This is a genomic window from Haoranjiania flava (assembly GCF_025631005.1).
Classification (GTDB): Bacteria; Bacteroidota; Bacteroidia; order Chitinophagales; family Chitinophagaceae; genus Haoranjiania; species Haoranjiania flava.
This window is the reverse complement of the sequence record NZ_JAOTPL010000003.1, coordinates 115,344-173,014: the sequence shown is the minus strand read 5'-3', so window position 1 is coordinate 173,014 and position 57,671 is coordinate 115,344. Positions and strand designations below refer to the sequence as shown.

The following is a 57,671-nucleotide window of genomic DNA, read 5'->3' as shown; positions in this document are numbered from 1 at the left end:
CGAAAGAAGTTTTTATTTTTTGATTGTCTGCGGCGAATCAATTGTCCCTGAAGTGCAAATTGATTCCGGGCCAGAGCTTATGCGCGCAGCTCACCTTCACGCGGGACAGACCTTTTTGGTTCTTTTTGCGGCAATGGCAAAAAGAACAATATTTTCATTTTCACGCTAAGGCTGCAAAAGAGAGAAACGCAAAGAAAGAAGATTCTTCGATGTCAGGAAAACCTACACGGCAAGAAAACGCAACAGAAAACATACATCATAAACACTATTCACAAAATCCAAAATTAAAAGACTGCTTCTACTTCGCTGCGCTGCGTATCGCAGTGACGGTATCAGCACTCACCCATGGCGCAAGCCTCCGCTTGTGCAAACCTACTCCTTATGAAAAACCTTGTGTGCATTGTTGTCAATCTTACCACAAAGTGCCTGGCAAAGCCCCAAATAAAACAAAAAGGAATACCACTTTTGCTATAGTTCTTAGTGAAAGCAACCCTGCACTTTCAGCTTTTGCGGCCGAGCTCTGCGTATTCATTGGGTGAAGTACTCAAAATATTTAGCGCGCCGGAAATCATATCCACTATGAATTTTTCGAAACGGAGATATTAAACCGCAGATATTCTTACCCCTCAGCTAACCACCCCGCAATGTTCCTGCTATCGCAAGGACGATACTTCCTTACATGATAAAAACATAGCATCACACCATACCCACCCTTAGCTACGCATCAGTGCGCGCATTTCATCGTGATAGCTGCGAGCAGCTTTAGCTGCGGCTTGCGAAAAATCTTCGGCCTGAGAAGCGTAAATCACAGCACGGCTGGCATTTACCAATAAACCAATATCTTTATTGCTGCCATAGGCAGCCACTTCCTGCAAACTTCCGCCCTGCGCGCCAACGCCGGGTACCAGCAAGAAATGATCAGGAACTATACGCCGGATATTTACCAGTTCTTTAGCCTGAGTAGCGCCGGCCACAAACATCAGGTTTTGGGGCGTACCCCAGCCGGAGACAGTTTTTAAAACCCGCTCATAAACAAACTCTCCCGACTGCAACCTTTGCAGCTCAAAATCTTCTGCTCCTTTATTTGAAGTCAGCCCTAGAACAATGGTCACTTTATCTGTATACTCTAAAAATGGGCGTATGCTGTCTTCTCCCATGTAAGGCGCCACGGTTACAGCATCAAAGCCGTAAGCTTCAAAGAAAGTTTTGGCATATTGTGCCGAAGTGTTTCCTATATCACCACGCTTGGCATCTGCAATCACAAAATGTGTGTCCGGAATGTGCTCTAAAGTTTCCTGCATGATCTCCCAGCCCCTGATCCCCATAGACTCATAAAAAGCTGTGTTGATCTTGTAGCTTACGCAATGATCCAAGGTAGCGTCTATAACAGCTTTATTGAATGCGAGTACCGCGTCTTTTTGAGAACGCAGATGCAATGGTATTTTCTGATCATCAGTATCCAGGCCTACACAGAGATAAGATTGTTTTTGTTTGATATGATCAATAAGGGATTTAATACTCATAGTTAGATTATATATTTAGTAACTCCCGGGCAATTATCAGATTTATCAGTCTGAATTTTCCAAAGGCGGGATGTTTGGCAGATTGCACAAAAATAAAACTAATAGCCCATACTTTTTGCAGGATTTATTTGATTTTAGCACTAAAAATATACGTGCAAGTTTCGTTTATGCTTATCTTTGACTGAAAGCGTTTTATGGGATGTTCTTGTAAATTTACCCGCAATTTCATATCCGGTCAACGGACCGGAATGTTTGTATTTGCAAGAAAAACTATGGATATTGCGCATAAAATTTACATGGAAATAAATGTTGTAAATAAAAATATTCACCGATGAAATACGGAATTGTGATGATAGTGCTGTTTGGTATTGCTCTGGCTAATACCGGCTGCCTTGTATCGGAAGACAATTCCATACCGGCGCCGGCCAGATTACGATTGATAAATACTGTACCTGAGCAGACATATTCGCTGTTGGGAAATGATGAAGCACTGGCTGCAAATATTCCTTTCGATAGTGTAACGCCTTATGGATACGCTTTCCCCGGTTTTTATAATATGTCGCTTGTGGATACAAAAAGCAATAAATCTATTCTTGCAAAACAGCTTATCCAGAGCGATCTCAGGTATTCTTTTTACGTGATACCTGACAGTGCAAGTACAGCCGGGAACATTAAAGGATTTAAACTTTCTTTGGTCAACGACACCAAACGCCAGCAAATAAAAGATACATTCTATATACGCTTCCTGCATTTTTCTCCCAAGCAAAGCAGCGATGCCACCACACCAACTCAACTGTTTCTAAAAACATACAGGGAGCGCGGCACAAGCAATTTATTTGACAGCACCATACAGAACAACTTTACCCGCAGGTCTTTCAACGACATCAGTGTACGTACACAATACGCAAGCTTTGAGAAGCTGGAAGAAGGTAATTATAAATTCGGATTTTTTGATGGCAACGACTCCAGCCGCCAGTATGAAACAACTAAAAAATATTTCAGCGCCAACAAGTATTACACTTTATACCTGGTAGGCTTTAAAAACGGCACGGGCATCCATGCCTGGAAGGTGAATATAGACAGCGTGAACAATACATTCTAAACCATTTATCCATATCAACAAAAACAACAAAAAATGAAACTATCGTCCATACTCGACAGGTTCGCTGAACCTGAAACGCTAAAGATGGCAAAATTAGGACGCGAGCTACGCGCGCAGGGGCACGATGTAATTGACCTGAGCCTGGGAGAACCAGACTTTGACACTCCTGAGCATATAAAGTCTGCCGCCAAAAAAGCTATTGACGACAACTGGAGCCATTATACTCCCGTGCCGGGCTTTTTAGACCTGCGCGAAGCGGTCTGCAACAAACTGAAGCGCGACAATCAACTGGATTATAAACCGGAAAACATAGTAGTTTCTACGGGCGCCAAACAAAGCCTGGCCAACGTGATCCTGGCATTGGTAGATGATGACGAAGAAGTAATTATTCCCACACCGTATTGGGTTACCTATTCTGAACTGGTAAAGATAGCGCGCGGGAAAGTAGTAGAAATACGAACTACGCCCGAAGCTAAATTTAAAATCACACCGGAGCAACTCGAAGCCGCCATTACTCCCAGAACAAAAGCATTTTTGTTTTCTTCTCCCTGCAACCCTTCAGGGTCTGTATACAGCAAAGAAGAACTGGCGGGCCTGGCCGAAGTTTTTAAAAGACATCCACAGATAGCTATTATTTCAGATGAAATATATGAATACATCAACTATGTAGGCAGGCACGAAAGCATTGCGCAGTTTAGCGAAATAAAAGATCAGGTGATTATTGTAAACGGCATGAGTAAAGGCTTTGCCATGACCGGCTGGCGTATTGGCTACACTGCCTCTGTGCCTGAAATAGCCAAAGCTATGGAAAAACTTCAGGGCCAGTTTACCAGCGGCACCTGCTCTATTGCTCAAAAAGCATCTGTTGCCGGACTTACAGAAGACTTAGCGCCTACCATGGAAATGAGCAAACAATTTACAGAAAGGAAGAGAAGGACGCTTGAACTGGTGAGTAATATCCCCGGCCTGAAATGTGCTGAGCCTGATGGCGCCTTCTACATCTTCCCCGACCTGAGTGCTTACTACGGTAAAAAAGCCCCTGATGGCAATGAGATAAAGGACTCTGCCGACCTGTGCATGTATATTTTAAATACGGCGCACGTATCCTCGGTGATGGGGGCAGCGTTCGGCGAGCCCAACTGCGTACGCTTCTCTTTTGCCAACAGCATTGAAAACATTGAAAGAGCGTGGGCCAGAGTAAAAGAAGCATTGGCTAAGCTGAGTTAATCGGAGGTTTGGGCAATAAAAATACCTAACAGGTTTGATGCTGTTAGGTATTTTTTTATTTGAAGAGGTCGAAAAAAATATTATGCCTGACATCCACTTTTGCCAGGCATAATATATTAATTAAGGATTCTGATCAGTCTGTTCATTCAAAGATTTATTGGCTTCAAATTCACTCTTAGGTATTTTTAATGTAAGTTTACCAATAAGCCTGTGTTATAAACTGAAGCAGTGATTTAACGGGCACCTCCTGCCCACCATACATTTTCCGTATACACATATGCGCCATCACCGTATGCCTGTTTTACTGCAACATTAGCAGTAACATCGGAGTTACCATATGGCAGCCTTAAAGGAAACTTACTACTATTCAAAGGATTTTCTAGAGTTACAAAATTTTCTTTGAGTGCTTTCATTCTCCTTATGTCATTAAAAGCCTCCGTAGATTCTCCTGAAGCACCGTAGAATGCGAGGTATTTTTGAAGCATTACCTCCTTAAGTGGTGCCGCATTGAAGCGTGCAGCAACTGAGTTATCAAAATATCTATGCGCTACTTCTTTAGAAAGATCAACTGACGGAGCCACGTCAGCTACATAATCAGCAGCGATTTCTATCGATTTCTGCAAATTAGCAAAAGCAGGTACCAATGCTTCTTTCAAAACTTCTTTTGCTTCAGCAATCTTGTTCAGCCTGGTTAAAGCCTCAGCTTTCAGAAACAATAATTCATGATAGCTTAGAAGCATTGTCGCAGCTTTATTAGCATAGTTTACATAAGAAATGGGATAAACATATTGTTGCTGTATTGGTTCCCCATTAGGTGCAGCTTGTGCATACGCTGTAGTCAACGGAATCGTATTTACTGCCGTTAATTTTGCATTCCATTTGCCAAACGCAGGGTTGCCACGTGGATCTTCTAATGCAATAAATTTACCCGCCAGGCTCTTACTGGCACCCAACCCATCACGCGCATTAGAGTAACCAAAAAGTGGATTTATATTTTTGGTACCATCATACTTATTAAATTTCATTTCTTCACCAACCTCGGAAAAAGATTTTTGAATATAAGACAATATGCTTACTAGATCGGCGTTCATATTAGTTGAAACCTTTAAGGTATGCATAAGGTAACGCGCTTTGAGTCCATATGCAGCTTTTATCCATTTATCTTTACTTCCACCATATATCAAATCCTGTGCACCTATAGGGCCCGAGCCCGCTGCATCAGTTTTAGCAAGATTGGTAATAGCTTCATCCAGAAGAGTTTGTATCTGCGGATACAATTCCGACTGCTTTTCAATCTTTGGCTGTAGATACATAGGAGAACCGTTTGGAGTAAGAATTCCTGTTTCAGAGTAAGGAACATCCCCAAAGAAATCTGTCAACACACCCAAGTTGTATGCCAATAGCACTTTCGCTATTCCATTAGTAACATCATTCCCAGCTTCTGCACCTCCTTCGGAAGTTTTTGAAATAGCTATTTTAAGTTTTTTTATATTCTCGTATATTGCTTCCCACGAATTGTTATTTGTGGTAGCCAATGTAGGCTCCCCGGATCTGATCTCTGCATTGTATGTCTGGTTGTGCACTCCAGCTTCATGCTCTACATACACAGAAGAATATAAAGCTATATCTCCTCCAACCACTGAAAAAGCAGTAGCTGTTATTGCATCAGTTAATATAAACTTTGCTTGTACGTCTGATGCGTTGTTTCTGTCCCTGTTCACTTCGTCTAAAGCATCTTTTGAACAAGATACTAACGTTGTGCAAAGAACAGCCACAAAAGCAACTAAATATTTAAGGCTAAAAAATTGTTGTTTCATTTATAGATAGTTTAAATTAAAATTGAAGGTTTATTCCCATACCAAAACTGCTTGTCTGCGGCAATGTGAATCTTTCAAACGCACCTGCCATATTGGTATTACCTTGGCTTGATTCCGGATCAAGGTATGGTGAGTTTGTCCATAATAAAAGATTTCTTGCAAAAACATTTAGTTCTAAACCAAAGTTGGCCTTTTTAACAGCTTTATATCTTAAGGCAATTTCCCTCATTTTAAAGAAAGATGATTCCACAATACTGCTTTCATCAATATTGTTTAAAGCTGAAAAATAATCTTGTATATTTTTATATCCTGTAATTTTTATATCATTCGGTGTGCCATCTTCTTTTACTGCTCCCGGGAACATCACTTCGTTCCTGTCTCTCGCTTCACCACTTTCCCTGCTAACACCATAGAGTCCAAACAAACCGGTTGAACCGCTGTACATCTGTCCCCCATTCTTCCATTCTGCCACAGCAGAAAGAGTAAGATCTTTATACCTGAAGCTTGTATTTGCACCAAGAATAAAATCAGGTGATACACGTCCTATAACTCCTGGTGCTCCCGCCATTGGTAACCCGTCAGCCCCTACTACAATTCTTCCATTTTTATCTCTTTTGTAGGTTGAACCGTAGATTACTGGGAATTTATCGCCAATTCCAGCTCTTACCTGAGGTGTAACGAATCCACCTAGAAAAATGCTCTCAACATCTTCAGCCAGCTCATCTACATAGTTATCAATTTTACTGAAATTAAATCCAAAATTCCAATCTATGTCTGTTTTACGGATAGCATTGAAATTTAATGTGGCTTCATGTGCATTTGTATGTACTTTCCCTCCATTTGTCATAAAAGAAGATGCTCCTGTAGAACCTGCAAGAGGTACAGCAAATATCTGATCTGTAACATCCTGCCTAGAGAATGTGTAAGAAAAGTCTATCACACCTCTCAAGAAGCCTAAATCAATACCTGTTTCTATTGAATTAGTGTTTTGGGGTTTTAAATTACCATCATATATGGTTGTGCTAGGAATATATCCTTTAATGCCTTCGATAGGGTATATGATAGGAGTACCGGAATAAAAGCCGCCACCATATGCAGGAATTGTATAATAGTTTGGCAAATAAGAGCCTGCTTGGCCAACTTGCGCGTATGATGCTCTGATTTTTCCGTAACTTAAAGTGCTGTTATCCTTAAGTGACTCTAATTCGGTAAATACAAAACTTACGCCTACTGAAGGATAATAGAATACTCTGTTATTGCGTGGCATGCTTGAAACTATATCCTGCCTGCCTGTTGCTGTCAGGTAAAGCATATTTTTATAGGCTAAATTGAGGTTGATAAAAGTTCCAAATGTTCTGTTCTGCTTATAGGTTGAGCTAGCATCTTTAATAGCTGTATTATCCATATGATTCCAACCGGCAAATGCAAAGTCTGATCCGTATGCATATTTGTAAATAGTTGAAGTGTTTACTATTTCATTACCTATTAAGGTTGTAAGATTCAAGTCATTGTTTATATCCCACCGTAGATTTGCTGTTAAAAGAGAATTGAGCATATTATTAGTGAAGCTATATTCCTCTATGGTGCCGTTGTTATTAGAGCCACGAGTTGTAGATCCAAAGCTCCAGATATCCTGGTAATTAGTGGTATATACATCTGTACCTAACTGATATTTCACATCTAAAGCCAGGTTGTCTGTTCCCAGATTGTTGTTATACGTCACTGAGCTATTTCCAAAGAATCTATTCGTCTTCTCATTAAAGCTGTTTTTGCGCATACCCCAATATGGATTTACGAATGCACCACCACGGTAACCATTAGGCCTATCGTCATTGCCCGCATAATGATCAGGTATACCTTTTAAATTGTAGCTGGGTGGAGCAGGAAAAACTGTTGCCATAATACCATCATTGGCAGTTGGAGCTTTATCAATGTTGGAAGTAACGAAATTTCCCGCAAAAGAAGTCTTGAACCTTTCAGACAATTTACTCTCACCAGCTAAGCGAGCATTATACCTTTCCATGCCTGTATGCGGAACAATCCCTTTTTGATTAGTGCTGGCTAAAGAAAATGAGTATATATTTTTTTCATTACCTTGAGATACATTGATAGAATTATTAAAGGTTTGACCTGTATTAAAAAAATCTTTGACATTATCATAGACCCCGGGAGCAATCCAAGGATTTAATCCGGCATTAGCAAGCTGAGGCACATAATACATACCTGGCTTCATACCGTCTTTCTGTGTATAAACATTATCTGTTTCACCGCCATAGGTTTTACTCTTAGGCAAGTCAGTGATTTTAGGACCCCAAGAGGTAGATGCATTGGGATTGTATTCTCCCGCACTACCCTGTGCATAAGTTTTCTGCAGGTCTGGGAATCTTGAAAGTTTGTCAAAGCTAACATTTGAATTAAACGTAATTCTGGCTGCACCCCTTGCACCCTTTTTTGTAGTTATCACTATAACCCCGTTACTAGCTCTGAGACCGTAGAGAGCAGAGGCTGCCTGACCTTTTAATATTTCGATATTTTCTATATCATTAGGATTGATGTCAATACCTCTATTAGCATAATCTGTACCTGTAACGCTGTTTCCCGTACTGATATCCGATGTTGAAGATACTGGTAAACCGTCAATAACATATAAGGGTGAGTTATTTCCTGTAAAAGAACGTGCGCCCCTGATCGTGATAACACTAGAAGCACCGGGCATGCCGCTGGATGGCTTAATTTCAACCCCTGCAGTTTTACCCTGTATGGCTCCTGATAAAGAAGTGTTAGCCGCCTGATTTAGTTCATTACCCTTAATAGTTTGAGTGGCATACCCTAAAGATTTCTTATCTCTTGTAACACCTAAAGCCGTAACAACTACTTCACTACCAGCTTCTGTAGCCGCTTCTCCTCTCACCAGATTAATATTCAGGAAGCCGCCTGTTAATGAAACAGTCTTCTCCTGATAACCTAAAGCGCTAACGGTTACAGCCTGTATCTGATTTAATACATTAAATTTAAATTCCCCGTTGGCATCAGTAGCAGTTCCTGCCCTGCCGCCAACAACTCTTACAGTAGCTCCGGCTACGGGAGCTCCTTCAACATCAGTAACCTTTCCGGTAACTTCCTTAGTCTGTGCCATAGAGGCGCTTACCGTAAAAACAAGAAGGAGCACAATCAACCCCTTAAAAATTTTACTCATAAATCTAAAATTGTTTGTGAAATGAATAATAATCATTAAAAAAAACCATCAAATTGTATCTATTATCTAATTAAACAGCTTTTTTTTATTTAAGAGGGCAAATATAGCAGATAAATTAACAATTAACGTTCAAACTTTTTAGATATTTTTTTCGGAGTAAGTTAACAAACGCTTATTGAGCCATTATCTTATGTAAGATAGAGTGATACGAATTCTAAGTTGAGATAATTTATTAAAATAAATATATTAAAACAGATGCGCATTTTTAATAAAAATATATAAAATGGCAGTTTATCTAAAAAAATTTAGATAATTCTCAAATTGACTGCTTGGGATTTTAATTTAATTCTATCTTTTTTTTGTGTTTAACAATTTGATTGATTAATTCATGCACTATGTTGAGTTATAATGCAAAAAAAAGGCCCATACACGATTACTATAGATGCCCATACATTAAATTCCTTTGTTTGCCGGCATTGATAGTGAAATTCAGGAGATGGATCTGGTATTATACTTTGTGAAAGCATCGTCTATGACGCCTATTAGCATAAAAAATACCTGACAATAGTAATTGTCAGGCATTCAGTTTTATGTAATTAAGATTATCTCGCCCCTAAATAAATAAATGTTTCTTCAAAAGTCCTTCCTCCATTTCCTTGCTTCCAGAAAACTTTTAAGGTTTTGGTTGCAGGATCATATTTACTTCTTAGATCTTGAGGTGTTTGTACTCCTAAAGAAGGACATTCAACCGTTATTTGATTTGTAGCCGGATCAATGTTGTAATAAACCTCGTTACTATACGTTCCTAATAAACCAGGAATAAGTTTTAATCTATTTGGCCCTGCTGTATGCAGTTCTACTGTTTTATTCGCATTAGGCACAAGCGAGGTATTTGCCGAAGTTCTATATGTATAACGACCGTCATATTTATTTTTAGGCCCAACATTGATAACCATCTTGCTAAAATTCTTACTAATGATTTCTCCTGACGCATCAGTTATTTTTAAGCCAATAGCATAGTCATGGGTAAAATCAATCTGATCTATCTTAACGGGAATTTGTAAATAACCAGTTTGCTCTCCGGACTTGATCGTAACAGTTTCAGACATTTGATATATTGCAGGGTTCAATGGATAAAAATCATAATGTTCTGCTACATTAAATGAATCAATCACATTATTATCAACCTTTATTGTTACTTTGATATCTTTTGGCGCATTATTGTGGCCAGCGTAGTTGACTGGAATTATAATAGTATCCAATGGAGCAATATCAAAAGACTGAATATAAAATCTGATTGGATTTTTCAAGCCCGACTCTAAAGATGAAGGATTTCCGAATTCAACAACACTTTTTACCTCTTCAGGTTTTATAATCTGCGAATCATCCTTCAGACATGAAGATATATTGAAACTACAGATTAATAGAATGAATATTTTAAATAAGCTTCTCATATTTATTTATTTTTTTAATTACTATTTCGCCCAAAATATTTTGTCTATAAAAACGCTAATACCACCATTTGCACCGCTACCCTTTTGTGCATTAACATTCGTAGAATTATAGATAAACTCTTCCTGCGGGTATTGAATACGTGTTGGAAGCTTATCGGGCGCTGTAGACAATGATTGCAATGATACAAAACTGGTATATTTATTAGCGACTGAAGGAATGGTATTAGCAGGATATCCTGTTCTTCTATATTCGTTCCATGATTCTATACCATTGATCATATTATTGGCGATATATTTCTGAGTAATAATTGCCTCAATTTTTTTGTTATTATCTGTGGCTAGGTCGAAATTCACAAGGTAATTATCTTGATTTTCTGTAAGATAGGTGTTGAATTCAAACAGCGGATCAATTGCAATTGTATCTTTCACGCCTACCGCTGTAGCTATTTTGCCCGTTTTTACATTAACAAACTTATTAGATATACTACCTGCCTCATTCTTATTGAGGTAACGAAATGATTGTAAAATTCCGTTGTTGAAAGCCTCTTTAGCATTGCCTGTAATTATCCCGCGCACTATGCCCTCTGCCTGCAAGAAATAACTTTCTGCAGCAAGCATAATAGACTGCGGGGCTGAAGGTCCTTTAAAGATGCCTATTGAAGCATAGTTAGTAGCATTCACTGTTCCTGTTGCGATATACCAATCGTTTGGTGCTTTTACTTTAGCGGCATCATTACTACCGGGATCGTGACCTAATTGATTTATACCTGGAGAGGGATAAACACGATAGGTGAGACTACCTCTGAATTTATCATAAATTTTGTTTCCGTCATAAAATCCAACTGTGTAGAATGAAGGTACGCGCTGATTTAATGCCGATGCATAATTTGCGCCGGAAGTCGTAGCCCCAGAAACCTCGTAAGTACGCCTCCATGTAGGATTTAACTTGCCGGTTACATTTGAATATCCTGGTTGCACCAAAGCATCTTCGGTTAGAAAACCATCAGGAGAAAATGTTTTATTAGTAAAATTTACTTTAGAACCGGCCCTGAGGATAAGGCGTAATTTTATTGTATTTGCAAATTTTTTCCAAAGCGTAAGGTTGCCTTTAAATAAAGGATCTGATGAAGTAGTAAGCTGTAGCGCTGAAGGGTTTGCTCCTCCTTTATTAAACTCTGAAATAGCAACATCAATAGAATCAGCAATAGCTTTATAAATTTCAACACCGTTGGTGTAGGCAGGGGTGAGATTACCCACTCCACGATTAGCTTCAGTATAGGGAACATTGTTATACGTATCAACTAAATGTTGATAATGCAACACTTTAAGTACTTTTGCTGCAGCTCCTAAAACAACATAATTCGGGTCTATTAAAGATTTTCTAATAACTGCTTCAATATCCTCAAGATTGTCATAAGGCACGCTCCATAAATCTCTATAGTTACCCGGTGAATAGTTATAATTAACTAATGTACCCCAACCTGACACTCCTCCGGGATTCACTGTATAACCCATCAGGTCTTCCCCGTGGGAAGAAGAATATGGTTGAAATGCTGCCCATTCGACGATAGTCTTAGGTAAAATGTACTCTTCAGCAATAGGGCCGGTTGGGTTATTTGGATTTTTATTTATATCCAGAAATTTTTTACAGCCTCCAAATAACAGAAAGCTGCTGATTATAAGTAAATTAATTATTTTTTTCATATCTGTTTGTATTAAATGGTAATGATATTACAACCACTAATTATCAAAATTTTAAAGTTAAGGTCGCACCGTAATATCTTGTTGGAGGATTCTGACCTAATGTATTAATACCAACATAGTTAGCTGTACCTCCAGCGCTATATTCAGGATCTGTATATACGTTTGTTTTAGGCACCAACATAAACAAATTCCGTCCAACTAAATTTAAAGATACTTCTTTTAAGAAACCCAGGCTTTGCATCCAAGAAGTCGGCAACATATATCCCAATGCAACTTCTCTGAGTTTCCAGAAAGCGCCTGAGGTAACATAATTCTCAGTGATTCCTGTTCGGACAGTGCCTTGTGGCCAATAATTTGCTCCTCCTTCTGTTATAGTTACGTCTTTATTGTCTACATATTTATTTTGCGCAGCGTCCCAATAAACGGAATTAGGAATTACAAACCTGCCTCTGTTGTATGCGATTGTATTAATTCCGGCACCTGAAAACTCAAAAGTGGTTGCTCCGCCATTATAGATCACATATCCTCCTCTGTATTCAGCAACAGCTCTCAAACTAAGTTGCTTATATCTTGCATTAAGATTGAGACCCATTCTGTGTTTTGGCTGTGTGTTTCCCATATATTTTATATTTGGATCTGCACTCGGAAAACCAGTTACAGGATCAACTATAATTTTACCGGATGCGCTATCACGAAGATGGGGTACTGCATACAATGCAGGAAATGGCATTCCTTGCGCAGCATATACCCCTGTTCCATTACCATAAGCATATAAACGTAACTTGTCTAAGTCTTGTAAGCCAAGCTCATCTACCTTATTATCATTATAAGTATAATTTCCGCCTAAGCCTAACTCCCATACGGCGTTTCTCACCGGGTAGAACGTTATTGATGCCTCAATACCCTTTCCAGAGGTAACGCCTGTATTCGTTAAAATAGTTGAATAGCCTGTGGCGCGTGAAATAGAAACGGGCAATGTTTGGTTTTTGGTATTGTTTTTATAAGCAGTAAAATTTGTTGAAATTTTTCCGTCTAATAAGTCCAAATCAAAACCTACTTCTCTGGTAAGTGTAAACTCTGGTTTTAAACCTGTCTGAACCAGTCTGTTGCCGATAGAGTATGCATAGCTTCCTGAAAAAGGATAACCAGACACCTGGCTATAAATAGGCATAGTATTATAAGGATCTATATTTACACTACCCACGTTAGCAACTCCAGCTCTCAATTTCAAAAAACTAATTGTTCTAGAATTTTTTATTGCAGGGATAGCTTCGCTAGCCACAAACGATATATCTGCTCCTGGATAGAAAAATGAATTGTACCCGGGATCCAGAATAGACACTTGATCTCTTCGCCCTGTAAGATGCAGGGTAAGAAACTTTTTATATATTCCATAAAATTCACCCCAGATACCAATAGTACGAGACTTCGAGATTGATTCTGTAGCAGTTGGTGGCGATGTCTGGTTTCCAATATTATAAAAATCAGGAAGGGCAAGCCCAGATATTGATGCGTTCAAATTTTTACCATCGTTTTGCATGAGCTGAGTGCCTATATTCAATCGCAATTCTAAATTCTCAATATTATTCTTCTTAAAAGATGTAATGAAATCAGCTATCAATCTATTGCTGTAACTCATATATTCCTCCACATATCCATTAATGTTTTCTTTTTTATAAGTGCCGTTGGTTTTGTCTATAGCATATTGATTAAACTTATATATACCAGTAGTTGTTTTAATAGATTGGTTTAAAGAAGTCATTCCAACTCTACCGGTAATATCAAGCCACATAAACGGAGAATATTTTAATGCGGCGTTAACGATCATATTTTCATTTCTAACTTTTTCCCTATAATTATCTTTTAGAAAGTAAGGGTTATTATAGAATGCATTAAAATAGTAGTTGGGCATTGCAAACGAGTCTGTCTGCCAGTTTTTATATCTTGTAAGAGGAATATGACCAGGAGTATTTAATATCAATTCGTAGATAGCTGACTGTTGGGTGGTTTGGTCATAATTATTTCTCATATACCTGGCAGAATAGTCAAATGTTAAGTTATCATAAAAGTTATGCTGTCCACTTACACTTGCGCCTGTTCTGTTATAAGTATCTCCCTCAATAGTTCCGTTAGAAGCAACATGCTGACCTGAAAAATATATCTTACCCTTTGATGTGGAAGAGGAAATAGAAAAATCGGTTTGTGATGTAAGTGAACGTTTCCAGAAGTTTAGCTTACCTTCTTTATCATTCCATGCATAAGGTACTTTCTGAATTTCACCCCCTGGTAAAGGATACTCCCCGATCTCTACTAAAGCACCGTCGAAAGGCGTACCATATTGCTGATTCTCAAAAGGGAGATATTCTTGAATGTAAGCAGTTGAACCGGAACCGTATTTCTTCTGTAACTTTGGAAAAAATGAAACTTCCTGTGCAGACACAGTTTGAGAAATAGTAAAACTGGTAGCTCCAGAACCTTTTTTAGTTGTTACAATTATTGCTCCATTAGAGGCTAAAGACCCATACAAGGCTGCTGATGCTGCACCGTTCAAAATGGTAATGTCTGCAATATCTTCAGGGTTCATATTACCCAGAACTGAATTTGGCACAATGACGTTATCTAATACAATTAAAGCCTGGTTATTACCTAAAATAGAACGATAACCACGCAAAACAATACTGTAAGTGGGGTTAACACCGCTATTTACTCCAGAGATTTGCAAACCCGCAACCTTTCCTGCTAAAGAAGATGTTACATTGATTGGCGATGCCTGAGTAAGAGTTGCATTGTTAAGTGTAGTTGCAGCATATCCAATTTCAGCTTTTTTTGTTCTCAAGCCGGAAGCTGTTACCACTACCTCGCTACCTGCATCTGTGGCACCTTCTCCTCTTACCAAAGTTATGGCCAGAAAGTTTCCCGTTATCGGCACCGTTTGCTCCTGGTAACCGATAGCATTCACAGTAACTTCCTGGATCTTATCCAGCACCTTAAATTTAAATTCCCCGTTGGCATCAGTAGCAGTGCCTGCCCTGCCGCCAACAACTCTTACAGTAGCTCCGGCAACAGGAGCGCCGTCAACATCTGTAACCTTCCCGGTAACTTCCTTAGTCTGTGCCATAGAGGCGCTTACCGTAAAAACAAGAAGGAGCACAATTAACCCCTTAAAAATTTTACTCATAAATAGATAATTGTTTGTGAATAAATGATAACCAATAAAAACATCAAACAAGGTTAATGTTTATGAAAACTGCCGTTTTGGTTTATTAAAACAAATATAAAAGATAACTTTAACTTTTTCAATCAACTTTTTGCATATTTTTTTTACAATAAAAGAAAACTACCGTTCATATGGTTTATGAATAATATAAATTGTTAATCTTCAAATAATTAAGTAGTAAATTTTACACTAAATTAAAAGAAAAAATATTCGAATCTATGTTGCAAAAAGATGCCTATTTTGAGCTTTGGTGAAATATATCGCAGAAATTTTGAAAAATATCAACGAACAGGTTTATAAATTAATAGGCAATTAGAGATTGGGGAGTTTTGCATATCCTTTAACAGTGTTCTGCAAACCAGCCTGTACTTTTACGTGTATAACTGTAAATGTTAAGATATATGGATCAATACATTGGGAGAAGGTTTAAACCCGCCAGTTCGACTTACGCGTAGCCTGTGGCCAGCTTAAGCCAATGTCAAAAAAAATAGTATTTATAAAATAGAAGGGGCTTACAATATGCTAAGCTTACGCAAAGGCAAAGACTGCAGCCGGAGCGCAATCTTGTTATTAAAACTTTCGCACATTTAACTTACCGTACTGCCGTTGCCGGTAAAGCTGTCAGGGTTTATGAATACCAGTTGGCCCGAAGCGTCTTCAGCCATCAGTATCATACCATTGCTTTCAATGCCGCGCATTTTCCTCGGGGCTAAATTTGCTACTACCACAACCTGTTTATTCAGAATGGATTCGGGTTGAAAGTGTTGCGCAATGCCGGAAACAATGGTTCTTTTCTCAAAACCCAGATCTATCTCTAATTTCAGCAATTTATCTGCTTTAGCCACTTTTTCAGCAGAGACAATTGTACCTATGCGCATATCAAGCTTTGCAAAATCATCATAAACTATTTCAGGCTTTAGCGGTAGTACCGTTTTTTCAGTCTCCTCAATAAGCCCTGCCTGCTGTTTTACCTGTTCTTGTCCGCCGGCATGTAATTTTTCAATCTGTGCTGCTATTTCGGCATCTTCTATTTTCCTGAATAGTAATTCCGGTGCGCGCAAAGAGTAGCCTACTTTCAGCAGGTCTGCTCTTCCTGCATTTTCCCAATCGAGCATCCTTTCTACCACCTTCATCATATGCAGCATTTTGCGGGAAGTATTCGGCAGTACAGGATTGATGAGTATAGATAAGTTAGCTGTTAACTGTAAGCACAAGTGCAGGCAATTGTCTATCAGCTTTTGATTTTCCCGGTTTGCGTTAAGGCTTTTAGCCACAATCCACGGTTCTTTTTCCTGCATATATTTATTGCCCTTGCGTGCCAGGTCAATCACTTCAAAAACGGCATCGCGGAAGTGGTAGGTTTCCAGCGCCTGCTCTGTTTTTTCTTTTGCAGCATGAATTTCTGCTATCAGCATTTTATCTGCCTCATCTATAATGTCGTTATGAAAGGGGGGTACTTTGCCGTTGCACAGTTTATGCATCAGCACAAAAGTCCTGTTTACAAAGTTGCCGAATATGGCTACCAGCTCGCTGTTGTTCCGGTCCTGGAAATCTTTCCAGGTAAAGTCATTATCCTTTGCTTCCGGCGCATTGGCGCAAAGTACGTAGCGCATCACATCTTCACATCCGGGAAAATCCTGTATGTACTCATGCACCCATACCGCCCAGTTGCGGCTGGTGGAAACTTTGTCTCCTTCGATATTCAGAAACTCATTGGCAGGTACATTGTCCGGCAATACAAACCCTCCGTGCGCTTTAAGCATGGCTGGGAAAATAATGCAGTGAAATACTATATTGTCTTTGCCAATGAAATGCACCAGCTTGGTATCTTCACTGCACCAGTAGTCTGCCCAATGCTCTGTAAGTTCTTTGGTAGCGGAAATATAACCAATAGGTGCATCGAACCATACGTACAGTACTTTTCCTTCGGCATCCGGCAGCGGTACCCGGATGCCCCAGTTGCTGTCGCGCGTCATAGCGCGGGGGTGCAGGCCATTATCCAGCCAGCTTTTGCATTGGCCGTAAACATTATTTTTCCATTCTTTATGGCCTTCTAAAATCCATTGCTTCAGCCAGGCTTCATAATTCTGCAAAGGAAAATACCAGTGTTTTGTTGTCTTTTTCTCAGGTATAGCATTGCTCAGCGTGCTCCGGGGATCAATAAGCTGCTCCGGGGAAAGGCTGCTGCCGCATTTCTCGCACTGGTCGCCGTAAGCGCCCGGATTGCCGCAAACAGGGCAGGTGCCGGTAATGTAGCGGTCGGCCAGGAACATGTTGGCTTCAGCATCGTAATATTGTTCTGATTCCCTCTCTTCAAAAAGTCCTTTATCATACAACACTTTAAAAAAAGCTGCTGCTGTCTGGTGATGTATAGCATTTGATGTTCTTGAATAAATATCAAAAGAAATACCCATCTTTTCAAAGCTGTCTTTTATCTGCGCGTGGTATTTATCTACAATATCCTGCGGCGTTACGCCTTCCTTCATAGCACGAATGGTAATAGGTACGCCATGCTCATCGCTTCCGCCGATAAATTTAACATCTCTCTTCTGAGCACGCTGGTAGCGTACGTAGATATCTGCCGGGATATAGCAGCCGGCAAGATGGCCTATATGTATAGGGCCGTTTGCGTAAGGTAAAGCAGCAGTAACCAGAATTCTTTTGTAGTTCTCCATCATCAAATATTATTTTGCAAAAATACTTTAATTAGCGCAAAGTAAAGTAGCAAAACGCTTTGTGGTTTATAACCATATTTAGGAATTCTGTAAAATAATAATTTACCTTTGGGCTGTAGTGAATAAAATTGGAAAGGAATTTGTATATTTTAGTTCATGGATAAATGCTTTAAATGTTTTGAATGGCCGGATATATGGAATTACTGCCAGTAAACTTCGTTTCGCCAAATAATCATCACGTTTGTGAGAAGCATTTCTAAATGGCTCATTCATGCATCACCCAGTTTTAAAGTTAAATAAATAATGCAGGACATTTTTAATTCAGACTCCAAGATCATATTGATATACATTGCAGTGTTTATTACAGCACTCATTATTGTATGGCAATCTATTCCCAGCGTTATTTATGTGGCAAAAAGAAAAAGGCTGCTTGATAAGCCTACGGGACGAAAGAAGCATGCTAACGTAACGCCCAATCTTGCAGGCATCGCTATTTTTGCTGCCGTGGCTTTTGTATGTGCGCTGTTTCAGGTAGGCAGGTTTTTACCGGAATGGAACTATATTTTTGCAGGCGCTTTTTTGTTGTTTGTCACAGGCCTTAAGGACGACCTGGTACCCATGAGCGCGTATAAAAAATTTATGGCGCAGTTTGGAGCTGCCTTTATCATTGTAGTGCTTGCTGATTTAAGGATAAAAAACCTGCATGGATTTTTGGGCATCTATCACATTCCATATATTGTAAGCGCGGTAATTACTTTTTTGATAATAACCTTTGTAACCAATGCCTACAACCTTATAGACGGTGTTGACGGGCTGGCCGGCACACAAGGCTTATTAGGCTTCTTATTCCTGGGCGTATTTTTCAGTACGCTTGGCGGCAACTACGGCCTTTCTATGGTATGCTTTTGTATGGTGGGGGCGCTGATCGGCTTTTTAAGATACAACCTTATTTCTCCGGCCAGGATTTTTATGGGTGATACCGGTTCGTTGCAAATTGGCTATCTGCTGTCCATCACAAGCGTTGCTATTATTGATAAATATGAATATGATCCTGTTTTGGCAGGCAGCGGAGGGATTGGCCTGGCTGTTGCATTACTTTTTATCCCGGCCTTTGATACTTTACGGGTATTCATCACAAGAATCCTTAAAGGCAATTCTCCTTTTGCTGCCGACAGGACACACATTCACCACATTCTTTTAGATACCGGTTTTAAATCTAAACAAATCGTAATCACGCTGGCCATGGTAAAAATACTGTTTATAAGTGTGGCGTTTATCCTGAAAGATTATAACCCTACGTACACCATATCGCTTTTATTGTTGATAGCCCTTGTGCTGATGACGATTGCCATGAATGCCAGGAACAGGCATCTTGGACAGAAGGCGCCGCTGATACCCGTGAACGAAAGACTCATGAAAAAACTTGACCGGAGATCTAAAGAAAAGGCCGCGCTGAAAGAGAAGAATGTAAAGCCTAAATTTAATACGGCATCTGCAGAACATGCCATGGCCGCGAACGAAAAGAAGCCGGAATAAATAAATTTCCCTTAAACTAAATGGTTCTTTACTTTTGCTGTTATGAACAAGCAGCAAGAGAATAATTTTCAGGCGATCATTTCTCACGCCAAAGAGTACGGGTTTGTTTTTCCCAGCAGTGAAATTTACGACGGATTAAGCGCAGTATATGATTACGGCCCTTATGGTTCCGAATTGAAAAAGAACATACGTGATTATTGGTGGAAATCAATGACGCAGTTACAGGACAATATCGTGGGTATCGATGCCGCAATTTTTATGCATCCCACCACCTGGAAAGCAAGCGGCCACGTTGACAGCTTCAGCGATCCTTTGATAGACAATAAAGACAGTAAAAAACGCTATCGTGTAGATCACCTTATTGAGCAACATGCCGATAAGCTGGAAGCAGCAGGTAAAAAAGAAGAAGCAGGCAAACTGCTGGCAGATATGGATGCGCTGCTCGGCGAAGAAAACTTCACAGGCCTCAAAGAACTGATAGATACAAATAAAATAAGCTGCACAGTGAGCAATACCTGCAACTGGTCAGACATCCGCCAGTTCAATCTGATGTTTGATACACAGCTGGGCGCAGTTTCAGACGAATCCAGCACCATCTATCTCCGCCCGGAAACCGCACAGGGAATTTTTGTAAACTTCCTGAACGTACAGAAGACTGCCAGGATGAAGATCCCATTCGGCATAGCTCAGACAGGAAAGGCTTTCAGGAATGAGATCGTAGCAAGGCAGTTCATCTTCCGCATGCGTGAGTTTGAGCAAATGGAAATGCAGTTCTTCTGCCGGCCCGGCACCGAGCTGGAGTGGTATGAACAATGGAAACAGAAACGGCTGGAGTGGCATCAAAGCCTGGGTATTGCACCGGAAAAATTCCGCTACCACGATCACGTGAAACTGGCGCACTACGCCAATGCTGCCGTGGATATTGAGTATGAGTTCCCGATAGGATTTAAAGAAGTGGAAGGGATACATTCACGTACAGACTACGACCTGAGCCGTCACCAGGAATTCAGCGGAAAGAAGCAAACTTATTTCGACCCGGAAATCAATAAACACTACATACCGTATGTAGTGGAAACTTCCATAGGCCTGGATCGTGCTTTCCTGATGGTGCTTTCCAACGCGTATACAGAAGAAAAGCTGCAAAAAGAAGACGGCACTGAAGACAGCCGCGTTGTTTTAAAATTTGCACCCAAAATTGCCCCGGTAAAGCTGGCTATACTGCCTTTGACCAAAAAAGACGGGCTGCCTGAAATAGCCAAAGATATTCTGGATGAATGCCGCGGGTCTTTTAAATGTTTTTACGAAGAAAAAGATGCAATCGGAAAACGCTACCGCCGCCAGGATGCAATAGGCACACCGTTTTGCGTAACGATTGATCATCAGACAAAAGAAGATAATACCGTTACTTTAAGGCATCGTGATTCTATGCAGCAGGAAAGGATATTAATCAGTGAGCTGAAAGAAAGAATATTAAACGAGTTATAATTTACGATAAATTTCAAACGGCGTTCTCGGAAAAAGAGGACGTCGTTTTTTTATGCGCGCTCAATAAATACATGCCTCCGAACAACAGTGCAGAGAAAAATAAAGTAGAAGCTAACTGCCACGGAAAATAGAAGGGCAAGCCGTCAACGTAAGTCTGCATTAAGCCGGCAAAATTCTTCGGCCTCGCAAGCCCGCCTCCGCTGACCCACACCGAAAAATTGGATAAAAGAAAAAAGGCAGTTGGCGCTGCGAGCGAAGCCAGACCTATGTTTACGACATTATTTTTGTTAATAAAAAAGCCGATGCAGGTAATCATTACAAACAATATGTAATTTACGAACTGCCCGGGATAGAACCCGCTGCCGTCAATTAATTGCCATAAAACATCTGAAAAGAATAATGCCAGCACGGGAAGAAGGAATGCCATGCCTTTATTGCTTTTGAATATGCTGCCTGAAAAAAGCGCAATGGAGAAAATAGGTGTAATACCCCAAACGCCTTCCCACCTGGGCATGATACGAAACAATGCAACGGCTAAGGCAGTTAGAGCTATGGTTAAAATAATATTCCTGTTCATACGGCAAATTTATAATTTTTTGCTTTACCGCTCAATAATTAAAACGGAGATTGCAAATGCAGCGCAACCTAAGCCCTCTGGCGCACATTGTGTAAACCTTGTGTGCCTTGCGGTTTAGATTATTTTTTTGCGCGCCGTGTCTGGTGTTTTCACCTGACACAATAATTCATCCTTGTGGTTTAGATTATTTTTATAACCACTATGTACAAGAAGAAAGCACAATAGCTCACAAAGTAAGTTTTCCGGTACCGGTCAACATTCCAAACGTAAAACTTTGCGCGCCGTGTCTGGTGTTTTCACCTGACACAATAATTCATTCCTGTGGTCTAGATTATTTTTATCTAACCACTATGTACAAGAAGAAAGCACAATAGCTCACAAAGAAAGTTTTCCGGCACCGCTCAGTATAATTTATTTGCGGCTTTGCGCCGTGTCTGGTGTTTTCACCTGACACAATAATTCATTCCTGTGGTTTAGATTATTTTTTATTTAACCAATATGTACACGAGGAAAGCACAATAGCTCATAAAGTAAGTTTTCAGGTACCGGTCAACATTCCAAACGCAAAACCTCAACAAGCATGGTAGTATAATTTCTTTGCGGCTTAGTGAAAAACATCTGCATTGTTTGCGTGAAAACATCGGGATTGCTTTGCTCCCTCTGAAGGACTCCGGAACCGCAGGAGCTCCTTGCTCGCAAAGACAAATAAATATCAAACAGCGCAGCTCCAGATAAAGCCTTCCTGCCTTCGCGCCTTGGTGGGATTGGTTTTTTAGATTTTCTCACCACAATTTTCCGCAAACGTATGACGCGGATTACCTATCTCGTTTTCCAAACTACTTCTTCCACATGTTGCATTTTGCCTATGAATCTTGCCAGCACAAATAAATAATCTGATAAGCGATTAATATATTGCAATAAAACAGGCGGCAGCTTCTGTATCTCATCACATGCCACTACAGCCCGCTCGGCACGCCGGCAGACAGCTCTTGCCACATGAATGCTGCAAACCGCCTCACTTCCTCCCGGTAAAATAAAATTTCTTAAAGGTGCTAATTCAGCTTCCATAGCATCAATAGATTTTTCCAGTTCCTCCACATGTTGTACTGTTATTTGCAGGCTATCGTTATTCTTTGCACCTGCAATAATAGCACCTATCACAAAAACCGTTGACTGCACCTGTTGCAATTTTTCAACGATCTGCTGATCGCCCAGCCTGCTGCAAGCCGCGCCGATAAAAGCATTCAGCTCATCCAGTTCGCCGCATGCATGGATTGGAAGGGCAGATTTTGAAATGCCTGAACCTCCGTATAAGCTAGTCTGTCCCGCATCGCCTTTTTTAGTGTAAATTTGCATGGCTGAATATTTTAACTGGTGCAAACATAGCTATAATCAACTATCTATCCCGCTTAATTAATATGGAACGCATAGAAAAATTAAAATCTTTTTTGCAGGAAAGCCCCGGCGACAGCTTCCTGAAACACGCACTGGCATTGGAATACATTAAGGCAGGCAATGATGAAGAAGCACAACAATTACTGGAAAGCTTATTGCAGAACAACCCGGCGTATGTAGGATCTTATTATCACCTGGGACAATTGCTGGAACGTAAAAAAATGGATCAGCAAGCGCTGCAATGCTACAAAACAGGTATGGAACAAGCTAAAAAAGCAGGCGAACAACGTACTTACAACGAGCTCAAAAGCGCATGTGAAGAACTTGAAATGTAGCAAAGCGCTGTAATATTTTCGCAGGGTGTTTTTTTGAAATTGTTTAACTTCGCCGCATGCAACAATTTCATTTCTCAGACCAGACAGCATTCTACAGAGGCAAGGTCCGCGATGTATACTCCATTGGCCAAGACAAGCTTGTAATGATTGCCAGCAACCGCATTTCGGCTTTTGACGTGATATTGCCTAAGCCCATCCCCTACAAAGGACAGGTGCTGAATCAAATTGCGGCTTACATGCTGAAAGCCACAGAGGATGTGTGCCCCAACTGGCTTATTGCAACGCCTGCGCCCAATGCTGCTTTCGGCAGAAGATGTGAGCCTTTTAGAATAGAAATGGTTGTGCGCGGCAACCTCACCGGCCATGCATGGCGCACTTACAGCAGCGGTAAACGCGAACTTTGCGGCGTACCAATGCCCGAAGGCATGAAAGAGAATGATTATTTCCCACAACCCATCATCACGCCCAGCACAAAAGCAGCCGAAGGACATGATGAAGATATTTCTGAGCAGGAGATCATATCCAGCGGGCTGGCTACTGCAGCAGAATGGGATACGCTGAAAAAATATACCCTGGCTCTTTTTGAAAGAGGCAAAGAAATTGCGGCAAAGCAGGGGTTGATACTGGTAGATACAAAATATGAATTTGGTAAGATCGGCGATGAAATTGTGCTGATGGATGAGATACACACGCCCGATAGCTCAAGGTATTTTTATGCAGATGGCTTCGAGGAAAGGCAGCAAAAAGGCGAAAGGCAGAAACAGCTTTCCAAAGAGTTTGTGCGGGAATGGCTCATAGAAAATAATTTTATGGGTAAGGAAGGACAGGCCGTGCCGGAAATGTCTGAAGACTGGATAAACACAATATCACAGCGGTATATTGAGTTGTACGAAAAAGTGATCGGTAAAAAATTTATACCCGAGAACTGGAGTGAGGAAGCTACCCGCACAGCCATTGAAGAAGCCATTCAATCTCACCGATAAATAAAATTTACTACCCGGAGATATATTTTATGGATATGCTTTTTCCTTCTTTCGGCTACCTTGTCTGGATCATCATCAGCTCCATCATATTACTGGTAATTGCAGCAGCAGTACTGCTGCTGATCAGGAAGCTCTTCTTCCCTTCAAAGGGCGCCAAAACAGCCCTGATCCTGCCTGTACAAGGCAAAACTCCCCGCTTTGGCAATAACTGTTTCTTTGCTCCAAACGCAACAATAGCAGGCGACGTGGTTACTGGCAACGAATGTACATTCTGGTTCAACAGTGTGGTACGCGGCGATGTTAATTTTATTAAACTTGGCAACAGGGTAAACGTACAGGACGGCGCCATTATTCATTGCACTTACCAGAAAAGCCCTACAGTTATTGGCAGCAATGTTTCCATTGGCCACAATGCTATTGTGCATGGCTGCACAGTGCACGACAATGTGCTGATTGGCATGGGCGCCATCGTAATGGACAGGTGTATCATTCACTCCAACACCATCATTGCAGCGGGTGCAGTTGTTACCGAAGATACGGTAGTAGAAGCAGGCGCTATTTATGCCGGCATTCCCGCCAGAAAGGTAAAAGAGCTGGGCGATTCTTACATGAAAGATTCCATACTGCGTATTGCTGATAATTACGTGCAGTATGCAAGCTGGTTTCAGCAGTAGCAGCAACTATTTCCCGCGCAGATTTTTTAATACATTTTTGACCTGGTCTGCTTCAAAACCTTTCTGCATCATATACCGTATGGTTTTTGTTTCACGGATAATGTACTGTTCGTTTTTTAAGGCATTCCACTTCTCGCGTGTGAGTTTTTCCAGGCACCTGGCGTATTCATCTTCATCAATTTCGCGCATGGCAATTTTAATGTTGTAAGGGCTTACAGACTTTGCTTTCAACTCATGAAGAATTTTATTTTTTCCCCATTGTTTCTGGCGAAACTTACTGCCGGCAAAGATCCTGGCAAACCGTTCTTCGTTAAGGTAGTCTTCACTGATCAGTTCAGATAAGATCTCTTCCACCTCATCTTTTCGCAAGCCGAATTCATATAATTTATTTTTAACCTCCTGGTGGCTTCTTTCCTGGTAAGCGCAATAATATTTTATTTTTTGCCGTGCCTGTAGTGGTGTCAAGCGTTGCTGCATAGAATTAACGTTGATTCTGAAAACAATTGTCCGTGTACATTGTAAGCATTAATGCGTAAATTTGATGCTTATCAATCAACACATACCGTTATGCATAAAACCCTTTTCAAAGTTGCAACTTTTTTAATTATTTTTTCCACATTTATTGTTAGTCATGTATCTGCACAATCTTCGGCTGCCCGCTATCCCCTCATCCCTTATCCGCAGGAGTTAAAGGCAAGAGAAGGAAACTTTATAGTCAATCATCAAACCGGCATCATAGCCGATGCCGCTGTTTTAAAAAATGAAATAACACAACTGAAAGAGCTCTTTCCGGGTATTTCTTTACCGGGCGATAAAGCAAAAGCAGGGAACAGCATTCATCTGCAGTTAGATGCAGCCATTGAACACGATGAAGGCTATACATTAGATGTTACTGCAAAAAAAATTATACTCAAAGCAAAAACGCAAACAGGCATTTTCAGAGGCATAGAGTCACTCAGGCAGCTTGCCCCTTCAGGCATTGAAAGCAATAAAAACCTTAAAAGTGTTGCTATACCTGCTGTTTATATAAAAGATTTCCCTGTATACCATTACCGCGGCATGCACCTGGATGTATCCAGGCATTTCTTTACACTGGATTACTTAAAAAAGTTTATCGACAGGCTGGCATTGTATAAATTCAACAAATTTCATTTGCACCTGACTGACGACCAGGGCTGGAGAATTGAAATAAAAAAGTACCCGTTGCTCACTGAAAAAGGCGCCTGGCGCAAACTCAACAGCCAGGACCGCGATTGCATACAACGTGCTAAGGAAACCGGCAATCCGGATATGGAACTTGATCCGCGATTTTTAAAAGTGGTGAACGGCGACACAATCTATGGCGGCTTCTACACCCAGCAGGAAATGAAAAGCATTGTACAATATGCAAAGGAGCGGCACATTGATATCATTCCCGAAATAGATATGCCGGGCCATATGAATATTGCGGTACAGCTTTACCCGCACCTGGCCTGCGGCGACACCCAATGGAAGCCGGGTGGGTTTTCTGTGCCTCTTTGCCCCTGCAACGAGCAGACATTTGAATTTGCTGAGAATGTGTACAAAGAAATTTTCGAAATATTCCCTTATGAATTTGTGCATTTAGGCGCCGATGAAGTGAATAAAGACAGCTGGAAAAAAGCTGCAGCCTGCCGGGTGCTGATGGACAAAGAAAACCTGAAAGACGTGGATGAATTGCAGAGCTATTTTGTGCACAGGATGGAGAAATTTTTCAATGCAAACGGCAGGAAGCTTATCGGCTGGGATGAGATACTGGAAGGCGGTGTAAACCCTACAGCATATGTTATGTACTGGCGGTCGTGGGTGCCGAAAGCGCCTGTGGAAGCTGCGAAAAATGGCAACCGCGTGATTATGACCCCGGGCAACCCGCTTTACTTTGATGCTATTCCCGATAAAAATTCATTGTACAATGTATATCATTTCAACCCTGTACCTAAGGGGCTGACTGAACAGGAAGCCGCAAATATCATAGGTGTGCAGGCCAATATCTGGACAGAATGGATACCATCGGAAGCGCGCCTGGAATATATGTCTTTACCGCGGCAGCTCGCACTTTCAGAAGTAGTATGGACGCATAGGCAAAACTGGAAAGACTTTCGCAACAGGCTGGCGCACCAGCAAAAGAGACTGGAAACGATGGGCACAAAATACCGCCTGCCTGATATTGAAGGCCTGCTGGAAGACAATGTTTTTACAAAATCAACCGTGCTGAATATAAAACCACCGGCAGCTGACCTTACCCTGCGCTATACAATTGATGGCAGCCTTCCACACAATAAATCTGCGGTGCTCAACAAGCCTGTTGTTATTACAAAGCCTGTAACCTACACCATTGCTGCGTTTACAAAGGATGGACTGAGAGGCGATATTTATAAAGCTGCTTATCGCCAGCAGGATCCCATAGTTTCACTAACCGAAAGGGCAGGCAAAGGCATTGATGTAAAAATGTATAAGTCGGTATTGAAGAAAGTGGCAGAAATGGATACGAAAGAGCCCGATGCCGCCTGGATGCAGGATGATATATCCGTGATAGCATCTAAAGTAAAAGGTACAGATGTATTCGGTCTGCAATTTAACGGCTACATCCACGTACCTGCTGACGGCATTTATTCTTTCTTCCTGACTTCAGATGACGGCTCTGTTTTAAAAATTGCTGACCAGGTAGTGGTTGATAACGATGGATTACACTCGCCTATTGAAAAAAGCGGGCAGATTGCTTTGAAAAAAGGTTACCATAAATTTGAACTCAGGTTTATTGAAGGAGGGGGCGGCTATACGCTTGACCTGCAGATGAAAGCTCCGGGCGATAAAGAAAGACGGCCGGTGCCGGTTGCCTGGCTCAAATAAGTTTTTAAAAATATTGAATAATGCGTGGCGCGGCAGTCACGCTTTTTTTGCTATAAAATATTGATCCTGATTTAGCCCTTTGTCCAATCTTCAATTTGTCTAAAAGAATATTTTTCACAAATCAATAGATTGACGATTGCATTTCCTGTCATCCTTCAACTCTTTAACGAATTCATCCGCCGACTGATCAGGCATGAAAGCTCCAAATAAAGCCTTCCAGGAATTGTCCTTTGTTTGTTGGCGGATTTTCATTGAATAAGACAGCCGGGGCTATTAGTTCTAATTTATTATCAGAGCTTAAGCTTTTTAGTAATGTGTAATAACTGTCAACTAAATTAGTATTTATATCTGCTGTTTTCATATGCGACTTTTACGTTAATGACATTTGCTTATTTATGAAAGCTATTTACCCTTTATAAAAATAAAGCATTTTCTATTATCAGTATACTTCAACGGGTGCATTCCAAATTGTCGGGGGGGTAAATAAATGGTAAATTTGGCAACAAATTTAGCCAGGATATGGCCAAAGAAGAATTTTTAGCTATTTCTGAGATTATGCTTGATTTAAGCAGTTATTGGAAGCAAAATTAGGCAAGGTGCCGGCAGACAGGCGCAAGAAAAAAAACTCTAAGTATTGCCAATACTCATCGGTTCAGCAAGGGAGTCAATGGTTTTCAAATCAGCCCGTTAATGCAGGAAACAATGGTGTATGCAGGCCAGTTAGACAGTTACGGCCAGGGGAAAGAGATTATAGAAAAAATGACGGGGTTTCAGTAAGCAACACCCAGCAATATCGTGTAACAGACAGCTATGGTAAGCAATCAGAAGCAGTAGTCAACGAGAGCCGAACACCCTCACCCCTCCAGCCGGACAATGTGTTGTATATGCTGGGTATACGATCACAACCTTTCATTTAAGATTCCGGAGGAATCCAATCTGTGTAGAATTTCAAATCATTGTTGACGCACTCCGCAGGAGCGCTATCTCAATGTATTTTACAAAATCCTGTAAAGATGATTATACCGCTCCCGTGGAGCGGGCTTAATTTACAACATATTTCTACGCAGATTATGCTCCTACAGGAGCAGAAATATAGTTCATAATTTCTTCAATTTTTATATACAACAACGATTATACGATCACAACCTTTTATCTAAGATTCCGGAGGAATCTAATCTGTATAGAATTTACAATCATTGAGATACCGCTCCTGCGGAGCGGGCCTAATTTACAACATTTTTTCTACGCAGATTATGCTCCTACAGGAGCAGAAATATAGTTCATAATTTCTTCAATTTTTATATACAACAATGATTATACGATCACAACCTTTCATTTAAGATTCCGGAGGAATCTAATCTGTGTAGAATTTCAAATCATTGTTGGCGCTCCGCAGGAGCGCTATCTCAATGTATTTTACAAAATCCTTAAAAGCCTTTTCAAAAATAAGCAGCTCCTATAAAGGTGATTATACCGCTCCTGTGGAGCGGAACTAATTTACAACATTTTTCTATGCAGATTATGCTCCTGCGGGAGCAGAAATATAGTTCATAATTTCCTCAATTTTTCTATACTATAATGATTATACGATCACATCCTTTCATTTAAGATTCCGGAGGAATCTAATCTGTGTAGAATTTCAAATCATTTCTTGGCGCGCTCCGCAGGAGCGCTATCTCAATGTATTTACAAAATCCTTTAAAGATGATTATACCGCTCCTGCGGAGCAGAAGTATGGTTAATAATTCTTCAATTTTCCTATACAAAATATTAAACGCTTAAAGACAGCCCCAAAAGAGGCTGCCCAAAAGATCATTCAATATTATGAAAGCAATATAAATAGAATGGATTATGCCAGCTATGTACACATACGCTGCGGCATTATAGGCTCAAGCGCTATTGAATCCCATAAAACAGTCATTCAACACCGCATGAAGCAATCTGGTCAGCGATGGACAATGCAGTGCGCTCAAAATATATTAAACCTCAGAGTGCTAAAAGAGAACAACCAATGGAATAAAGTTATTAATATGGCAAAGTATGGGTTCAAACGGGCTGCCTGACTAAGCGACAATTTGGAATGCACCCTACTTCAACTATTGAATCTGCGGATAAAATATATTCCTGTGGCTATTTTCCCTATAAAATTCAGAAGGCCGCCAACCGGCAACCTTCGTTATTATCCATCTTAAAAACAACAATTGTCTCTATAGTAGGCCTGATAGTTTGCTAAGCTCTACATTTGTAGTTTTCATTGGCTTGGTAGCCAGTTTAATATTCTCTTTTTCAACCATATCTTTCAGCTCAGGCCATGAAATGGTTGCGTTGATGAGTTTTGAAGTACGGTTATAATTATTATCAGGCGCCCATACAAAAAAGCAGGAGCCTCCTTTTAAAGTATTGATTATTTCCCTTGACAACGATTCGGGCACTGCCGGGCAACCCCAGCTTCTGCCTACAGTTTCGTTATCTGCGCGGTTCTGATTTACATAATCGCTGCCGTGCATTACCACGCCCCTGTCGTATGCATTTGTGTTAAAGCCGTCTTCTTTACCATGCAGGCGCATGCTAAAGCCCGCTCTTCCTACATAAGAATCGCCGGTAACCATAAAACCCAAAGAGCTTTTGTTGGAGTTATGGGCATTGGAAAAGCTGGTAGCGTAGTCCTGACCCGAATTTTTACCATGCGATACAAAGGTGTTGTAGATCAACCGGCCTGTTTGCAGATTGATGACATACAACCTGCGGTTCTGGCTGGGCTGGCTGTAATCTACAATAGTGAGAAGGTTACTCTTGTTGAGCATACCGTTGTTCAGTAAAAACTGGTAACCTTTGTAAGCTTTGTAAAATACTTCTTTTTGCAGGCCTGTACTTGCCAGGTTTACCCTGCCGTATACAGAATCCATATACCTTACTGCTACATTAGTGCTTGTAGTTTTTTCAGGAAGAAGTGAAGGGAATTTTTTTTCATCCGGCATATTTTCATGTTTGTTTACTGCCGGGGCTGCAAAAGATGAAAGAAATAAGCCTAGTCCTAAAAATACAATTAATCTTTTTTTCATTTACTAATCTGGTTTGTATCAACTGTATCCGATTTGAGCACTTTGGCACAGATTTTGTTTTATTCTAATCAGTTGATTTATGAATCAATAAATATATTTTTACTTGAAAAAATCTACGGTTTTAGTCTCACATTAGAACTGTAGATTTTGTGTGTTCCATTATAGTAAGATTGCAAATTTGCGAAAAAGTTTCCTATTATCTGCTGTTTTAACACAACAAAAGGCCGAAAGTTAATGGTTTTCCGTTGAATCTGTTAATAAATGGCGCTTTTACAGCTATAAATTATACCTCTTCTTCAACTCGCCGGCAATACGATTTATGGTATCGTCAAACGGTGTAAAACTAAAGCCGGGCAACGCCTTCAATATCTTTTCATTGCTGTAATAAACCGACTCCTGTGCAGAACGCGCAGTCTCTTTGGTGAGCAACGGTTTTTTGCCGGAAAACTTTGCCGACAGATAAGATAAACGCCACACGAGCTCCGCCATAAACCTGTTAACCTTTTTATGCGGCGGCTTTCTGCCCATAGCAAGGGCTATTTTGGTAAAAAGTTCTTTAAAAGAAATATTTACGGCATTTAAAATAAATCGCTGGTTGGAAATGCCTGATTCCATTAGCCTGATCATGGCTTCTGCCACATCATTAACATCCACAAAGCCGTGTATCCCTTCGGTATAGTAAGGAAACTCGTCGTAGGCAGATTTAAACAGCTGCGTGGAGCCGCTGTTCCAGTCGCCCGCACCAAGTATAATGGATGGGTTTACAATAGCTATATTCAGTCCTTCGCAGCCGGCACGCCACACTTCCATTTCAGCAAAATGCTTGGTTTTGCCGTAGACAGAGCCTTTGCCCGTAAACTCATTTTCCTCCGTGAGCGGCTTCTGCCCCGGCTGATGCCCCAATGCCGCTACAGAACTCACATACACCAGCTTCTTTACACCGGCGTCAATACATTCATTCACCACATTGGCCGTACCCTGTATATTGGTGTTGAACAGCTCCTGCTTTTCTTCTCCGTCAAAAGATACCACGGCCGCACAGTGATAGACCTTATCTACGCCCTTCATGGCATTTTCGAGTTCCACTACATCCAATATATCACAGGAAAAACCTTCTGCGCCTGCAATACTTTTGCCGCTCCTGCTCAATGCAATAATTCTATTGCCTCGGGATGCAAGCTTTTGTATAAGATGAGAACCCACAAGCCCCGTTGCGCCAGTAACTAATATCGTTTCTTTGGTATGTATTGCTAACTGTTTTTAATTCAGTTGCAAAAATACGGAGTTTGCATCATCTAAATTACTTACTAATTTTATCGCCATTGATAATTTTATTAATTTTACAATATGACACAACAGCTTTCTCTTTTTGATTTTGGCGAAACGCAGCCCGCCGGGAATGAAGATGCCATAATAACACCCGGAATGCCGCTGACAGAAACGGTTGCAGGCGAAGTTGTATCTCGGGAAGATAAAGAGCTGCAGGAAGCAGATAAGCCGGCAGCATTAAACTTTACATTTACCTTGTTTGTGGCAGAGCCTATCGCAACGCCTATAGAAAACTTACCACAACAAGAGGAGGCAGTGATTGAAGAAGAGGCAGATATGATTTCTTTTGAAAAAGAAGAAGAAATAGCCGGCATGAATTTTCAACCGGAAGAAGTTGGTGGAACAGACGTAGTGGAAGATGTTTTTGAAGAAGAAGCTGCCATGGAAACAACTTCTTTTAAGCCTGGCGAAAAAATCACTACTGTAAGAAAACGCGGCAGGAAATCTTTCAAAGAGATAGACACCGAAGCAGACCTGATAAGCGTTCCGGACGACGAGGATCTTTTTAAAAAACAATATTACTCCATTACCGAAGTAGCCAGATGGTTCCGGGTAAATAATTCTTTGCTACGCTTCTGGGAGAATGAATTCCCGGTTTTAAAACCGCGCAAGAACCGCAAAGGCGACAGGCTTTTCCGCCCGGAAGATATAAAAAACCTGCAGGTGATCTACTACCTGCTGCGCCAGAGAAAATTTACCATTGATGGCGCAAGAAAATACCTGAAAACCAACAAGGAAAATGTAGAGGCCAACTTAAAGATCATCCAGTCGCTGAATAAATTCAAAGGCTTCCTGCTGGAAATAAAAGCCAACCTGGACAACTAAACCCGCCTCTACACATATTGCCTATGGATGCATTTGCCTGGCCAGCATCACAGCTTGGTATGCATTTACAATGCCACCTGTCCTGCTAAGCTCTGATAAGGAAGCGGGCTGCTTTGTGGCAGGGTTGGTAACATCAAAATCAATTTTTACAGCAGATTGCTCAATAATATGCTTTAATTGCACCGCCGTTAATTTCGGAAAATAAGCTTTCAGCAAACCGGCAATACCTGCCACTACAGGCGAAGCCATGCTGGTGCCGCTCAAAGGGCCATAACTATCTGCCCCCGGAAGCGTAGCATAAATACCTACACCCGGAGCAAATACATCTACACTTTTCTTACCGAAATTGCTGAACCTGGCTACCACCGTGGATTTGGTGGCCCCGCTTGCGCCTACGGTGATTATATTTTTAAAAGTTTTACGGTCATTCCTGCCATAAAATTGTGTGGGATAATTGGGATCGTTATCAATCAGCCTGCTGTCATTGCCGGCAGCATGTACTATCAGCACATTTTTTCTTTCGGCATAGCGCAGCGCCTTCTCTACCCACTGTCTTTCGGGAGAAACCCTTTTACCAAAACTCATGTTGATAATTTTTGCGCCGTTGTCCACTGCGTAGCGGATGGCGAGCGCAATATCTTTATCGTGCTCATCGCCGTCAGGCACAGCACGGATCTGCATAAGCTTCACATGATCAGCTACGCCGTTCATGCCTGTATTGTTGTCTCTCTGTGCACCAATGATGCCGGATACATGAGTACCATGCATGACGTCAGGCGCTGCAATGTTGTAGTTGCCATAATATTTATCACGGATGCTGGCGTAATTATCTCCAACCACTTGGCCGCGGAAATCCTGCGGTGGCGTAACCGGCAATGCAAGCTTACTTCTTTTTTCTTCCAGCACTTTCTTTATTTCAGCATCTAAATTGGCTGAAGTGACACTTTTGGGCACCCGGGTAAAAAGCGAAAGATAGATTTGCTTGAGCGCTCTTTGTTTATCGTCTGCAGGCTCAAACTTTATCACGTCTTCCCGTGTAAAATTTTCGCCTATCACTTTTGACGGCTCCTGCAATTCAGGCAACATGGCAGCCACTCTTTCTATAGCGCTGATCTCTGATGAAGACCTTTCAATGATCAGCTCTTTGGATTTCACCCAATCGGCATATGCTTTACGGTACCTTCTTTTTATTTTACCGGCAGGCTTATTTTCAAACAGCGGTTTATATTTAAAATAAACGCGTTCTGCTTCGTAAGAATCCTTGTTTACATTTTTTCGCGCATCATTCTTAGCGCCCAGGAAATTCCAGCCGTGTACATCGTCTACATAGCCGTTGCGGTCATCATCAATGCCGTTGTGCGGAATTTCTTTTTGATTTACCCACAATACATTTTTCAGGTCGTTTTGCAAAGTATCGGCGCCGGAGTCAATCACAGCAACAACTACAGACTGAGGCGTTCTGCCCTGTAATGCATCATAAGCTTTCTGCAGGCTGATGCCGTAGATACTGTCGGTATCGAAATCAAGGACATGCCAATCGCGCGGTACAGCTTTCTGTGCGGTTGCTGCCTGTAAGAAAAAAATTGTAAAAGAAAAAGTGATTAAAATAAATTTCCTGGTCATGTGTGTATCATTAATTTACTGAGGCTGCAATTTACAATTTTATTTGGCGAGGGCTGCACAACCGCTAAATATGCTGCTAATTCATTAACTAAATAATTTAATTTACTTTTGAAAAAACGAATGGATGCAGGATATTTTTTCACAACGAAACGATTCAATCGTAGCCATAGCAACACCGCCGGGAATGGGCGCCATAGCTGTTGTACGCGTCAGCGGGCAAAAAAGCTTTGAGATAGTCAACCGGCTTTTTAAACATAAAGACCTGTCCGCTCAAGCCTCACACACCATTCACTATGGCACATTGAAGGACGGCGCTGAAACACTGGATGAAGTTGTGCTATCGCTATACAAAGGCCCCCACTCCTATACGGGTGAAGATGTTATTGAAATATCCTGCCACGGATCTGTATTTATACAAAAACAAATTTTGCATGCGCTCATCAGGCAAGGTGCGCGGCCGGCCATGCCTGGTGAATTTACGCAGCGCGCATTTTTAAATGGCAAGCTTGACCTTACCCAGGCGGAAGCTGTCGGCGACCTGATAGCTTCACAGTCAAAGGCTGCGCAACAAACTGCCCTGAACCAGTTGCGCGGCGGCTTTAAAAATGACCTGGACAGGCTGCGCGAGGAACTGATTAATTTTGCAGCGCTGATAGAACTGGAACTTGATTTCTCTGACGAAGATGTGGAGTTTGCAGACAGGGGCCAGTTCAGGAAACTGATTGCAATACTCAGCTCGCAGATCTCGAATCTGATTGAATCCTTCAGGCTGGGCAATGTTATCAAGAACGGCGTAAGTGTGGCCATCATCGGTAAGCCGAATGCCGGGAAATCCACGCTGCTGAATGCTTTGCTCAATGAAGAACGTGCCATTGTCTCTGAAATTGCCGGCACCACGCGCGACACGATTGAGGAAACCATGAACATCAACGGAGTACTTTTCAGGCTCATAGATACCGCAGGTATACGCGAACATTCCACAGATACTATTGAAAACCTCGGTATTGAAAGGAGCAAACAAAACGCTGCCAAAGCAGACATTATCCTGCACCTCAAAGATATGACAGACACTGAAGAAGATGATTTCCCGTGGCTGGAGGATTATTCCCAAAAAACCATTGATGTACACACCAAGTTTGATAAATGGCAACAACAGCCAGGAGCCAGCCATTTACCGGATGCACATCTTTCGCAAAACATCACCGCTGCCAAAACCGGCTTCGGCATGGACGCATTAAAGGAACTGCTGTATGAAAAGGCTGTAGGCGGAGATATCAATACAGAAAACACCATCGTGACCAACGAGCGGCACCATGCTGCCCTGCTGAAAATAGCCGAAAGCTTATCAGACATCAGCGAAGGCATGGATAACGGGCTTACCGGCGACCTCCTGGCGCTTGACATCCGCCGCGCACTGCATTACCTCGGCGAAATCACCGGTCAGGTAGAAGTAGACAGGGACATCCTGGGGACTATTTTCGGGAAATTTTGTATTGGAAAGTAGGAAGCTCTATGAAAAGAACAACCTAATTTTAAAGATATCTTTTTTTTCTTTGCAAAATCAGGTGAAATATTTAGAGTTATTGGAAAGACGGTTGTTTTCGTTTGATATTCATAAATAATTGGATAGAATTTAAGCTCTCAATCAAATGATCGAACTTGCTGGAGCATAATGGCTGGGTATATTTACCTTTATATTGCCAGCCAATAAAACAACCTCTCACTTCCCCTCCAACATAAACCGCCACGCTTTTAGCCGCCATTCTTCACCGGCGTAGTCTATGCCTACACGCGGGCCGGTGGTTACCCTGCCCTCAAGTTTGGAATCTTCAATCCACAACCTTTCAGAAACAGCGAGGTTTTCTCCGTAAAAACTGCGGTCGAGTTTCAGCAGGTTACCCACTCTACCGGGGCCGGACACTGTACTAAGCCCGCGAATAAGCACTGCTTCCGGCGTACCTTCAGTACCCGTAACGATATTCAGCAGCCAATAGCGGCCATAGATCAGGTACATATATACGTAACCGCCGGGGCCGAACATAATTTCAGTGCGCGCAGTGCGCCCCTTGCTGGCATGGCTGGCAAGGTCATCGCTGCCGTAGTATGCCTCAGTTTCGGTGATAGTGGCACGGACCTCACTGCCATCTTCAAAGCGCCGCATCAGTGTTTTACCCAGAAGATCACGTGCTGCAAATACAGCATTGTTTTGCTGAAAGTAAGCAGCAGTAATCCGTTGAGCCATCAAAATTCGTTTTAAAAATTATCTTATTGCACCAAAAATATTAAATTTAATTCTTACCGTTTTTGACTTTGCCTATGATCATTCAAAAGGAAACATCATTTAAACAAAATGGATTTACTCAAATTACTAACCTGCCAAATTTGAAATAGTACTATAGATGCGGTAAGTGCCTAAAACAGCTATTTAATTTATTTTTTGAACAACACCGGCTGAGGAACAATATTTTGTACGGGAGTAATTGATTTTAGATAAGCATGAATCGCTTCTATTTCTTCATCTGTAAAATTGACGTAATTAAACCAGGGCATCGGAGGCAACAGAAGCCTGCCCGACTCAAGCCCTTTGGCCTTACCATGTCTTAGCGCTCTTTTAAGATTTTCCAGGGGCCAACTGCCTGCGCCTGTGCCATCCGGAGTAAGGTTTGATGCAAAGCTGATTCCCCAGGGACCTGCGGCAGCGGTCATATCTTCGCTCATTTGGGCTATGCCGCGTTTTGCCAGAGCAGTATCAAACTTCGGCAGCGTACGTTCAGAAGGATAGCCCGATAACATTTTTTCAAGAATTATTTCCGGTCCGTTTGGCCCCATGCGCTTAGGCGAATGGCAGTCATGGCACCCTGCGATCATTACTAAATGTTCCCCCTTTCTAACCAGCGCTGAATCGTTTATACCAACACGCTCCTGTGTATTTATAACTTCCGGACTATTGTTGCACGAAACAAAAAAGCCTACGCCGGCGATAAGCATAATGCATAAAGCTGTTTTCATTAGATTATAATTAATAGATTGAAGAAATTTTGTTTACACAAAAATCTTTATTTCTTCAAATCCAGTCAATACCACTTTTCCGGTATTTTTTAATTGGGTCTGATTTCACTTAAAGTGCAGAAAGCGCTTAAGTCTACTCAGGCAAATTATTCCGGCAAGCATTTTTTAACTGATACGTATAGGATTATTTGCCGTTGAAATAGGTTAGTATCCTGCATATTCAAGCGGTTATTATCTGGCGATTTGCCATTGCCTATCGCCTGTTGCAAATTGTCTGTGCTTTAACATTGTTTGGACCTGCATTTGTGGTGACAAATAACAATTAAATTTTTTACCATGGCAAAATACTCTAAAAAAGCAAGCGATAAAGTGGGCGAAGTAATGCATGAATTTAAAGAAGGAAAATTAAAATCTTCTTCGGGAGATAAAGTTACTTCGCGCAAACAAGCCATAGCCATCGGCATTTCAGAAGCAAAGGAAGAAGGTATGAAAGTGCCGAAAAAGGCTAAGCAGGCGGCCCCGAAGAAAGCTGCAGCCAAAAAAGCTGCTCCTAAAAAAGCGGCAAAGAAGGCAGCGGCAAAAAAGTAAGAGTATTGATCTTCGCATTCCTATTGTTGCTGCATAGATAATCCAGATAAGATTCTATGCAAAGTACTGCTTCTATTGCCAAGATTTTCTCGCAAGTACACTTCGCGAGAAATTTCTTCTTTTGCCCGGCCAAAGATTTATTAGACCTGGAACGCCCGGTGGTTTGCGGCAACAACAACTACATTATACACAAACACAACCTTCATAGATATCTGCCAATCACGGGGCATTTAAATTTTCCTCTTCCCTCTCCTCATTCCATTCCACTATAAAATTATTCCTGCCTTCCTGCACTTCAATAGACATGAAATGCATCTGAGCCAGTTCCAGCAGGGACAGGAAAATAAAGATGGCATGAATGCGGTCTTCGCAAACGCTGAACAGGTTTTCAAAGGCCATTACTTTTTCTTTACTCACTGCATCCATTACATAGTCGCGGCTGCCTTCCATGGTGTAGTTGTAGCGGATCACGGTATGAATGGGTTTGTTATTTCTTTCGTGAAGCTTTTTCATCACTTTCTCGAAAGTCTTCATCAGCTTGTAAATGTTCACGGTGGTTATTTCCGTGCCTTCGGCTGCTTCTTCGCCAATATCTATCAGCTCCTGCTGCAGGTTGCCGCGTTTTTGCATCAGTTGCCTGAGCGCTTCTTTCTCTGCGAGTTCCAGCGAGGCCTGCTTGTATTTTTTGTATTCCAGGATTTTATCTACCAGTTCCTGCCGGGGATCAATTTCATTGCCGGCATCGTCTAATTCTTTCCTGGGCAAAAGCATTTTGGCCTTGATGCGCATCAGGGTGGATACAAACAGGATAAACTCACTGCTAAGCTCAATGTTTACGCTTTTTTGCTCGTGTATGAAAGAAAGGAAATCATCCGTAATCTTTGCCACCGGTATATCGTAAATATCCAGTTCATCTCTTTCAATAAAAAAAAGCAGCAGGTCAAACGGCCCTTCAAAATGATCTAATTTTATCTGGTAGTTGGGTGTGTTCAATACATAAGATATTTAGCAAAAACAAAAGTCCTGAATGTTCAGGACTTTGCGAATTTACAATAAAATTATTATCCGTTTATTTTTTCAACTCATCGCGTATCTCCATCAGCAGCTTGTCTGTAGACGAGGGTTCTGCCGGCGGTGCGGGCACTGCAGCTTCTTTTTTCCTGATCTTGTTGATCAGCCTTACCATCCAGAAAATAATCAGTGCAAGCAGTATAAAATTAATAATGATGGTGATGAAGTTGCCCCAGGCGAAAATGGCTGTATCAGGTATTTTACGCGCTTCTTCCAGTTTGGTGCCGGCAGGCACGGAGCCTTTCAGTACGGTGTACATGCTGCTGAAATCCAGCTTGCCAATGATAGCACCTGTTACCGGCATAATGAGGTCATCTACTATGCTGCTCACAATTTTACCAAATGCTGCGCCAATGATCACACCAACGGCAAGGTCAATGGCATTGCCTTTTACGGCAAATTCTTTAAATTCTTTTACAAAGCTCATCTTTAAAATTTATTGGTGAAAATATAATGTTACTTATGGTCTTTTAAAACCGGGTATTTCATGTTCAGAGATTTAAACAGGTTCAGCAAGGTTTCTGCAACCACGTATTCCTTATACCAGTTCTTGTCTGCAGGCACAATGTTCCAGGGCACTTCATTACAGGTATTGAATACCTCATTATAATATTTTATGTACTCGTTGCGCAGCTTTGCTTCATTAAAATCATTGGCGTTGTATTTCCACATTTTCTGCTCGTTTACCATTCTCTCCTTCAGCCGCCCTTCCTGCTCTTCGGCAGATACATGCAGGTAAAATTTTAAGATGTGGGTATTGTTATGCTCTGTTAGCATGCGTTCAAAATTGTTTATTGCTTTCATCCTGCCCTGTGCCAGCTCGTCTGAAACCTGGCCGTGAACACGCACTACCAGCACATCTTCATAGTGTGAACGGTTAAACACCTGTATCATGCCCTTTGCAGGTGCGTGTTTGTGAATGCGCCATAAAAAATCATGGCCAAGCTCTTCTTCGGTAGGCACTTTAAATGACTGTACACTTATGCCCTGCGGGTTCATATAGGTAAACACATCGCGGATGAGCCCGTCTTTGCCGGAAGCATCCATTCCCTGTAATACTATCAGCACCGAATGCCTGCCTTCGGCGTATAAAAGATTCTGATAATCGTCTAACTGGCAAAGGATTTCTTTGGTCTTTGTTTTATATGCCTCTTTCTCCGCCCCTTTCGGAGGCAGTGTGCTTATCTTATGCAGGTCAGTTTTTGCCATAGGTAATTTAGATAAGGAAGATATTAGTTTTCTACCGTATGATAAAAATACAAACTATCTTTAACATTGCAGAACAAATTAGATATATTTGGTTGAATAATGTCGCAGTTAAAAGATATCTGGGAACAAATTTCCAAAGGAGAAAAAACAGCCCTTTTTGATCTGTACAATGAGCTTTACTTTCATCTATACAGGTTTGGCATCAGCCTGTACAGCGACAGCAACACCGTCAAAGACTGTATCAGCCAGCTTTTCCTAAAACTCTGGGACAAGCGCCAAACTCTTCCCCAGGTAAATAATGTGAAAGCTTATTTGTTTACATCGCTCAGAAATACACTCTACGATTTTTTAAGTGATGAACAAAAAGCAAACCCTCAGGTTTTTAACAGCGCCGAGGAAGAGCTTTCTTATGAAGAAATCATTATACGCCTCGAAGAAGATTCTGAAATGCAGTTAAAACTCAGGAAAGCGCTTAAAAAACTTACACCAACACAGCTGAAACTCATACGACTGAAGTTTTATGAAAATTGCAGTTATGACGAGATTGCCACCATCACTTCTCAGACAAAAAAAACGGCTTACAATACCATTTATGATGCCATAAAGATTTTAAAAAAATCTATTTTAGGAAATAATTAAATTTTTCTTAGGAAAATTTACTGATTCTACAGTCATTAGTTAACAATCAATGTTAATTGATGGAAAAAGATTCATTTATATACGAAATAGAAGATTTTGTCTGCGACCAGACATTCCAGAATTATTGTTTAGGCACTAATATTATTGACAGTATTTTTTGGGAAGACTGGATTAAAAACAATCCCCACAAACAGGAAGCCTTTTCAAAGGCAAAGAGGGTATTGCAGATACTCTCAGCCAGGCAGGGTGATTTCTTATCACAACTATCTGCCCTGCACGAAGGCATTTTGCTACAGGAAAAAATAAGAGATATTATAGCAGAGGAAAGCGTGTCCACCCAAATCATACCGGCAGAATTCATGCGCAATAAGCGTCGCAGCAAAGTATGGTTTGCAGCCGCTGCATGTATATTGATTGTTTTTGGCAGCCTGCTGCTGGCCTATTTCTTTAATGCACAAAACGCACCGGCTGGCGAGATGGCTGATTTTGTATTTGTAACCAAAGCGCTGCAGAAGAAAACCATACAACTTCCTGACAGCAGCATCATTTTTTTAAACGAAAACAGCAGGCTGGTACTTGATAAAGATTTTAACAGCCATAAAAGAGTTGCCACCCTGGAAGGCGAAGCCTACTTTGACGTAAAGCATGATCCGGCACACCCTTTTTTACTTCATACTGCCAAGCTGGATATACAGGTTCTCGGCACTGCTTTTAATGTAAAAGCCTACAAGGAAACAGATACTTACGAAGCTGCGCTGCTGCGGGGCAAAATAGAGATATTGCCTAATAAATTTGTGAAACAAAAAATTGTTTTACAGCCCAACCAGCAGTTCGCCCTGCGCAGTATGCCGGCAGCTGATAAACAACTTGCAAACCAGAAGAGGATCAATATCCCGGATTCTGCTTTTGTAAATAAGGCCCTGACAGACTCGTTTACCAAATTACCGGTGGCTACAAAATGGTCGCGGCATAAAATGGTGTTCAACAATGAAACGCTGGCAACCATTGCAAAAAGGTTAGAAGAATGGTACGGCATACAAATAGTCATTAGGGATCAGTCAGTCGCCGACTACCGCTTCACAGGCACATTCGACAATGAAAACATCATTAATGTGCTTACTGTATTGCAGACCTCCTACTCCTTTGATTTTTATGTAAAAAACAATGTGATCTATATATCTAAATAATATCAACACTCATTCTTAAATGCTATGTTATGTTTAAATGTTTAAGTTTAATTGCCACCGGGAAGGCGGGCAGAATGATAGTCTGTAGTATTATCGGCTTACTCTGCTCTGCATTTTTCTTCCAGGCTGCTGCACAGCAAAGTAATATCTCTTTGCAGGGCACCAAAACCGTGTCTGAATTCCTGAAAGAGATCGAGGCGCAGACAAACTACCGCTTTGTTTACAACAACGATATACTCAACGACACGAAGACCGTGTCTGCTACGCTGAAAAACGTTGGTATTGACGAGGCGTTGAGTGAGATTCTTGCGGGGCAGAATGTGGAGTATGTAAAGCAAAGCAACGGCGTTGTGGTGATGACAGCCGGGCGCCATACGCCTGTTACTACGCCCACCACACGCAATGTAGTTGTAACGGGCACCGTGAAGGATAAGGCAGGCACGCCTTTGTCCAATATTTCCGTAACCATACCCGGCACCACGCTGGGCACCGTAACGAATAATAACGGTGAATTCTCTATCCGCGCCTCCAAAGCAGACAGCCTGGTATTCTCCAGTGTAAACTATGTGCAGCAGTCAGTATTTGTAGGCAACAACACCTTGCTCAATATAGTTTTGGAAGCTCAGGAAGGATCGCTGGGAGAAGTAGTGGTGGTGGGGTATGGGCAGCAAAGGAAGATTAGCCTTGTTGGCGCGCAATCCACCATCAATGTGGAAGAATTAAAACAGCCTACAGCTAACATCAGTGCATCTCTGGCGGGCAGAATCGCCGGTATAGTTGGCGTGCAGCGAAGCGGCCTGCCAGGACAGAATGCTGCCGACATCTGGATCAGGGGTATTTCTACTTTTGGCAATAATCCAAAAGGCCCGCTCGTCCTTATTGATGGTGTTTCCGGTAGAGATATCAATTCACTCGATCCTGAAGACATTGCTTCTTTCTCCATACTGAAAGATGCTACTGCTACAGCAGTCTACGGCGTGGAAGGCGCCAATGGCGTGATTCTGATACAAACAAAAAAAGGTATACCGGGGAAAATAGCCCTTATGGCTAACTACACCCAAGGCTATACATCATTTACAAAAGTACCCGAACTGGCCGATGCAAAAACCTACATGGAGCTAAGAAACGAAGCCAGGCTAGCATCAGGACAGGGCATAGAATATTCTCCGGAATACATCGAAAGAACACTGTCAGGTTTCGATCCCAATCTATATCCCAATGTAGACTGGATGAACACTATTTTTAATAAAACATCTCTTAACAGGAGGGCGAATTTCAGCGCACGGGGCGGTTCCGAAAATACCAACTTTTATGTGGCGCTGGCATACTATGACGAGACCAGCCTGCTGAAAACAGATGCATTACAGAGATACAATGCTGACGCTCGTTTCAGAAGATACAACTTTACTTCGAACGTGAATATGAAGTGGACAAACACTACCAGGTTTGAACTGGGCATACAGGGATATATCGCCAACACCAATTACCCCGGCGTAAAACCCAGCGGAGACAATCCGCCACCCCCCGGAAATGATGTAGAAGGTATATTTGGTATGGTTATGCAGACAAATCCCGTGCTGTATCCCGCTATGTATCCTGGGAATCTGGTGCCGGGCGTAAACCAAAGCTATGATGCACAGCCAAACCCCTACGGCCTTATAACGCAGACAGGTTATAAAAATACTTTTCAGAATCAGTTATATACCAATGCAAAGATCACACAGGAATTGGATATTATTACTAAAGGTTTATCTGTATACGGCCTCTTTTCATTCGATATCTGGAATTCGCAAACTATAGAAAGAGTAAGAAGGCGCACTACTTATACCATAGACAAGGGCAACCCGTATAAAGAAGACAGCACCCTGAACCTGGTGATATTGGCAAACGGCTCTGATGCATTGGGATACAAAAGATACAACAACGGTAACCGTAATTTCTACGTAGAAACAGCCATTAACTACAACCGCGGTTTTGGCAAACACCAGGTTACAGGTCTATTGCTTGCCAACGCTAAAAACTATATTGAAGCCTTTGCAAACGATGCTACGGCATCATTGCCATACAGGAGTATCGGCATAGCTGGGCGCGCAACTTACGCCTATGACAACCGTTATTTTCTTGAAGGAAATTTCGGCTACAACGGTTCTGAGAATTTTGCTCCCAGCAAAAGGTTCGGCTTCTTCCCTTCCGTGGGTGCAGGCTGGGTAATTTCCAACGAAACCTTCTATGAGCCTCTGAAACCGTACCTGCAATTCCTGAAGCTAAGGTATTCCAATGGATATGTGGGGTCGGCGGCAGGTGGCAGACGTTTTGGCTACATTACCATTGTCAAGGATGATGCAAATGGTTATCAGTTTGGTATTCCCGGTTCATTTGGCGGCTACAGTGGCGTAGCTATTTCTGACTATGGCGTAGATGTTACATGGTCGCGCTCTCACAAGCAGGATCTGGGATTAGAATTTAAAACATTCAACTCAAAACTTTCAGTGGTGCTCGACTACTTCAAAGAGCACAGAACAGGCGTGTTCCTGCAACGAAACAGCCTGCCGGACTACATGGGATTGCAAAATAATCCATGGGGCAACCTGGGCGTTGTAGAAAATAAAGGGTTTGACGGCACCGTAGAAATCCTGCCTTTTAACCTAGGACCAACAACCTGGACATTCAGAGGTACATTTACTTACAACAAAGATAAATTACTGGAAAATGATCAGCCGGTACAACCTTGGCCATATATGGAAAGAAGAAACGTAAATATACTGTCCACTTTCGGCTACGTGGCAGAAGGATTGTTTAAAGACCAGGCAGATATTGACAATAGCGCCGATCAGTCTGCCCTGGGAAGGGCAAGGCCCGGAGATATTAAATATAAAGACCTGAACAGCGATGGGAAAATAGACTCTTACGACAGAACACGTATTGGTAACGGAGATGTTCCAAACCTGTTGTATGGTTTTGGGTTTAATGTAAACTGGAAGGGCTGGTTCCTGAGCGCTTTCTTCCAGGGCACAGAAGGAGCAGACAGGGTGATCAGTGGAGACGGAATTATCCCGTTCAGCAACAGCACAGGCGCGGAAAGAAGCAACCTGTTTGCCATTGCCACAGACAGGTGGACGCCGGACAACCCACGCCAGGATGTATTTTATCCGAGGCTGGGCTACGGCAACTCTGTGAACAGCAACAACAACGAAACCAGCACCTGGTGGCTGAAAGATATGGACTTCCTGAGATTGAAAACTGTAGACTTTGGCTATTACTTTCCTGAAAGATGGCTTAGCAATATCCACGTAAAAAATATGCGCGTGTACCTGCAGGGCGTAAACCTGTTTTACTGGAGCAAATTTAAACTATGGGACCCTGAACTAAATACATCAAACGGAACACGATACCCCAACATTAAAACATTATCAATAGGCGTTCAGGCAAACTTTTAGCCTTCACCACATTAAAAAGAAAACAATGAGACTTAAAAATATTATATACACACTCGCGTTATTGGGTTTGATTACCACCGGGTCCTGTAAAAAGTTTTTAGACCAGGTGCCTGAAGACAGGCTTACCATTGATGAGATATTTAAAAGAAAAAACCTGGTAGAGAAATACTTGGCACAAGTATATGCCAACCTGCCCAATGAACTGCAGCAACGCTTTGTAGGAAACGGCTATTCCGGTCCATGGCGTGCAGGCTCCGACGAGGCTAAATACAACTGGGACTTCCATTATGCCAACCAGCTTAACTACAGCACGTGGAAAAAAACGGATAATAATGTAGCAACCTTCTGGCTCAATTATTACAAATCTATCCGAAACGCCACAGACTTTATAAACAATATAGATGGTGCCGATGCAAGCGAGGTGAGCGCTGTTTTAAAAAAACGCTTCAAAGCAGAGGCAAGAGGTGTACGAGCACTCTATTATTTCTTTTTAGTCAGGATGTACGGCCCTGTGCCATTACTCGGAGACCAGGTAATTCAACCTGATGCACCGTTGAATGAGGTATTAAGAGAAAGAAACTCAATGGATGAGTGTATAGACTACATTGTAAATCAGCTGGACTCCGCAGCAATGGATCTTCCTTACTGGCCCGGTTTTGATGAACAGCCAAACAGCGCGCCGGAAAAAAATGCGGTACAATGGGGAAGAATATCCAAGGGTGTTTGTAAAGCATATATAGAAAAGGCGCTGTTGCTGGCAGCCAGCCCATTATTCAATGGCAATGCAGATTATGCATCTTTGAAGAATAACGACGGCAAACAACTGATCAGCCAGACGTATGACCAGAACAAATGGAAGAAAGCCGCCGATGCAGCCAAGGCTTTTATTGATGAGTTTGTGCCAGCATATTACGATCTGTACACCGTAAATAATTCAGACCCTTTTATAGCAGCTTACCTTGCAGGCCGCAATGTGGTAACTGATGAGTGGAACAAAGAATGGATATTTGGCAGGTCTAATTCAGATTTGAATATTGATTACGATATCAGGCCCAAACTGGTTGGTTTTCCAGGCAACCTGCAGGGAGCTGGCGCATTGGGCGTTACGCAGACTATGGTTGATGCATATTTTATGAAAAACGGTTTGCCGATAACAGATCCAGCTTCCGGCTACCTGTCAACAGGATTTTCTGATTTCAAGGCTCCTTTTGATGTTAAAGCCAGGCGAACTTACAACCAGTGGGTAAACAGAGAGCCCCGATTCTATGTAGGTGTAACCTACAATAACAGCTACTGGCTGAACCAAAGTGGTAGCGATAAAGAAGTGGTGGTAAATATGGAGTTCAGTGGCAATTCAGGACGTTCGCAAAGCACCTCGGATGTTTCGCCCACCGGCTATATTGTGCGCAAAGGATATATTACAGGAGGCAGAAAAGGAGGTCTATATTTGCGTTTAGCAGAAATATACCTTGACTATGCTGAAGCGCTCAACGAATATAATCCCGGTCATGCAGATATTCTCATTTACTTAAACAAGATCCGGAAACGGGCATTCGTTCCTGCATACGGATCAGCTGAACTTCCAGCCCCGGCGTCACAGGAAGAAATGAGACAAGCTATTCGCAGAGAAAGAAGAGTAGAACTTGCTTTTGAAAGCGTGCGGTATTTTGATTGCCACAGATGGAAAATTGCCGAGGTTACAGACAACGGCACTTTCTACGGCATGAATATGAATGAAAACGGTGATAAATTCTATAAGATAGTACCCCTGGAAGTGAGAGTATTTAGGAAAAGGGACTACCTCTGGCCTATTCCTGACAATGATGTGCTGAAAACAAATAAGCTACTGGTGCAGAATACAGGCTGGTAATTTTAAAGATCAATCAAATAAAAAAATATTTATAATGAATACTTATTTTAAAATATGCCTCATGGGCTGGATAGCGATTTTTACGCTGCCTTCCTGCGAGAAAGATAGGGAAATAACCCTGCCGAATGAGGGTACCATTTACATGCCGCAAGCTGTAAACAATAGGGACAAACTCCAGATATTATTTTCACAGAAACCCCAAAATATATACTTCGGTGCAGCCTACGGAGGTATGAGCTATCCGGATTCAGACATTACTGCCAACTTTAGTGTAGATCCTGCGCTGGTGGAAAAATACAACTTGGAACACAATACAGGCTACCAGCTACTTCCGGACAGCACTTATATACTCTCCGGCCTTAGCACGGTGATCAAAGCCGGCCAAATAAATTCTGAGCCGCTCTTCATTGCTTTGACAACCAAAAAAGTAGACCGCCACACAAAGTATATGCTGCCGGTAAAAATGACCAGTGTTTCTACTGGGAAGCTGGATACTGCTTTGCATACAGCCTTTTTCAGGTTTGATGCTGTTGTGAGGCCGGAAAGAGATATTACTAATTCAGGCTCGCTTGCTGTAAGCCATGAAAATAACGGGGGTCCTGATGCAGGTGAAGGCTCAAAAAAACTCGTGGATGGAGACTACTCATCTAAATTCCTGATCTTCGACATCAAGAGTAAAATGCCCTTTGGCTTCCAACTTACTTTCCAGAATCCTGTAAAAATCGGAGCTTACACTTTTACCTCGGGCAACGATGCTCCTGACAGGGATCCTAAAAACTGGATGTTACAGGGATCTGCCGATGGCAACAACTGGACAACGCTTGATTCCAGATCAGACGAAAAATTCTCCTCCAGGAATCAGACAAGAAGGTTTGAGTTTGAGAATGAAACCCAATATAAATTCTATAGGATCGTAGTCACCGAAATAAACGGCGGCGGTCTTTTCCAGATGAGCGAATGGCGTGTGATAGAATATTATGAGTTGTGACTTGCCTGATCTTTAAAACAGCAGTCATAAAATTACTGCAAGTGCTTATGCCATGTTGCTAAAGATTATGCATCTTAATGCAACAAGCAGTCCTGTCGGAAAGCAAACAAAAAAACTGATGAACACATTGCCATGCTATCATATATTTATAAAAAAATTTTTTCTAATTTTTATAAAATTAAACAATAGTTGGTAATTTTAGATTATCGATTAAGCCAAATATTCACAACAAACTAAAATCTATGAAACAAACTCGTTCGCTTATTAGATGTGGAATTTTTTTATTCCTGTCGATGTATTTTGTGGCTTCATATAGCCAACAAACCCAGAGAGTCAGCGGGACTATATCTGACTCTACCGGTCAGGGTATTCCAAACGTATCTGTAAATGTAAAAGGAAGAACTACGGGAGTGGTGTCTAATTCGTCTGGAACTTATTCTATTTCTGCTAATAACGGAGATATTCTCGAATTTTCTTCAGTTGGTTTTTCCACCGAGGAAAGAACAGTTAATGGTCCTACCCTAAACGTTACATTGTCTTCTTATATTGAATCTGCCGGGGACGAAATCGTAGTAGTTGGATACGGAACCATGCGTAAATCAGATCTTACTGGATCTATCTCTGTGGCAAAGGGAAGCGATATTATAAAATCTCAATCCTTTAATGCTCTGGAAGGATTAAAAGGCAAAGCCGCCGGAGTGAATATTTTTTCCAACACAGGACAACCTGGCGGTGAAATGCGCGTTGTTATTCGCGGTTTGGCTACTATTAATGCGTCAGCAAATCCTTTGTATGTGGTTGACGGAGTAGTTATGTCAAACTTCCAGTTTCTTAATCCCAATGATATTCAATCTATTGAAGTTTTAAAAGACGCATCATCTGCTGCTATATACGGTGCCCGTGGAGCAAACGGTGTTATTCTTGTAACAACCAAACGTGGCGTTCGCGGAGGTGCGCAAATCTCTTATGACGGTTCTGTATCGGTAGGTAAAATGGCAAGATATATGGATGTCATGGATTCTAACGAATGGATGGCTGCTTTTAAACAAGGCTTGGAAAATGCCAATGCATGGCAAAATAAAAATTTCACAACTGATCTATCACAATTATTTACAGATCCTGACTTATTTAATGCTGATGGTACACCAAAATATAATACAGACTGGCAGAAAGAAGCCTCTCGGACTGCTATTTCTCATAACCACCAAATCAATATTCAACGTGGCGGAGAAAATTCGTCAGTTGGAGCATTTTTAAACTATACCGATCAGCAAGGTATTCTGCATAACACTTATTTTAAACGCGTAAATGCAAAATTGGCTTATGACGATAAACCAACCAAATGGTTATCAACGGGCGTTAATTTGTTAGTCAATCATACATGGGGTAATAGAACTTCTGATAATCCCTACGGACAGGGTGCATTGCGTACAATGATAGAACAGCTACCCTTTCTACCTGTTAGATTAGCAAATGGAATGTTTGCGCAAACAAATAATGTAAAAACAACAGCTATCCCATTAGATAAAAATAATCCCGGCGGACCAACACAGAATTTTAGTCCGGAAGGAGTGGGCAATCCGGTAGAGTTGCTTGAGCGGATTCGCTCAATGCAATACAGAACACAGATTTTTGGTAATGCGGCTCTTACTTTTCACCTTACAAAAGACTTGGAATTAAAAACGCAATTAGGGGTAGATTATCAAAACAACCGCAATTCCAATTATACACCGTTTACTCCACGTCCATTAATCAATCAAAACTCCGAAGGGACAGCTTCCGGCTCAAATTCTGCTACATTTTACTGGCAGGAAGAAACTTACCTGACTTATAAAAAGCTCATCAGCAAGCACTCTATCAATGCCATGGCGGGTATGTCGTGGCAGGAATATGTTTATAACTATTTTTCAGCTTCTGACAGCAAATACGTAGATGATTATTTTGGTTTTTATAATTTGGGTAAAGGCACCAATCGTCCTTCAGTTGGCAGCGATTATGATAAATGGGCAATGAATTCTTATTTCTTGCGCGCTGCATATTCATATGACAGCAAATACATGGCTACAGTAACAGGACGCTACGACGGTTCATCTAAATTCGGACAAAACAATAAATATGCATTTTTTCCGTCGTTAGGTTTTGGCTGGATGGTTTCTAACGAAACTTTTATGCAAAATGCCCCTGCTATTAGCCGTTTGAAACTGCATACTTCTATTGGAGCAACCGGAAATTCTGAAATAGGCACCTATGCTTCATTGGCACGTGTAGGCCAATCAAATACAATTATAGGCAATGCTTTGCGGGTAGTTTCTTATCTGGAAAACATGCCTAACCCTGATTTGAAATGGGAAAGAACCCTTCAGTGGGATGCCGGAATTGATCTTGGATTACTCCAAAATCGCCTGAATCTTGAGCTGTCTTATTATTATAAATATACTTCTGATTTGCTCCTTAGTCGTCCGTTACCATTATCAACAGGCTTCTCCGCTGTAATGGATAACATTGGATCGGTTTCTAATAGAGGTGTTGACCTATTGTTAACGGCTCACCCCGTGCAGACAAATGATTTCAATTGGACTTCAACAGTTAACTTGGGTTACAATAAAAACCGTGTTGAAAAATTGGATGAAGCTGCATCCATTGACCCGATTTCCGGCAAACGACAAATTACTACCGATGGGTTTGTAGGTTACGATATGCTTATTCGCGAGGGCGAAGAACTGTCTTCTTTCTTTGGATATAAAAGAGCTGGGATATACGATGGAATACCCGCCAATTGGGACCCTCAAACGATGAATATTCCTACTATTATTGGCGAAAAAGTTACCTATAAAGAACGCCAGATTCTAGGTCATGGTCTGCCTCGTTGGATGGGCTCTTTTATAAATACCTTTAATTACAAGGGACTTGATCTGACCGTTGATTTACAATTCACTTGGGGGGTACAAGTGATGCAGGAGTTTTTCCATTCAACAGAAGGTCGATTCCTAACAAGTGGAATTGACCGGCTTTACAAAGATGCATGGCACCCAACATTAAATCCAAATGGTACGGCTCAGGCAATCCGCTTAGCGAACTTTGGTATGGGAAGCAATGCAAATGCCGATGATACATGGATTGCAGACGGTTCTTATTTGCGAGGAAATTTGATTCAGTTAGGTTATACATTTACACCTGATGTTATTAGAACAGTAGGCTTTTCAGCATTGCGTTTATATGCGAACCTAAACAATGCTTTCTTAATCACTTCTTCTGATTATTTAGGATATGATCCAGACAACTCTTCTCGTTTAGGAGATAATAAGTGGGGGGCAAATCGCCAGTTCTTTACTTATCCGAGGGCTAGAACATTTACATTTGGCGCTAATATTACATTTTAACTTATAAATTGTACTAATATGAAATTACATAAAATACATATAGTTGCTATACTCTTCCTAGGAGCGTCTTCAATGCTATTGAGCTCCTGTAATAAATTTTTGGAAGAAAACCCTTTAGATACAAAAGTTGCTACTCAATTCTGGAAAACCGCTTCTGACGCGAAATCAGCAGTAAACGGACTTTATTTTGGTGGGGTACCTTATCTGCACAATATAGATGTAGATGGAGGCTGGACACCAAAAGCTACAATGTGGGGAGGTGTAATGTCCGGGCTGTTTGTTGACAAACGAAAAGACAGAACATTTACAAACGCATCTGAAAATGGCACTTTCAATATAGAATCTTTTAACTCTACTGCACAAAAACTATGGAGCGAATATTATATTGGTATTTCCCGTGCCAATTTTGTAATTGCCAATGCACCTAAAATGGCTGGTGTATTAGATGAAGCTACGATGAATAATTATTTGGCGCAGGGTAAATTTTTCCGCGCTTTGGCCTACTTTTCTTTAGTGAAAGATTTCGGAGACGTTCCTTTGATTTCAGAGCCCTATACATCTACCGAAGGAATATTTAAGGAACGTACACCGGCTGTAGATATCTATAAGTTTATTGAGAAAGACTTACTGGAAATTGCCGAAGGAAGTGCATTACCCAATAAAGCTTTTTACGATAATGGAGCTTATGTGACGAAACCTATGGCACAGTCACTGTTAGCGCAAGTGTATCTACAATGGGCAGGAGCACCTCTCAATGGCGGTATAGAATACTACACCAAGGCAGCGGATATGGCTAAAAAGGTAATTACCGGCGGTCAACATGCGCTGATTGACCCTAATGGCACCACAAATGGACGTAATTCAGCATTTAATATTATTAAAACGACAAAGTCTTCAAATGAAATCATTTATGCTAAAGAGTATGACATGACGAACTTCAACGTAGGCAACTCCTACGCTGTTCGCTCAATCGGAGCCGATGCTTTCCAATGGAAAGACACGAGTAACAAGAACGTCTTCAAACCCGGAGGCGATGTGTTATACAACGCCTATCTGCCCAGTAATATACTAATCAACAGCTACGCATCTAATGATATTCGTGGTATGGAAAAGCAATTCTTCTTCCGAGAATTTACTGATGCAACCAAGCTTACACATACTTTAAACAATATAGGAAACTGGGCATGGTTTGATTCAACAGGATTGGTAAACGGTCGCGATGGTGACTACAACATGCCGATAATTCGATATGCTGAAATCCTGTTAATTGCAGCTGAGGGTTTGGCAAGGACAGGGCAGGAAGCAGAAGCCAGAGGCTATCTAAATCAGGTACGTAAACGTGCCGGATTAACTGATGAAACTGCAAGTGGCAGTGCCCTCATACAATCTATATTGACTGAACGTTTCCATGAATTTCCTTTAGAATTTAAAATTTGGGATGATATTCGTCGTACGCGTCTTTACCCCGAAGAAGATGGAGCGAGATCAGGAAGATTGAAATGGACACCTCTTGCAAGCGCTAAAATTCAAAACAAGCCAGAGGGTGTTGTTAAGGTTGGAGCAATTCCTGAGCATGCTTTACTCTGGCCCATTCCGTTAAGAGAAATGCAAGCCAATCCATCTTTGAAAAATCAAAACCCGGGATGGAATTAAATACATAAATTATAAAACAGGTTTCGGAATTCCGAGACCTTGTTTTTTAAACCCTGCCTTTATCTTTTACTACGAAAAATCCCTTTTTATATTTTACCTTTAAGCGCGTAATTTTTTAATTCCTTATACACATGAAAAAACTCTTATTCTCAATCGCTTTATTATTTTCCCTGCAAACGGTTTTTGCCCAGGTTAATTCATTTCCCGCAAGCCCGGTAGATTTTGTGAACCCGCTGATGGGCACCATGTCTAAATTTGAAATGTCAAACGGTAATACCTACCCGGCAATCGGCATGCCCTGGGGCATGAACCTCTGGACTCCGCATACCAACAACATGGGCGATGGCTGGGCCTATCAATACACGGCCGACAAAATCAAAGGTTTTAAACAAACACATCAACCCTCTCCCTGGATGAACGACTACGGCTATTTCTCCATCATGCCCACGGTAAACAAGATGGCTTTTAAAGAAAGCGAGCGCGAAAGCTGGTTTTCCCACAAAGCAGAAGTAGCACAACCCCATTACTACAAAGTATACCTCGCAGACCATGACGTTACTACAGAGATCACGCCTACCGAAAGAGCTGCGCGCTTCAGGTTTACATTTCCTAAAACAGACAGCGCATTTGTAGTGATCGATGCTATTGACAAAGGCTCGTACATAAAAATCATTCCGCAGGAAAATAAAATTATTGGCTACACAACCCGCAACAGCGGCGGTGTTCCCAAGAATTTCAAAAATTATTTTGTTATCCAGTTTGACCGTCCTTTCGACTATGTGAATGGCTGGGACAATGGCAATTTTGTAAAAGCACAGGAGATCACCAGTGAACATGCAGGCGCTGTTGTAGGCTTTAAAAATATGCAGAGAGGCGCTGTGGTCAACGCTAAAGTAGCTTCTTCTTTTATCAGCCATGCGCAGGCGGAGCTTAATCTGCAACAGGAAATAGGCAATAAATCTTTTGAAACAGTAAGAAGCGAAGGCAAAAAAATATGGAACGATGTGCTGGGCAAAGTAAAGGTTAGCGGCGGCTCAGAGTCGCAGGTACGCACTTTTTATTCTTCGCTTTACCGCATGGTATTTTTTCCTTTAAGGATGTATGAAAAAAACTCTTTGGGACAGATTGTGCATTACAGCCCGCAAAACGGCGCCATAGAAAAGGGATACATGTTTGCAGGCACCGGCTTCTGGGATACCTTCAGGGCGCTCTACCCTTTTCTGCATTTTGTCTATCCTTCCATTGCCAAAGAAATGCAGGAAGGGCTTATCAATAACTTTAAAGAAGGCGGCTGGCTGCCGGAATGGTCATCTCCCGGCTATCGCGGTATTATGATAGGCAACAACTCCGCATCCGTAGTGTCAGATGCATACCTTAAAGGCCTGAGAGGATATGATACTGAAAAATTGTGGGAAGCCCTGGTTCACGGCGCCAACAACGAAGGGCCTCACGCTACAGGACGCAGAGGCGTAGAACATTACAATAAACTTGGCTATGTGCCCAACGATGTAAATGTAAACGAAAATGTTGCCCGTACACTTGAATATGCTTACGACGATTATGCCATCTATGCATTTGGAAAAGCTATTGGAAAACCCGCAGCGGAAACAGCTATTTACAAGCAAAGAGCTATGAATTATAAAAATCTCTTTTACCCGAAACATTTATTAATGGCGCCCAAAGACAGCAAAGGAAACTTTGCAGGCTACTTTAATCCTTATTCCTGGGGCGGCGATTTTACCGAAGGCAATAGCTGGCATTATTCCTGGAGTGTTTTCCAGGATATTGAAGGCCTGAAAAACCTGATGGGCGGCGATAAAAAGTTCATCAACATGTTAGACTCGGTTTTCATAATGCCACCAGATTTTACCGGTTCACGTTACGGAGGCATTATTCATGAAATGCGCGAAATGCAGGTAATGAATATGGGGCAGTATGCACACGGCAACCAGCCTATACAGCATATGACCTATTTGTATAATTATACTTCTGAACCGTGGAAATCTCAATATTGGGTAAGAGAAGTATTGGACAGAATGTACCACTACGGCCCTGACGGGTATTGCGGCGATGAAGACAACGGGCAAACTTCTGCCTGGTATGTTTTTTCGGCGCTCGGGTTTTACCCGGTAACGCCAGCAAGCACACAATATGTAACGGCCGGGCCTTTATTTAAAAAAGCGGAAATTACTTTTGAGAATGGTAAAAAACTTACTATCAATGCACCTGCTAACAGCGCTGCCAACCGGTACGTACAAGCTATGACTTTCAACGGCAAACCCGTTACCAAAAACTACCTCGAACATTTTGATTTACAAAAGGGCGGGGTGATTAACTTTTCTATGAGTGCCACACCCAATAAAACAAGGAATACCGGTGTAAGCGCTCATCCGTTTTCCATGAGTACAGATAAATAAATTGTCTTTATAGAATATTGCTTAAAGCTGTCGAATTTTCCGGCAGCTTTTTTCTTTTATAAAGAATAGGATTCTTTCCGTAAATTAGCTGAATTTAAAATCATTAAAGAATGAAGAAACCTGAAGCCAATACCAATCAACTGGTTTCGTCTATCGTTTCTCTTATTGATAATGCCCGAAAGCGCGTTGCCGCAACTGTCAACAGTGAGCTGACAATTTTGTATTGGAATATAGGAAAGCAAATTAATGATGATATTTTAAAAAACAACAGGGCCGATTATGGAAAGGCTGTGATTGCAGAGTTAAGCAAGCACTTATTAAATATTTATGGCGCCGGATTCAGTAAAAAAAATCTACATTTATTTGTAAATTTTAATAGTTTGTTTCCAAATGTTGAAATTGTGTACGCAATGAGTACACAATTAAGCTGGACACATATTCGAATATTGATCCCTGTAAAAGACGCTGTAAAACGCGAGTTCTACACACAAATGTGCATACATGAAAGATGGAGTGTGCGCACATTGCAGGAACGCATAAACAGTATGCTGTTTGAAAGAACAGCCATAAGCGCTAAACCGGAAAAAACAATTATCAACGAATTGGAAATATTAAAAAATGAAAAGAAGATTACTCCCGATCTTACTTTTCGTGACCCTTATTTCTTAGACTTTCTGGGACTTCATGATACTTACAGCGAAAAAGATCTGGAAGCAACCATTCTTGCAAACCTGCAAAAGTTTATTATAGAGATGGGTTCAGATTTTGCTTTTTTATCACGTCAAAAAAGAATTGTGGTAGACGATGAGGATTATTATATCGACTTATTGTTTTATCATCGTGGCCTGAGATGCCTCGTAGCTATAGACCTGAAACTTGGTAAATTTAAAGCTGCTTACAAAGGCCAGATGGAGCTATATTTGCGTTGGCTCGAAAAAAATGAAAGCAGAGAGGAAGAAAATAAACCGATTGGGCTTATTCTGTGCAGTGAAAAATCTCCTGAACAAATAAAATACCTTATGTTGGACGGCAACTCGCCGATAAAAGTTGCAGGATATATGACCCAGCTTCCAGATCGCAAGGTATTAGAAGATAAACTTCAGAAAGCCATTCGCATTGCAGAAAATAACATTAAAAAACACTTATAGTAATGAAACAAATAATTTTTACGGTTACATCTCTTTTAGTATTCGGCATTTTATCTGCGCAGGACAGCAATACCGACTGGGCTAACTTTGCCAAATACGCAGAAGCAAATAAAACAGTATCTCCGGGAACTGTTGTGTTTCTCGGCAATTCTATTACAGAAGGCTGGGCAAATACACATCCGCAGTTTTTTAAACAAAATAATTATACCGGCCGCGGTATAGGCGGACAAACAAGCTCGCAGATGCTGGTGCGTTTCCGTGCAGATGTTATTAACCTGAAACCTAAGGCTGTGGTGATTTTAGCGGGCACCAATGATATTGCGCGCAACACGGGATATATTGCTTTGGAAAATATTTTAGGCAATATTATTTCGATGTGTGAAATAGCAAAGGCAAACAATGTACGCGCAGTTCTTTGCTCTGCCTTGCCGGCTTATCAGTTTAGCTGGAGAAAAGAGCTGCAGCCGG

General features: G+C 41.5%; 42 protein-coding genes (1 of these 42 only partly in view). 23 read left to right on the top strand and 19 right to left on the bottom strand.

The window, feature by feature from the left end; translation table 11 throughout:
• Positions 1 to 23 precede the first annotated feature (23 nt).
• Positions 24 to 539, top strand: coding sequence for a hypothetical protein (locus tag OD355_RS03605; RefSeq protein ID WP_263037085.1), 516 nt, complete (start codon positions 24 to 26; stop codon positions 537 to 539).
• Between the two features lie 174 nt (positions 540 to 713).
• On the opposite strand, the gene pyrF is transcribed toward OD355_RS03605, so the two are convergent.
• Entirely contained in the window at positions 714 to 1,523 is an 810-nt protein-coding gene (gene pyrF / locus OD355_RS03600) for an orotidine-5'-phosphate decarboxylase (RefSeq protein ID WP_263037084.1), read from the bottom strand.
• 331 nt (positions 1,524 to 1,854) lie between these two features.
• Between pyrF and OD355_RS03595 the strand changes: the two genes are divergently transcribed.
• Entirely contained in the window at positions 1,855 to 2,625 is a 771-nt protein-coding gene (locus OD355_RS03595) for a DUF4397 domain-containing protein (RefSeq protein ID WP_263037083.1), read from the top strand.
• A gap of 33 nt (positions 2,626 to 2,658) precedes the next feature.
• The gene (locus OD355_RS03590; RefSeq protein WP_263037082.1) at positions 2,659 to 3,852 is read left to right on the top strand and encodes a pyridoxal phosphate-dependent aminotransferase; all 1,194 of its coding nucleotides are present in this window, start codon (positions 2,659 to 2,661) and stop codon (positions 3,850 to 3,852) included.
• 233 nt (positions 3,853 to 4,085) lie between these two features.
• Here OD355_RS03590 and OD355_RS03585 read toward each other — a convergent pair whose 3' ends face one another.
• From OD355_RS03585 to metG, 6 genes are all read right to left on the bottom strand, one after another.
• Positions 4,086 to 5,669, bottom strand: coding sequence for a SusD/RagB family nutrient-binding outer membrane lipoprotein (locus OD355_RS03585; RefSeq protein ID WP_263037081.1), 1,584 nt, complete (start codon positions 5,667 to 5,669; stop codon positions 4,086 to 4,088).
• A 16-nt stretch (positions 5,670 to 5,685) separates the two neighbouring features.
• Positions 5,686 to 8,865: a SusC/RagA family TonB-linked outer membrane protein gene (locus OD355_RS03580; RefSeq protein WP_263037080.1), complete on the bottom strand. Its 3,180-nt coding sequence runs from the start codon at positions 8,863 to 8,865 to the stop codon at positions 5,686 to 5,688.
• Positions 8,866 to 9,467: 602 nt separating this feature from the next.
• On the bottom strand, positions 9,468 to 10,319 hold the full coding sequence (locus tag OD355_RS03575) for a DUF1735 domain-containing protein (RefSeq protein WP_263037079.1): 852 nt from the start codon (positions 10,317 to 10,319) through the stop codon (positions 9,468 to 9,470).
• A 21-nt stretch (positions 10,320 to 10,340) separates the two neighbouring features.
• A complete protein-coding gene (locus tag OD355_RS03570) occupies positions 10,341 to 12,023 on the bottom strand; it encodes a SusD/RagB family nutrient-binding outer membrane lipoprotein (RefSeq protein WP_263037078.1) in 1,683 nt (560 codons plus the stop codon).
• Positions 12,024 to 12,066: 43 nt separating this feature from the next.
• On the bottom strand, positions 12,067 to 15,252 hold the full coding sequence (locus tag OD355_RS03565; RefSeq protein ID WP_263037077.1) for a SusC/RagA family TonB-linked outer membrane protein: 3,186 nt from the start codon (positions 15,250 to 15,252) through the stop codon (positions 12,067 to 12,069).
• Positions 15,253 to 15,827: 575 nt separating this feature from the next.
• Positions 15,828 to 17,915 (bottom strand): methionine--tRNA ligase, encoded by a 2,088-nt coding sequence (metG, locus tag OD355_RS03560; RefSeq protein WP_382303512.1) that lies wholly within the window; start codon positions 17,913 to 17,915, stop codon positions 15,828 to 15,830.
• Positions 17,916 to 18,218: 303 nt separating this feature from the next.
• Between metG and OD355_RS03555 the strand changes: the two genes are divergently transcribed.
• Positions 18,219 to 19,451, top strand: coding sequence for a glycosyltransferase family 4 protein (locus OD355_RS03555; RefSeq protein ID WP_263037075.1), 1,233 nt, complete (start codon positions 18,219 to 18,221; stop codon positions 19,449 to 19,451).
• A 42-nt stretch (positions 19,452 to 19,493) separates the two neighbouring features.
• A complete protein-coding gene (locus OD355_RS03550) occupies positions 19,494 to 20,936 on the top strand; it encodes a glycine--tRNA ligase (protein ID WP_263037074.1) in 1,443 nt (480 codons plus the stop codon).
• A gap of 13 nt (positions 20,937 to 20,949) precedes the next feature.
• Here the strand turns inward: OD355_RS03550 and OD355_RS03545 are convergent, their stop codons facing one another.
• Positions 20,950 to 21,513 carry a DUF6580 family putative transport protein gene (locus tag OD355_RS03545; RefSeq protein WP_263037073.1) on the bottom strand — a complete coding sequence of 188 codons (564 nt, stop codon included), beginning with the start codon at positions 21,511 to 21,513 and terminating at the stop codon, positions 20,950 to 20,952.
• An 819-nt stretch (positions 21,514 to 22,332) separates the two neighbouring features.
• Positions 22,333 to 22,869 (bottom strand): cob(I)yrinic acid a,c-diamide adenosyltransferase, encoded by a 537-nt coding sequence (locus OD355_RS03540; RefSeq protein ID WP_263037072.1) that lies wholly within the window; start codon positions 22,867 to 22,869, stop codon positions 22,333 to 22,335.
• 62 nt (positions 22,870 to 22,931) lie between these two features.
• On the opposite strand from OD355_RS03540, the gene OD355_RS03535 reads away from it, so the two are divergent.
• From OD355_RS03535 to OD355_RS03525, 3 genes are read left to right on the top strand one after another with little or no spacing between them, the layout of a single operon-like run.
• Positions 22,932 to 23,243 (top strand): hypothetical protein, encoded by a 312-nt coding sequence (locus OD355_RS03535; RefSeq protein ID WP_263037071.1) that lies wholly within the window; start codon positions 22,932 to 22,934, stop codon positions 23,241 to 23,243.
• Positions 23,244 to 23,299: 56 nt separating this feature from the next.
• Positions 23,300 to 24,226, top strand: a complete 927-nt coding sequence (locus tag OD355_RS03530; RefSeq protein ID WP_263037070.1) for a phosphoribosylaminoimidazolesuccinocarboxamide synthase — start codon at positions 23,300 to 23,302, stop codon at positions 24,224 to 24,226.
• 29 nt (positions 24,227 to 24,255) lie between these two features.
• Positions 24,256 to 24,900, top strand: a complete 645-nt coding sequence (locus tag OD355_RS03525; RefSeq protein WP_263037069.1) for a gamma carbonic anhydrase family protein — start codon at positions 24,256 to 24,258, stop codon at positions 24,898 to 24,900.
• A gap of 6 nt (positions 24,901 to 24,906) precedes the next feature.
• Here the strand turns inward: OD355_RS03525 and OD355_RS03520 are convergent, their stop codons facing one another.
• Entirely contained in the window at positions 24,907 to 25,377 is a 471-nt protein-coding gene (locus tag OD355_RS03520) for a regulatory protein RecX (protein ID WP_263037068.1), read from the bottom strand.
• A 90-nt stretch (positions 25,378 to 25,467) separates the two neighbouring features.
• On the opposite strand from OD355_RS03520, the gene OD355_RS03515 reads away from it, so the two are divergent.
• Complete coding sequence (locus tag OD355_RS03515) at positions 25,468 to 27,768, top strand: family 20 glycosylhydrolase (protein WP_263037067.1); 2,301 nt, start codon at positions 25,468 to 25,470, stop codon at positions 27,766 to 27,768.
• A 187-nt stretch (positions 27,769 to 27,955) separates the two neighbouring features.
• Here the strand turns inward: OD355_RS03515 and OD355_RS03510 are convergent, their stop codons facing one another.
• Positions 27,956 to 28,129 (bottom strand): hypothetical protein, encoded by a 174-nt coding sequence (locus OD355_RS03510; protein WP_263037066.1) that lies wholly within the window; start codon positions 28,127 to 28,129, stop codon positions 27,956 to 27,958.
• Between the two features lie 214 nt (positions 28,130 to 28,343).
• Between OD355_RS03510 and OD355_RS03505 the strand changes: the two genes are divergently transcribed.
• Complete coding sequence (locus OD355_RS03505) at positions 28,344 to 28,685, top strand: hypothetical protein (protein ID WP_263037065.1); 342 nt, start codon at positions 28,344 to 28,346, stop codon at positions 28,683 to 28,685.
• A 1,290-nt stretch (positions 28,686 to 29,975) separates the two neighbouring features.
• On the opposite strand, the gene OD355_RS03500 is transcribed toward OD355_RS03505, so the two are convergent.
• Together OD355_RS03500 and OD355_RS03495 are read right to left on the bottom strand one after the other, a co-directional pair.
• A complete protein-coding gene (locus OD355_RS03500; RefSeq protein ID WP_263037064.1) occupies positions 29,976 to 30,830 on the bottom strand; it encodes a murein L,D-transpeptidase catalytic domain family protein in 855 nt (284 codons plus the stop codon).
• 276 nt (positions 30,831 to 31,106) lie between these two features.
• Positions 31,107 to 32,060 (bottom strand): NAD-dependent epimerase/dehydratase family protein, encoded by a 954-nt coding sequence (locus OD355_RS03495; RefSeq protein ID WP_263037141.1) that lies wholly within the window; start codon positions 32,058 to 32,060, stop codon positions 31,107 to 31,109.
• Between the two features lie 117 nt (positions 32,061 to 32,177).
• Here OD355_RS03495 and OD355_RS03490 point away from each other — a divergent pair, with 117 nt between their 5' ends.
• Positions 32,178 to 32,984, top strand: a complete 807-nt coding sequence (locus tag OD355_RS03490) for a MerR family transcriptional regulator (protein ID WP_263037063.1) — start codon at positions 32,178 to 32,180, stop codon at positions 32,982 to 32,984.
• 21 nt (positions 32,985 to 33,005) lie between these two features.
• On the opposite strand, the gene OD355_RS03485 is transcribed toward OD355_RS03490, so the two are convergent.
• Positions 33,006 to 34,607 carry a S8 family serine peptidase gene (locus OD355_RS03485; RefSeq protein ID WP_263037062.1) on the bottom strand — a complete coding sequence of 534 codons (1,602 nt, stop codon included), beginning with the start codon at positions 34,605 to 34,607 and terminating at the stop codon, positions 33,006 to 33,008.
• A gap of 124 nt (positions 34,608 to 34,731) precedes the next feature.
• Here OD355_RS03485 and mnmE point away from each other — a divergent pair, with 124 nt between their 5' ends.
• Complete coding sequence (gene mnmE / locus OD355_RS03480; RefSeq protein WP_263037061.1) at positions 34,732 to 36,111, top strand: tRNA uridine-5-carboxymethylaminomethyl(34) synthesis GTPase MnmE; 1,380 nt, start codon at positions 34,732 to 34,734, stop codon at positions 36,109 to 36,111.
• A 216-nt stretch (positions 36,112 to 36,327) separates the two neighbouring features.
• Here the strand turns inward: mnmE and OD355_RS03475 are convergent, their stop codons facing one another.
• Both OD355_RS03475 and OD355_RS03470 read right to left on the bottom strand, forming a co-directional pair.
• Positions 36,328 to 36,849 carry a DNA-3-methyladenine glycosylase gene (locus tag OD355_RS03475; RefSeq protein WP_263037060.1) on the bottom strand — a complete coding sequence of 174 codons (522 nt, stop codon included), beginning with the start codon at positions 36,847 to 36,849 and terminating at the stop codon, positions 36,328 to 36,330.
• Between the two features lie 188 nt (positions 36,850 to 37,037).
• A complete protein-coding gene (locus OD355_RS03470; protein ID WP_263037059.1) occupies positions 37,038 to 37,616 on the bottom strand; it encodes a c-type cytochrome in 579 nt (192 codons plus the stop codon).
• Between the two features lie 336 nt (positions 37,617 to 37,952).
• Here OD355_RS03470 and OD355_RS03465 point away from each other — a divergent pair, with 336 nt between their 5' ends.
• Positions 37,953 to 38,204, top strand: a complete 252-nt coding sequence (locus OD355_RS03465; protein ID WP_263037058.1) for a DUF6496 domain-containing protein — start codon at positions 37,953 to 37,955, stop codon at positions 38,202 to 38,204.
• Between the two features lie 219 nt (positions 38,205 to 38,423).
• Here the strand turns inward: OD355_RS03465 and OD355_RS03460 are convergent, their stop codons facing one another.
• From OD355_RS03460 to OD355_RS03450, 3 genes are all read right to left on the bottom strand, one after another.
• Positions 38,424 to 39,197 (bottom strand): segregation and condensation protein A, encoded by a 774-nt coding sequence (locus tag OD355_RS03460; protein WP_263037057.1) that lies wholly within the window; start codon positions 39,195 to 39,197, stop codon positions 38,424 to 38,426.
• 76 nt (positions 39,198 to 39,273) lie between these two features.
• Positions 39,274 to 39,702 carry a large conductance mechanosensitive channel protein MscL gene (gene mscL / locus OD355_RS03455; protein ID WP_263037056.1) on the bottom strand — a complete coding sequence of 143 codons (429 nt, stop codon included), beginning with the start codon at positions 39,700 to 39,702 and terminating at the stop codon, positions 39,274 to 39,276.
• 29 nt (positions 39,703 to 39,731) lie between these two features.
• Positions 39,732 to 40,484, bottom strand: coding sequence for a PPK2 family polyphosphate kinase (locus tag OD355_RS03450; protein WP_263037055.1), 753 nt, complete (start codon positions 40,482 to 40,484; stop codon positions 39,732 to 39,734).
• Positions 40,485 to 40,583: 99 nt separating this feature from the next.
• Here OD355_RS03450 and OD355_RS03445 point away from each other — a divergent pair, with 99 nt between their 5' ends.
• From OD355_RS03445 to OD355_RS03400, 10 genes are all read left to right on the top strand, one after another.
• Positions 40,584 to 41,123: an RNA polymerase sigma factor gene (locus OD355_RS03445; protein ID WP_263037054.1), complete on the top strand. Its 540-nt coding sequence runs from the start codon at positions 40,584 to 40,586 to the stop codon at positions 41,121 to 41,123.
• 59 nt (positions 41,124 to 41,182) lie between these two features.
• Complete coding sequence (locus tag OD355_RS03440) at positions 41,183 to 42,310, top strand: FecR family protein (protein ID WP_263037053.1); 1,128 nt, start codon at positions 41,183 to 41,185, stop codon at positions 42,308 to 42,310.
• Between the two features lie 29 nt (positions 42,311 to 42,339).
• A complete protein-coding gene (locus OD355_RS03435; protein WP_263037052.1) occupies positions 42,340 to 45,747 on the top strand; it encodes a TonB-dependent receptor in 3,408 nt (1,135 codons plus the stop codon).
• Positions 45,748 to 45,772: 25 nt separating this feature from the next.
• Positions 45,773 to 47,617, top strand: coding sequence for a RagB/SusD family nutrient uptake outer membrane protein (locus tag OD355_RS03430; protein ID WP_263037051.1), 1,845 nt, complete (start codon positions 45,773 to 45,775; stop codon positions 47,615 to 47,617).
• 34 nt (positions 47,618 to 47,651) lie between these two features.
• Positions 47,652 to 48,605 carry a BT_3987 domain-containing protein gene (locus OD355_RS03425; protein ID WP_263037050.1) on the top strand — a complete coding sequence of 318 codons (954 nt, stop codon included), beginning with the start codon at positions 47,652 to 47,654 and terminating at the stop codon, positions 48,603 to 48,605.
• 242 nt (positions 48,606 to 48,847) lie between these two features.
• Complete coding sequence (locus OD355_RS03420) at positions 48,848 to 51,985, top strand: SusC/RagA family TonB-linked outer membrane protein (RefSeq protein WP_263037049.1); 3,138 nt, start codon at positions 48,848 to 48,850, stop codon at positions 51,983 to 51,985.
• Positions 51,986 to 52,003: 18 nt separating this feature from the next.
• The gene (locus OD355_RS03415) at positions 52,004 to 53,638 is read left to right on the top strand and encodes a RagB/SusD family nutrient uptake outer membrane protein (protein WP_263037048.1); all 1,635 of its coding nucleotides are present in this window, start codon (positions 52,004 to 52,006) and stop codon (positions 53,636 to 53,638) included.
• Positions 53,639 to 53,769: 131 nt separating this feature from the next.
• The gene (locus OD355_RS03410) at positions 53,770 to 56,055 is read left to right on the top strand and encodes a GH92 family glycosyl hydrolase (protein ID WP_263037047.1); all 2,286 of its coding nucleotides are present in this window, start codon (positions 53,770 to 53,772) and stop codon (positions 56,053 to 56,055) included.
• A 110-nt stretch (positions 56,056 to 56,165) separates the two neighbouring features.
• A complete protein-coding gene (locus tag OD355_RS03405; RefSeq protein ID WP_263037046.1) occupies positions 56,166 to 57,203 on the top strand; it encodes a PDDEXK nuclease domain-containing protein in 1,038 nt (345 codons plus the stop codon).
• Between the two features lie 2 nt (positions 57,204 to 57,205).
• A protein-coding gene (locus tag OD355_RS03400; protein ID WP_263037045.1) for an SGNH/GDSL hydrolase family protein crosses the window boundary here: on the top strand, positions 57,206 to 57,671 show its 5' portion. 269 nt of this gene lie beyond the right edge of the window; only the first 466 of its 735 coding nucleotides appear in the window; it begins with the start codon at positions 57,206 to 57,208; its stop codon lies beyond the right edge, outside the window.

Coding starts and splice junctions, on each gene's coding strand:
- OD355_RS03470 (WP_263037059.1), bottom strand. CDS start 37,616: ATGAAAACAGCTTTATGCATTATGCTTATCGCCGGCGTAGGCTTTTTT.
- OD355_RS03535 (WP_263037071.1), top strand. CDS start 22,932: ATGGAACGCATAGAAAAATTAAAATCTTTTTTGCAGGAAAGCCCCGGC.
- OD355_RS03595 (WP_263037083.1), top strand. CDS start 1,855: ATGAAATACGGAATTGTGATGATAGTGCTGTTTGGTATTGCTCTGGCT.
- OD355_RS03465 (WP_263037058.1), top strand. CDS start 37,953: ATGGCAAAATACTCTAAAAAAGCAAGCGATAAAGTGGGCGAAGTAATG.
- OD355_RS03555 (WP_263037075.1), top strand. CDS start 18,219: ATGCAGGACATTTTTAATTCAGACTCCAAGATCATATTGATATACATT.
- OD355_RS03550 (WP_263037074.1), top strand. CDS start 19,494: ATGAACAAGCAGCAAGAGAATAATTTTCAGGCGATCATTTCTCACGCC.
- OD355_RS03405 (WP_263037046.1), top strand. CDS start 56,166: ATGAAGAAACCTGAAGCCAATACCAATCAACTGGTTTCGTCTATCGTT.
- OD355_RS03570 (WP_263037078.1), bottom strand. CDS start 12,023: ATGAAAAAAATAATTAATTTACTTATAATCAGCAGCTTTCTGTTATTT.
- OD355_RS03515 (WP_263037067.1), top strand. CDS start 25,468: ATGCATAAAACCCTTTTCAAAGTTGCAACTTTTTTAATTATTTTTTCC.
- mnmE (WP_263037061.1), top strand. CDS start 34,732: ATGCAGGATATTTTTTCACAACGAAACGATTCAATCGTAGCCATAGCA.
- OD355_RS03575 (WP_263037079.1), bottom strand. CDS start 10,319: ATGAGAAGCTTATTTAAAATATTCATTCTATTAATCTGTAGTTTCAAT.
- OD355_RS03435 (WP_263037052.1), top strand. CDS start 42,340: ATGTTTAAATGTTTAAGTTTAATTGCCACCGGGAAGGCGGGCAGAATG.
- OD355_RS03420 (WP_263037049.1), top strand. CDS start 48,848: ATGAAACAAACTCGTTCGCTTATTAGATGTGGAATTTTTTTATTCCTG.
- metG (WP_382303512.1), bottom strand. CDS start 17,915: ATGGAGAACTACAAAAGAATTCTGGTTACTGCTGCTTTACCTTACGCA.
- OD355_RS03580 (WP_263037080.1), bottom strand. CDS start 8,865: ATGAGTAAAATTTTTAAGGGGTTGATTGTGCTCCTTCTTGTTTTTACG.
- OD355_RS03425 (WP_263037050.1), top strand. CDS start 47,652: ATGAATACTTATTTTAAAATATGCCTCATGGGCTGGATAGCGATTTTT.
- OD355_RS03540 (WP_263037072.1), bottom strand. CDS start 22,869: ATGCAAATTTACACTAAAAAAGGCGATGCGGGACAGACTAGCTTATAC.
- OD355_RS03430 (WP_263037051.1), top strand. CDS start 45,773: ATGAGACTTAAAAATATTATATACACACTCGCGTTATTGGGTTTGATT.
- OD355_RS03510 (WP_263037066.1), bottom strand. CDS start 28,129: ATGAAAACAGCAGATATAAATACTAATTTAGTTGACAGTTATTACACA.
- OD355_RS03490 (WP_263037063.1), top strand. CDS start 32,178: ATGACACAACAGCTTTCTCTTTTTGATTTTGGCGAAACGCAGCCCGCC.
- mscL (WP_263037056.1), bottom strand. CDS start 39,702: ATGAGCTTTGTAAAAGAATTTAAAGAATTTGCCGTAAAAGGCAATGCC.
- OD355_RS03500 (WP_263037064.1), bottom strand. CDS start 30,830: ATGAAAAAAAGATTAATTGTATTTTTAGGACTAGGCTTATTTCTTTCA.
- OD355_RS03445 (WP_263037054.1), top strand. CDS start 40,584: ATGTCGCAGTTAAAAGATATCTGGGAACAAATTTCCAAAGGAGAAAAA.
- OD355_RS03440 (WP_263037053.1), top strand. CDS start 41,183: ATGGAAAAAGATTCATTTATATACGAAATAGAAGATTTTGTCTGCGAC.
- OD355_RS03485 (WP_263037062.1), bottom strand. CDS start 34,607: ATGACCAGGAAATTTATTTTAATCACTTTTTCTTTTACAATTTTTTTC.
- OD355_RS03525 (WP_263037069.1), top strand. CDS start 24,256: ATGGATATGCTTTTTCCTTCTTTCGGCTACCTTGTCTGGATCATCATC.
- OD355_RS03530 (WP_263037070.1), top strand. CDS start 23,300: ATGCAACAATTTCATTTCTCAGACCAGACAGCATTCTACAGAGGCAAG.
- OD355_RS03415 (WP_263037048.1), top strand. CDS start 52,004: ATGAAATTACATAAAATACATATAGTTGCTATACTCTTCCTAGGAGCG.
- OD355_RS03545 (WP_263037073.1), bottom strand. CDS start 21,513: ATGAACAGGAATATTATTTTAACCATAGCTCTAACTGCCTTAGCCGTT.
- OD355_RS03450 (WP_263037055.1), bottom strand. CDS start 40,484: ATGGCAAAAACTGACCTGCATAAGATAAGCACACTGCCTCCGAAAGGG.
- pyrF (WP_263037084.1), bottom strand. CDS start 1,523: ATGAGTATTAAATCCCTTATTGATCATATCAAACAAAAACAATCTTAT.
- OD355_RS03590 (WP_263037082.1), top strand. CDS start 2,659: ATGAAACTATCGTCCATACTCGACAGGTTCGCTGAACCTGAAACGCTA.
- OD355_RS03410 (WP_263037047.1), top strand. CDS start 53,770: ATGAAAAAACTCTTATTCTCAATCGCTTTATTATTTTCCCTGCAAACG.
- OD355_RS03475 (WP_263037060.1), bottom strand. CDS start 36,849: ATGGCTCAACGGATTACTGCTGCTTACTTTCAGCAAAACAATGCTGTA.
- OD355_RS03520 (WP_263037068.1), bottom strand. CDS start 25,377: ATGCAGCAACGCTTGACACCACTACAGGCACGGCAAAAAATAAAATAT.
- OD355_RS03585 (WP_263037081.1), bottom strand. CDS start 5,669: ATGAAACAACAATTTTTTAGCCTTAAATATTTAGTTGCTTTTGTGGCT.